The organism is Streptomyces sp. NPDC007945, assembly GCF_042958885.1.
Lineage (GTDB): Bacteria > Actinomycetota > Actinomycetes > Streptomycetales > Streptomycetaceae > Streptomyces.
Map to the genome: position 1 here is coordinate 1 of NZ_JBIBJV010000001.1, position 54,176 is coordinate 54,176.

Sequence of the window (54,176 nt, forward strand, 5' to 3'; positions counted from 1 at the left end):
CCACCCCGAAGGGCTTCATCGTTCGACTTGCATGTGTTAAGCACGCCGCCAGCGTTCGTCCTGAGCCAGGATCAAACTCTCCGTGAATGTGTACCCGTAATCGGGTTCAACACTCGCGTTGAGCGGGACGGTCAAGTCGGAATAGGACCGACCGTCCACAGCGTCCTCGCTGTGTTTTGTTTCAAAGGAACCTCGACCAACCGAAACCGGCTGGACGGGGTATCAACTAATCTGGCGTTGATTTTTGGCACGCTGTTGAGTTCTCAAGGTGCGGACGCTTCCTTCGTTCCTGTCTCCAGGCCCTCCGGGCGCTTCCTTCGTTTCCGACTCTATCAGATCTTTCCGATCCGATTTCCTCGGTGCTTTCCGGTCCCGATTTGTTTTTCTCGGGGCCTTCCGGCGCTTCCACCACTTTAGCCGATTTCCCTGGCGGCTCATAATCGAGCCTTTCGAAACTAATTCCGGCATGCCGAAATAAGCCCCGAGGGGGTGTGTCGCATAGAAGTGGAGTGCCGCTCTCGGGGTGCTGAAAAAGCACCACCGTCTCAAGCGGCTCGGGCCACATTACGCGTCCGTTGCGGCCGGGTCAAGTCGCCTCTTGCGGGGCTGGTGGGCGCGGTACGGGCTGACCGTCGGGTCCTCCGCGATCCAGAAGCGCCAGGGGTGCGGAGCGCCGTCGCCGCCGACGCCCGTGCGGGGGCCGGTGCGGACCAGGGACGGGGTTGGGGGCGTACCGGTGAGGACGGACAGGGGGGCGTCGGTGCCGGCGCAGACGTCGGTGCCGTTGAGGGAACCGGGGACGTCCAGGGCGGTGGCGAGACGGGCCGGTCCCTTCGCCAGTTCGGCGTCCTTGCGGGCCGTGCGGCGGCGGGGACGGACCAGCTCCGCGCCGCGCAGGATCTCGCCGGCCCGGAGCAGCACACCGCTCGCCTCGCCCTCCGGGCCGCACACCAGGTTCAGGCAGTGCCACATGCCGTAGGTGAAGTAGACGTACGCGTGACCGGGCGGGCCGAACATCACGGCGTTCCGTGCCGTGCGGCCGCGGAAGGCGTGCGAGCCGGGGTCGACGGCGCCGGCGTACGCCTCCACCTCCGTGAGGCGCAGTTCCATGGTTCCCTCGTCGGTCGTACGGACGAGGGTGCGGCCGAGCAGGTCCGGGGCCACCTCCAGGACGGGGCGGTCGAAGAAACTCCGCGGCAGCGGCGTACGGTCGGGGCTCTCGCTCATGGCGTCCGAGGGTAACGGGGAGTCCGATGGAACCCGCTACGGTCGTGGCGCGTATGTAGGGGACAGGAACGAGAAGGAGAGAGTGCCATGGGATTCAAGAAGCTGCTGGCGAGCCTTGGTGCCGGTGGGGCGACCGTGGAGACGGTGCTCACCGAGGAGAACGTGGTCCCGGGCGGTGTCGTCCAGGGCGAGGTCCGGATCCAGGGCGGCAGCGTCGACCAGCAGATCGAGGGGCTGTCCGTCGGTCTCCAGGCGCGCGTCGAGGTCGAGGGCGGCGACCAGGAGCACAAGCAGGACGTCGAGTTCGTGAAGGTGCGGCTCGGGGGTGCCTTCGAGGTGAAGGCCGGGGCGGTGCACGTGGTGCCGTTCGGCCTGGAGATCCCGTGGGAGACGCCGGTCAACACGATCGGCGGGCAGCGGCTGCACGGCATGGAGATCGGCGTCTCCACCGAGCTGGAGATCGCGCGCGCGGTGGACTCGGGCGACCTCGACCCGATCAACGTGCACCCGCTGCCGGCGCAGCAGGCGATCCTCGACGCCTTCGTCCAGCTGGGCTTCCGCTTCAAGAGCGCGGACATGGAGCGCGGTCACATCCGCGGCACCCGCCAGCGGCTGCCCTTCTACCAGGAGATCGAGTTCTTCGCGCCGCAGCAGTACCACGGTCTGAACCAGGTCGAGGTCAGCTTCGTCGCGGACGACCGTGAGATGGACGTCGTCCTGGAGATGGACAAGAAGCCGGGGCTGTTCACCGAGGGCAGCGACTCCTTCCGGGCGTTCAAGGTGGGTCTGGACGACTACCAGGGCACCGACTGGAAGGCGTACCTCAACCAGTGGCTCGCCGAGGTCGGCGGCCGTCGCAACTGGCTCTAGCACGGAAGGGACGGAGGGTTCAGACATGGACCAGGGACAGCGGGCCCCGCTCCCCCACGCCTTCCATCCGCCGGTGGCCGAGTTCACCGTGGAGAGCGAGGACGTGGCGCCGGGCGGGGTGCTGAAGGACGCTCAGGTGTACGCGGCGGGGAACGTCTCCCCGCAGCTCCGCTGGGAGGGCTTCCCCGCGGAGACCAAGAGCTTCGCCGTGACCTGCTTCGACCCCGACGCGCCGACCGGCAGCGGTTTCTGGCACTGGGTGCTGTTCGACATCCCGGCGTCGGTCACCGAGCTGCCCGCGGGGGCCGGATCCGGTTCCTTCGAGGGGCTGCCGGCCGGGGCCGTGCACGCGCGCAACGACTACGGGTCGAAGGACTTCGGCGGGGCCGCCCCGCCGGCCGGGGACCCGGCGCACCGCTATGTGTTCACGGTGTACGCGGTGGACACGGAGAAGCTGGGGCCGGACGCGGACGCCTCGCCGGCCGTCGTCGGCTTCAACCTGCGCTTCCACACGCTGGGCCGGGCCCAGTTGGTCGGTGAGTACGCGGCTCCGCCGGCAGGCTGATCGTTCGTCTGTTGTTTGCCCGCTTCTGGTCTTGGAGAGATCAGAGGCGGGCATCTTTTGTTGCACACGAAATTGCGTTGTCCGACCCCGGCCGGCCCGGCCATCGTTGATCCAAGCCCGCCAGGGGGGTGGGCCGGCACACGGGAGGTGGGCACCATGCGGGACACGCTGGTTCTGAACGCGAGCTTCGAGCCGCTTTCGACGGTCACGCTCAACCGTGCGGTGGTGCTTGTCCTGCAGGACAAGGCCGTCGTGGAGCAGTCCCATCCGGATCTGCGGGTGCGGGCCGCCGCCGTCGACCTTCCGGTGCCGCGGGTGATCAGGCTCTGCCGGTTCGTGCGGGTGCCGTTCCGAAGACAGGCCCCGTGGTCGAGGAGGGGCGTGCTGGTCAGGGACCAACACCGGTGCGCGTACTGCGGGAGGCGCGCGACGACCGTGGACCACGTGGTGCCGCGGGCGCAGGGTGGTGGGGACAGTTGGCTGAATACGGTCGCTTCCTGCGCGGAGGACAACCACCGCAAGGCGGACCGGACGCCGGAGCAGGCGGGGATGCCGCTCCTCTTCGAGCCGTTCGTGCCGACGCCGGCGGACGCGATGCTGCTGGCGATGCGGGCCGGTGAGCGGTCGGAGCTGCCGGAATGGCTGGCGCGTACCGCCGCGTGAGCGGTGGGCCGAGCCGTGAGGGCCCGCTCCTGGGAGGGGCGGGCTCCCGGTCATTTCAGGGTGAGCTGGAGGATGGCGACGACGCCGACGGCGATGATGACGCCGCGCAGGACGGCGGGCTTGAGGCGGCGGCCGACCTTGGCGCCGATCTGGCCGCCGAGGGTGGAGCCGACGGCGATGAGGAGGACGGCGGTCCAGTCGAACTCGGCGACGAAGAGGAAGAAGACGGCGGCGACGCCGTTGACGAGGGCGCCGAGGATGTTCTTGACCGCGTTGATCCGCTGGAGGTCGTCGTGGAGGAGCAGGCCCATGAGGGAGAGGTAGAGGACTCCCTGGGCGGCGCCGAAGTAGCCGCCGTACATGCTGGCGAGGGTGAGGCCGACGAGGAGGGCGGGGCCGCCGTCGGGGTGGGCCTCGCTTCCGGTCTGCTCGCGGCGGCGCTGGACGGCGGCGGCGATGCGGGGCTGGAAGAGGACGAGGACCAGGGCCAGCCCGATGAGGATCGGGACGATGGCGTCGAAGGCCTCGGAGGGCAGGGCGAGGAGCAGGATCGCGCCGATGAGGCCGCCGACGAGGGCGGCTGCGCCGAGGCGGAGCACGCGGCGGGTCTGGCCCTTGAGCTCCCGGCGGTAGCCGATGGCTCCGCTGATGGAGCCGGGGACGAGGCCGAGGGCGTTGGAGACGTTCGCGGTGATCGGTGGCAGTCCGGTCGCGAGGAGGACCGGGAACGTGATGAGCGTTCCCGATCCGACGATGGTGTTGATGGCGCCGGCGCCGATGCCGGCGGCGAAGACCGCCAGGGCTTCCCAGATGGACAAAGCCGTTTCCTCACATGATCAGTGGTTCGCCTCCCCGCTCCGCGTGCGGCGGGAGTCGAGGGGCTCGCACTGATCATGCCCGGAGTTACGTGTACGTGTCATCCATTGGTTCAGTCGACGGTGGGCTCTTCGCGCCTGGCGGCCGGGACGTCCTTGGTGAAGGACGGGGACGGGGCGCCGCCCATGTTGCCGAGGGCGCCGGAAAGGCCCTTGAGAGCGTCGCCGATCTCGCTGGGCACGATCCAGAGCTTGTTGGCGTCGCCCTCGGCGATCTTGGGGAGCATCTGGAGGTACTGGTACGAGAGGAGCTTCTGGTCCGGGTCGCCGGCGTGGATGGCCTCGAAGACGGTGCGGACGGCCTGGGCCTCGCCCTCCGCCTTGAGCGCGGCGGCCTTGGCCTCGCCCTCGGCGCGGAGGATGGCGGACTGCTTCTCGCCCTCGGCGCGGAGGATCTCGGACTGGCGGACGCCCTCGGCCTGGAGGATGGCGGCGCGCTTGTCGCGGTCGGCGCGCATCTGCTTCTCCATCGAGTCCTGGATGGAGGTCGGCGGCTCGATGGCCTTGAGCTCGACGCGGTTGACGCGGATGCCCCACTTGCCGGTGGCCTCGTCGAGGACACCGCGGAGGGCGGCGTTGATGTCCTCGCGGGACGTGAGGGTCCGCTCCAGGTCCATGCCGCCGATGATGTTGCGCAGGGTGGTGACGGTGAGCTGCTCGATGGCCTGGATGTAGCTGGCCACCTCGTAGGTGGCGGCGCGGGCGTCGGTCACCTGGTAGTAGATGACGGTGTCGATGTTGACGACCAGGTTGTCCTGGGTGATCACCGGCTGGGGCGGGAACGGGACGACCTGTTCGCGGAGGTCGATGCGGTTGCGGATCGTGTCGATGAACGGGACGACGATGTTGAGGCCGGCGTTGAGGGTGCGGGTGTAGCGGCCGAAGCGCTCCACGATCGCGGCGCTGGCCTGCGGGATGACCTGGATCGTCTTGATCAGGGCGATGAAGACGAGCACCACCAGAATGATCAGGACGATGATGACTGCTGACATCGTGTTCCCCGTGCCCTTCGCTGCCGGTTTGTCTGCCGGGTTGCTCTTCCGATGATCGAGTTTCCCATGAGGTGGTGACGTCGGGGGCGGGCTTCGGTCAGATGACGACGGCGGTGGCGCCCTCGATCTCGACCACGTCGACCTCCTCGCCCGGTTCGAAGACGCGGCCGGCGTCGAGGGAGCGGGCGGACCAGATCTCGCCGGCGAGCTTGATGCGGCCGCCTTCGGCGTCGACCCGTTCCAGGACACGGGCCTGACGGCCCTTCAGGGCGTCGATGCCGGTGGCGTGGGCGGGGGCGCCCGCGCGGTGCCGGGCCGCGATGGGGCGTACGACGGCGAGGAGCGCGACGGAGACGGCCACGAAGACGATCACCTGGGCGACGATGCCGAAGCCGAGGGCGGCGGTGACCGCGCCGGCGACGGCGCCGACGGCGAACATGCCGAACTCCGGCATGGCGGTGAGGACCAGGGGAATGCCGAGCCCCACCGCGCCGATCAGCCACCAGATCCATGCGTCGATGTCCACACGGTCATGGTAGGGCGGGTGGGGCCTCGTGGGACAGGGCGCGGTGCCGTGGCTGTGCGGGTCACGGCGGTCCAGGACCCTGTGGGGCGGCACTACTTGAGGGGCAGGCCCTGGGCGGTCCAGCGGTCGCCGACGCGCTCGACGACGAGCGGGAGGCCGAAGCAGTGGGAGAGGTTGCGGGAGTTGAGCTCGGTCTCCATGGGTCCGGCGGCGAGCACCTTGCCCTGACGGATCATCAGGACGTGGGTGAAGCCGGGCGCGATCTCCTCGACGTGGTGGGTGACCATGATCATGGAGGGGGCGTACGGGTCCCGGGCCAGGCGGCCGAGGCGGCGGACGAGGTCCTCGCGGCCGCCGAGGTCGAGGCCCGCGGCGGGCTCGTCGAGGAGCAGGAGCTCGGGGTCGGTCATCATGGCGCGGGCGATCAGGGTGCGCTTGCGCTCGCCCTCGGAGAGGGTGCCGAACTTCCGGTCCAGGTACTCGGTCATGCCGAGGCGGTCGAGGAACGCCTTGGCGCGGGCCTCGTCGACCGGGTCGTAGTCCTCGTGCCAGGTGGCCGTCATGCCGTAGGCGGCGGTGAGGACGGTCTCGAGGACGGTCTGGCGCTTGGGGAGCTTCTCCGCCATGGCGATGCCGGCCATGCCGATGCGGGGGCGCAGCTCGAAGACGTCGACGGCGCCGAGGCGCTCGCCGAGGATGGTGGCGCTTCCGGCGGTGGGGTAGAGGTAGCTGGAGGCGAGGTTGAGGAGGGTGGTCTTGCCGGCGCCGTTCGGGCCGAGGATGACCCAGCGCTCCCCTTCCTTGACCGACCAGGAGACCTCGTCCACCAGAGCCCGTCCGTCGCGGACCACGGATACGTCCACCAGCTCCAGTACATCGCTCATGAGCGCGTTGTCTCCCCTTGCCGTCGAGTCGTGTCGGCTCGTGTCGTCGCCTTGGGCCGCGGGCGCGGCGTCCACGGGAAAACCTACGTCATCGGCGGGGCGGGCCGGTCCCTAGGGCGTCGTTCGGGTCCTTACTCTGGGGGGATGCTTTCGGAACCACGTGCAGGACGCCTGGCCGCCTGGGGCAACGCCCTCCTCGCCGGGGCGGTGTCGCCGGACGACGCGGCGCTGGCGATCGTCGGGGAGGACGCGGTGCACCGCGTGGCGGGGGTGCCGGGTGAGGCGGCTCCCGTGGGGCTGACGCTGGCGCTCGGCCGGCTGCGGCGGCTCGGGGTGACGGGGTGGCGGGTCGCGCTGCCCGCGCCGGGGCATCCGCTGGGGCTGAGCGGGCCGCCGGACTTCAACGCGCGCGCCTTGGAGGCGGAGGAGGCGGTGGTCGGGTACGGGGCTCCGTACGGGCTGGTGCCGGAGGTCACGGAGGCGGGGCCGCGCGGGGACGTGCACGTGGAGGTGGTGTGGCACTGCATGCCGGTGCGGGAGGCGCCGCCGGCCGACGTGCCCTCGCTGGGCGAGGCGGAGCGGGAACTGGCGGAGGCGCTGCGGGACGCGACGGCGACGCTGAGCCGGCTCGACGTGGCGGCGTCTGGGCCCGCGGCGGAGGCGGCGCGGGAGGCGTACCGGGCGCGGGCGGAGGCGAGCGGCGAGGTCCTCGCGCCCGGATACCCGGCCCGGGCGGTACGGGTCCTGGAGCTGGCCCGGCGGATCGGGCTGCTGGTCGACCTGGCGTACGGGAACGGGCACGGCGGTGCGATCAGCGCGTCCGAGATGGCGGCGCGGGGTGCCGCGCTGGCGCCGGTGGAGCGGGTGGCCCGGCGGGCGCGGGTCGCCGCGTACAACTCGTGGGTCGAGGAGCGAGAGCGGGGGGTCTGACCTTCGCGCCGGTACGGGCGGTGCCTCCGTGCGGCGCGCCCGGGGGTTTCGTCCCGTTCCTCCCCATTGGAGCGCGTTCCCGCGACGGCGCGGCCCCCGGGGGGAGGGTTCCCGGGGGCCGGTGGTGCGGGGGCGGTCAGCCGTTGAGGGCGTGGTTGCCGAAGGCGGGGTTGAGGAGGCCGATCACGTTGACCGTGTTGCCGGAGACGTTCACGGGGACGTGGACGGGGACCTGCACCAGGTTGCCGGAGGCGACGCCCGGGGAGTGGAGGGCCTGGCCGTGGGCGTCGGCTCCGTGGGCGGAGGCCACACCGGCACCGGCGGCGACGATGCCTCCGGCGACCATGGTGAGGGCGGCGGCCTTCTTGAGGTTCTTCACTGGGTACTTCCTCCTGGTCATCGCTGCGGCCGGTCCGCCGCAGCACGTCCTGGAGAACGTCGGCCGCCTCTCCGGGTTGCGCCGAATGGGGGATGTACACCCGACCGTATGACTAACTGAACGGGCGTGCGCCCCGGCGCGTGAACGGAGCGTTTCAGGTGGTGAGCCCGTGGCGGACCGCCCAGAGCGCCGCCTGCGTGCGGTCCGCCAGATCGAGCTTCATCAGGATGTTCGAGACATGGGTCTTCACCGTCTTCTCGGAGAGGACCAGGGCTCTGGCGATCTCCCGGTTGGAGCGGCCGTCGGCGATCAGGCCCAGCACCTCGCGCTCGCGCTCCGTGAGGGTGGTCCCCCTTCCCGTACCGCCCTGGGGCTCGTCCTGGGCCAGGAGCGCGCCGGCCACCTCGGGCTGGAGCAGGACGTGGCCGGCGTGGACGGAGCGGATCGCGCCGGCGAGGGCGTCGGGGTCGATGTCCTTGTAGACGTATCCCGAGGCGCCCGCGCGCAGGGCGGGGACGACCGTGCGCTGCTCGGTGAAGCTGGTGACGATCAGGACCCTGGCCGGGTTGGCCAGGGCGCGCAGCCGCCGGAGGGCCTCGATGCCGTCGGTGCCCGGCATCTTGATGTCCATGAGGACGACGTCCGGCCGGAGCTCCTCCGCGCGGGCGACGCCCTCCGCGCCGTCGGCGGCCTCGCCGACGACCTCTATGTCGTCCTGGACCTCCAGGAAGGTGCGCAGGCCGCGGCGGACGACCTGGTGGTCGTCGACCAGGAGCACGCGGATGGGCTTCTCAGCCACCGGGGACCTCCATCTCGATCGTGGTGCCCTCGCCGGGGGCGGAGGTCACGGTGAGGGCGCCGCCGACTCCGGCGGCGCGGTCGCGCATGGACACCAGGCCGAGGTGACGTCCGGCACTGCGGACGGTCGCGGGGTCGAAGCCGCGGCCGTCGTCGGCGACGGTGAGCCGGGCGCCCTGGCCGTGCCGGGCCAGGGTGACGGCGACCCGGGCGGCCTCCGCGTGCCGTAGGGCGTTGTGCAGGGCCTCCTGGGCGACCCTGAGGACGGCCTCCTCCTGGGCGGCGGGCAGGGCGCGGACGCCGGGGCTGTCGAAGACGACCGCGGCGGAGTGGGCACGGTCCAGGACCTGGATCTGGGTGCGCAGGGTGTGCACGAGTCCGTCCTCGTCGAGGGCGGCGGGGCGGAGCTCGACGACGGCGGCACGCAGTTCGTCGGCGGCCTCGGCGGCGAGCGCGGCGACCTGCTGGAGCTCGCCCTTGGCGCGGGCGGGGTCGCGGTCGACGAGGGCGGCGGCCGCCTGGGCGGTGAGCCGGAGGGAGAAGAGCTTCTGGCTGACGGCGTCGTGCAGCTCGTGGGCGAGGCGGGAGCGCTCCTCGGCGATGGTGAGCTCGCGGCTGCGCTCGTACAGCCGGGCGTTGGTGAGGGCGATGGCGGCGTGCTGGGCGAGGATGCCGAGCAGTTCCTCGTCCTCGGCGGTGAAGCCGCAGCCGCCGCCCTCGGGCCGGGCGCAGCGCTTGTTGGCGAGGAAGAGGGCGCCCAGGGTCTCGTCGCCGTCGCGGACCGGGAGGCCGAGGAAGTCGGAGAGCTCGGGGTGGGCGTCGGGCCAGCCGCCGAAGCGGGGGTCCTCGCGGACGTCGGCGAGCCGCTCGGGCTCGGCCTTGTGGAGCATCGCCGCCAGGACGCCGTGCTGGCGGGGCAGCGGGCCGATGGCCTTCCACTGGGCGTCGCTGACGCCGTCGACGACGAACTGGGCGAAGCCCCCGTGGTCGTCGGGGACGCCCAGGGCCGCGTACTCGGCGTCGAGCAGCTCGCGGGCGGAGGCCACGATCGTCTTGAGGACGTCGCGGACCTCCATCTGCCGGCTCATCGCCAGCAGCGCGGTGCTCACGGCGGCGAGGCCGGAGCCGGTTCGGTGACTCATGGCCTCACGGTACCGGCGCGGTGCGGCGGCCCGTATGGGGCCGCGGACGGCGGTGGCGCGGGTCTCGGGACCTAGGCCTTCGGGCTCGGGCGTACGGAGGCGGGGACGGACGGGGCCGGGAGGTCGGGGTTGGACGGAGGGCGGGGGCCGGGGCGGACGGGGGGCGGGGCGGACGGGGGGCGGGGGCCGGGGCTGACGGAGGCGGGACGCACGGGGAGCGGGAAGGACCCGGCCCCGGCGGCCTAGGGGCCGGGCGAACACCGGCGGCCGGGGGGACCCGCGAATAAGGGAGTGCACGCGCGCGTACGCCCGCGCGTACGCGAGGCGGGGCGGGCCCGGGGCGGAGCCCGTACGCCTTGGGCGGGAGCCGGCGGGGCGGGTTCTCCTCCGCAGCGTGGAGGGCGGTCACCGTGCGCATTGCTCACGCAACGTGCGGTGAGTTCGCCGGGGGCGCCGTGTGAGCCCGCGCATAGGACCCAGGTCACTTACGAAGCTGCCTAGTGGAGCGTCCGGTACCCCTCCAGGGCGGGGCGAACCGGGCGCGAAGCCGTTTCTCGGGCGACCGCGCGGTTCCCTGATCCACTACCCGGGATCGTACGTCACACCTTTGCCACGCGATTTTGCTGCCGCTAAGAATTGCCCCCGTCGCCGCCGAGCAGGCGCAGCGCCGCCCCGGCCCAGCGACCCCCAGCGATTCGAAGAGGTAGTCCTGCATGTCTCAGAACACCCCTGGCCACAGTCGTGGTCTGAAGAAGACCCACAAGGCCACGATCGCCGGCGTCGCCGCTCTGGGCGCTGCCGCGCTCACCCTGTCCCTCGTGCCGGGCAACGGCTCCACGGAGACCGAGCCGCAGGCACTGAACACCAGCCAGAAGGTCGCCTGGTCGTACGACGCCGGCAGCCCGCAGGCGAAGGCGCTCGCCGCGAGCGTCTCCGACCAGCAGACCACCATCGGCCTGAAGGCCAAGCAGGAGGCCGCCGCCGAGGCGAAGGCCGCTGCCGCCGCGAAGGCGAAGGCCGCGAAGGCCAAGGCCGCGGCGAAGGCGAAGGCCGACGCCGCCGCGAAGAAGCGGGCCGCCGAGGCGAAGGCCGCCGCGAAGGCCAAGGCCGCCGCCAAGAAGCGCGCCGCGACGAAGACGGCCGCGAGCCGTTCCGTCACCCGGACGCCGGTCTTCGCGAACAACCTCGACGGCTGGATCCGCGAGGCGCTGTTCATCATGGACAAGCACGACATCCCGGGCTCGTACCACGGCCTGCACAAGAACATCATGCGCGAGTCCAGCGGCAACCCGTTCGCGATCAACAACTGGGACATCAACGCCCGCAACGGCGTCCCGTCCAAGGGCCTGCTCCAGGTGATCTACCCGACCTTCAAGGCGTACCACGTGAAGGGCACCAAGTTCGACCAGTACGACCCGGTCGCCAACATCGTCGCCGCCGCCAACTACGCGGCCGACCGTTACGGCTCGATCGACAACGTCAACAGCGCGTACTGAGTCGTCCCGACCACGCCGGGAGGGCGGCACCCCGTGCGGGGTGCCGCCCTCCCGGCGTCGTGCTCCGGGGCCGTTACTTGCGCATGACCTCGGGCTCGTGGCGGCGCAGCAGCCGGGCGACGGCCACGCCGAGGACGACGGTCATGACGAGCAGCACGCCGACGTTGAAGCCCCACTGGCCGGCGCTGTGCTCCCACAGCGGGTCCAGGTCGGTGGGGTTCTTCGGGTCCCACGGCGCCATGAGGTGCGCGAGGTCGAGGGTGGTGCCGGCGCCGGCGATCGCCCAGCGGGAGGGCATCAGCCAGGCGAACTGCTCCAGGCCGGGCGAGCCGAAGACCTTGAAGAGGATGCCGGTGAAGACGACCTGGACGATCGCGAACATGACGAGCAGCGGCATGGTCTTCTCGGCGGTCTTCACCAGTGCGGAGATGACCAGGCCGACCATCATCGAGGTGAGGCCGAGCGCGATGACGGTGAGGCAGAGCTCGACGGCCGGCGGCATGAGCAGACCCTCGGCGGGCAGGTCGCGGATGGCGAAGCCGATGGCGCAGAGGATGACGCCCTGGAAGGCCGTGATGACGCCGAGGACGATCACCTTGGACATCAGGTAGGCCGAGCGGGACAGGCCGGTGGCGCGCTCGCGCTCGTAGATCACCCGTTCCTTGATCAGTTCTCGGACGGAGTTCGCCGCGCCGGAGAAGCACATGCCGACCGTGAGGATCAGCATGATGATGCCGGCGTCGCCGTTGAACCGGGACGGCGGGGTGGGCGGGGCGAGGCCGAAGTCGGCGGGGATGACCACGGAGACCGAGCCGATGACCGCGGGGAGGATCACCATGAGGGCGAGGAAGCCCTTGTCGGAGACGATCACCGAGGTGTAGCGGCGGATCAGGGTCCACAGCTGGGAGCCCCAGCCCTGCGGCTTCGGCGGGCGGGAGAGCGCCTGCTGCGGCATGTGGACGGGCTGGGCGGCGACGGCGTCGATGTCGGCGGCGTACAGCTGGTAGTGCTGCGAGCCCTTCCAGCGGCCGGCCCAGTCGTAGTCGCGGTAGTTCTCGAAGGCGGAGAAGACGTCGGCCCAGGAGGTGTAGCCGAAGAAGTTCAGCGCCTCGTCCGGCGGGCCGAAGTACGCCACGGAGCCGCCGGGGGCCATCACCAGGAGCTTGTCGCAGAGGGCGAGCTCGGCGACGGAGTGGGTCACGACGAGGACCGTGCGGCCGTCGTCGGCGAGGCCGCGGAGCAGCTGCATGACGTCGCGGTCCATGCCCGGGTCGAGACCGGAGGTCGGCTCGTCCAGGAAGATCAGCGACGGCTTGGTCAGCAGCTCCAGGGCGACGGAGACGCGCTTGCGCTGGCCACCGGAGAGGGAGGTGACCTTCTTCTCCTTGTGGATGTCCAGCTTGAGCTCGCGCAGCACCTCGTCGATGCGGGCCTCGCGCTCGGCGGTCGCCGTGTCACCGGGGAAGCGGAGCTTGGCCGCGTACCGGAGCGCCTTCTGGACGGTCAGCTCCTTGTGCAGGATGTCGTCCTGCGGGACCAGGCCAATGCGCTGGCGCAGCTCGGCGAACTGCTTGTAGAGGCTGCGGTTGTCGTAGAGGACGTCGCCCTGGTCGGCGGGCCGGTAGCCGGTGAGCGCCTTGAGGAGGGTGGACTTGCCGGAGCCGGAGGGGCCGATGACGCCGATGAGCGACTTCTCGGGGACGCCGAAGGAGACGTCCTTGAGGATCTGCTTGCCGCCGTCGACGGTGACGGTGAGGTGGCGGGCCGAGAAGGACACCGAGCCGGTGTCGACGAACTCTTCCAGCTGGCCGCCGACGATCCGGAAGGTGGAGTGGCCGACGCCGACGATGTCCTGGGGGCCGAGGAGGGCGGTGCCGCCCTTGGGGATCGGCTGGCCGTTGACGTAGGTGCCGTTGTGCGAGCCGAGGTCGCGGATCTCCATGCGGCCGTCGGGCGTGGCGTGGAACTCGGCGTGGTGGCGCGAGACCTGGAGGTCGGAGACGACCAGTTCGTTCTCGAGCGCGCGGCCGATGCGCATCACGTGGCCGAGGGCCAGCTGGTGGAAGGTGGTGGGGCTGCGGTCGGAGTAGGCCGACGACGCCCCCGCGGCGCCGCTGGTCTTCTGGGCGAGCTGCTCCACCGGACCGGGCCCCTGGTGGGGCACCTGCGGCGGGACCGGGTTGCCGTGCTGGTGCACGGGCTGCTGCGGTACGGGCTGCTGCCAGCCGGCCTGCTGCGGCGGCGCGTCGTGGCCGGCCCAGTCGGCCTGCGGCGGCGCGGTGTGGGCCGGGCCGACGCCCTGGTGGACCTGGCCCGGATGGGCCTGGCCCTGCTGCACCTGGCCCGGGTGACCGGCGTGCGCGGCCTGGCCGGCGTGCGCGGCGGACAGGTTCAGGCGCGGGCCGTCCGTCGGGTTGCCGAGGTGGACGGTGGTCCCGGGGCCGATCTCCAGCTGCTGGAGGCGCTGCCCGGCGACGAAGGTGCCGTTGGTGGAGCCGTGGTCCTCGATGGACCAGCTCCGGCCGTTCCAGCTGATGGTGGCGTGCCGCCACGAGACCCTGGCGTCGTCGATGACCAGGTCGCCCTGGGGGTCGCGCCCCAGGGTGTACGACCGGGACGGTTCGAGCGTCCAGGTCCTGCCGTTGAGTTTGAGTACGAGTTCTGGCACTCCATGCCCCACTGTGTGTCCCCCGATGCACCCCCGACCGGGGGCCCTAGGGATGGCGAATCATCCTGGGGAACTATTTCAGGCCGGGTCCCCGATCCGAAAGTCGGGCGGCGTGAAGACCCCGGGGAGGGCCGCCGGGGCGCTCCGGGGCGGCCCTCGGACGGGCGGGGGTCCGGCCGGGCGGGTGTCCGGAACGCGGGACGGGACGTCGGGTGGCACCGGGTGCCCGATACGGTGGGAGCACCATGAGCGCATCGCAGACACCGGACGTCCCCGCCGTTCACCCCGCGGACGTGCCCACGCTTCTCGTCAAGATCTTCGGGAAGGACCGGCCCGGGATCACGGCCGGCCTCTTCGACACCCTGGCCGCCTTCTCCGTGGACGTCGTCGACATCGAGCAGGTCGTGTCGCGCGGACGGCTCGTGCTGTGCGCGCTGGTCACCGAGCCGACCGTCGCCTCCCAGGGCGAGCTGCGCGCCACCGTGCACAGCTGGGCCGAGTCGCTGAAGCTCCAGGCCGAGATCATCTCGGGCCTCGGCGACAACCGGCCGCGCGGTGAGGGCCGCTCGCACGTCACGGTGCTGGGGCACCCGCTGACGGCCGAGCAGACGGCGGCCATAGCGGCCAGGATCGCCGGGACGGGCGGCAACATCGACCGCATCTTCCGGCTGGCGAAGTATCCGGTGACGGCGGTCGAGTTCGCGGTCTCGGGCTGTGAGACCGAGGCGCTGCGGACGGCGCTGGCCACCGAGGCGCACACCATCGGCGTGGACGTGGCCGTGGTGTCGGCGGGGCTGCACCGGCGGGCGCAGCGGCTGGTCGTGATGGACGTGGACTCGACGCTGATCCAGGACGAGGTGATCGAGCTCTTCGCGGCGCACGCCGGGTGCGAGGAGAAGGTCGCCGAGGTGACGGCGGCGGCGATGCGCGGCGAGCTGGACTTCGAGCAGTCGCTGCACGCGCGCGTGGCGCTCCTGGAGGGCCTGGACGCGTCGGTCGTGGACAAGGTGCGGGCCGAGGTGCGGCTCACGCCGGGCGCCCGGACACTGATCCGCACCCTGAAGCGGCTCGGCTACCAGGTGGGTGTGGTCTCGGGCGGCTTCACGCAGGTCACGGACGACCTGAAGGAGCGGCTCGGGCTCGACTTCGCCCAGGCCAACACCCTGGAGATCGTCGACGGGAAGCTCACCGGGCGGGTGACGGGCGAGATCGTGGACCGGGCGGGCAAGGCGCGGCTGCTGCGCCGCTTCGCGACGGAGGCCGGGGTGCCGCTGGCGCAGACGGTGGCGATCGGCGACGGCGCCAACGACCTGGACATGCTGAACGCGGCGGGGCTCGGGGTGGCCTTCAACGCCAAGCCGGTGGTGCGCGAGGCGGCGCACACGGCGGTGAACGTGCCGTTCCTCGACACGGTGCTGTACCTGCTCGGGATCACCCGCGAGGAGGTCGAGGCGGCGGACGGCGGCGAGGAGCTGCTGCACTGAGCCGGTCCCCCGGGTCCTCCCGTACGGGAAGGGGCCCGGCCGCCGTCGTGGCGGCCGGGCCCCTTCGCGCGTGAAACCGGCCTTCGGGGCGCTGCCCCGGAGGCCCTGCGGGGCGCCCGGGGCCCTGTGGGGTGCCCCGGGGGCCTTGTCGGGCGCTCGTGGCCCTGCCCGCGGGGCTCCCCCATAGGGGGTTCCCCCGTGCGCGCGTCGGTCGTGCCGGACGCGGAGCGGGCGTGGGACCGGTCGCGGGACCGGTCGTCGGATCGGTCGGGGAGGGTCCTGGATCAGTCGTGGGGTGTCCAGAAGTCGACGAGGCGGGTGCTCCCCGGCTCGACGGACTTCCAGGTGCCGGTGAAGGTGAGCACGGCGATGGCGGAGGTGGGGTAGCCGGTGCGGTTCATCCGGGTGAGGGCGTCGCCCTCGGCGTCGCCGGCCAGTACCTCGGCGAGGCCGTGCATGCCGGGGTTGTGGCCGATGACCAGGACGTCCCGCACGTCGTCCGGGACCTCGTTGAGCAGGGCGATGAGCTCGCCGGGGGACGCCTCGTAGATCCGCTCCTCGTAGACCGTGCGGGGCCGCTCGGGCAGTTCGTGGACGGCGAGCTTCCAGGTCTCACGGGTGCGCGCCGAGGTCGAACAGAGGGCGAGGTCGAAGGGGATCCCGGTCCGGGCGAGCCGGCGGCCCGCCACGGGGGCGTCCTTGCGGCCGCGCTCGGCGAGCGGGCGCTCGTGGTCGGTCTCCTGGCCCCAGTCTGCCTTCGCGTGCCGGAGCAGCACGATCCTGCGGGTTGTGTCGACGCTCATGGTCCTCAGCTTGGCACGAATCGGCCCGTCCTGACTCAGAGAGCGAGGGTTTGCCCGATGCGCTGGAGGAGGTGTCCCATCCCGCCGTCCCCTCCGGTCGCGGCGGCCTCGCCCGGACCGGTGACCAGCAGCAGGAGGACGGTGAAGGCGGCCACGGGGAGGGCGAGGGCCCACCAGGGCAGCCGGGTGTCGACGCCGGCGGGCGGGGTGCGGTCGCCGGTGCGGGTGAGGGCCGTCATGGCCGCCTCCGTGGTGGGGACGCCCCCGGGGCGGTGCCCCGGGGAAGGGTGGGAGCCGCGGGTGTCGCGGCGTGGTTCCACCGTAGGGAGCACGGGGGCCGTGGCCCATCCGGTGATCCACCCAGTCGCCCCTGAGTCTTCCCCCTAGGGGATGCGGGGGTTGTCCCTACCCCTGGGGAGGGTGCCCCGCCCCGGAGGGGGCGGGGGTCAGGTCACGGGGAGGCGATCGAGGCGATGACGGCGATGACGACCGTGATGCCGAGCATCGCGCCGAGCACGAGGAGCAGCTTCTTCTGGCCGCCCTGGGGATGGGGTTCGAGAACGGGCATGGGACCAGTCTCGCATCTCAGGATTCGTCTTCGATCGTCCGGTCCCGTCCGGCGAGGGTGCCCACGATCATCTGCGGGATCATCAGGCCGGCCATGAGGGCGATCGGCACGCCCCAGCCGCCGCTGTGCTGGTAGAGGACGCCGACGAGGAGCGGGCCGGGGATGGAGATGAGGTAGCCGACGCTCTGGGCGAAGGCGGAGAGGCGGACGACGCCGGCGCCGCTGCGCGAGCGCATGCCGATCATGGTGAGGGCGAGCGGGAAGGCGCAGTTGGAGACGCCGAGGAGGACCGCCCAGAGCCAGGCGCCGCCGGCCGGGGCGAGGAGCAGGCCGGTGTAGCCGGCGAGGCCGCAGGTGCCGAGGGCGACGACGATCGGGCCCTGGTGGCGCATCCGGGACGCGAGGCGAGGGATGACGAAGGCGAGCGGGACGCCCATGACCATGGTGACCGCGAGCAGGACGCCCGCGGTGGAGGCGGGGACGCCGGCGTCGCGGAAGATCTGCGGCATCCAGCCCATGGTGATGTACGCGCCGGTGGCCTGGAGGCCGAAGAAGCAGGCCAGCGCCCAGGCGGTGCGGCTGCGGTACATCGGGCGGGGTGCGGCGCCGGCCGGGGCGGCCGCCGGGGCCGTCGCGGCCCGGGCCTGGGCCGGGATGCCGCGCTCCGTGGGGGCCGGGGCGTTGCGGTCCTTGACCAGCGGGAGCCAGGGCAGGACGGCGAGGGCGGCGAGGACCGCCCAGACGCCCAGTCCGAGGCGCCAGTCGCCGCCGAGGGCGTCCGTCATGGGGACCGTGAGGGCGGCGGCGAGCGAGGTGCCGAGGGCCAGGGCCATGGAGTAGAGGCCGGTCATGCTGCCGATGCGGTCGGGGAAGTACCGCTTGACGATCACCGGCATGAGGATGTTGCTGACGGCGATGCCCATGAGGGCGAGGGCGCTGGCCGCCAGGAAGCCCGCGGTGCCGGTCGCCAGGGGGCGCAGCAGCAGGCCCGCGAGGATGGCGGCCATGCCGGCGCAGACGACGGCGGTGGGGCCGAAGCGGCGGGCCAGGCGCGGGGCCGTGATGCCGAAGACCGCGAAGCAGAGCGGCGGCACCGAGGTCAGGACGCCGGCGACGGTGCCGCTCATGTGGAGGTCGGCGGTGACCTCTTCGAGGAGGGCGCCGAGGCTGGTGATCGCGGGGCGCAGGTTGAGCGCGGCGAGGACGAGGCCGACGGAGACGAGGCCGAGCGTCCAGCGGGCGGGACGGCCGGTCGCCGGGGCGGGTGCGGACTGCTCCGGGGCGGATGACCGCCGTGCGGCGGCGGGGTCGAGGGTCTTCGGCTCGTCTGGCATGGAACCATCATAGAATCATGGGATGATTGATTGTCCAATCTCGGACGATCCAGGAACGGTCTCTCTCGACAACGCGCGTGAAGGCGAGTCCCCCATGGCCCTCGGGCACCCCCGGCGCACCGGTCTCACCGACCAGGTGATCGCCGAGCTGCGGAACCAGATCACCTCCGGCGAGTGGCCGGTCGGCTCCCGCATCCCGACCGAGCCCGAGCTGGTCGAGCAGCTGGGCGTGGCCCGCAACACCGTCCGCGAGGCGGTCCGGGCCCTCGCCCACAACGGCCTGCTCGACATCCGGCAGGGCTCCGGCACCTACGTGGCGGCGACGAGCGAGCTCGCCGGGGTGATGCACCGGCGGTTCGCGGACTCCGATCCGACGCACGTCGCCGAGCTGCGCTCCACGCTGGAGTCGGCGGCCGCCCGGTTCGCGGCGCGCCGGCGCTCCGAGCGGGACCTGGGGCAGCTGGACGCGCTGCTCGTGCGGCGCGAGGAGGCCTGGGATTCGGGGGACGCGGAGCGGTTCGTGACGGCGGACGCGGCCTTCCACCACGCGGTGGTCGCCGCCTCGGGCAACGAGGTGCTGACGGAGCTCTACGCGGACCTGGGCGATCTCCTGCGGGAGTGGCTGCGCGACGACGTGGGGCCGGACCTGCGGCCGGAGAACCACATGGACCACGCGCGGCTCGTGGAGGCGATCCGGGCCGGGGACGCGGAGCGGGCGGCCGAGGAGGCCGCGGGCTATCCGTTCATGTGCCTGGGCGGGAAGCGGCAGGCGGGGACGGAGGAGCAGGCTCCGCCGCCGGTTCGTGGGTGACCCAGGCGGAGCGGACCGCCTTCCAGCAGCGGGCGGTGAGCGTCGCGTGGTCGGCGGGCGCGACGTCCACGGGGGCGCTGTCGGTGTCGAGGTCCCACCAGGGGTCGCACTCGACGTGGAGCCGTATCCGGTCGGTCCGCGGGTACGGGTTGCGGCAGTGGGCCGTGACCCGGGTGCCGTCGACGACCGTGTGGCAGGAGGCGCCGAAGTCCTCGGGGAGATCGGCGGCCGGAGCGGTGACGGCGGGTTCCTCGGCGGGGGCGGGGGCCGCGTGGACCTCCGCGGCGACGGCGGTGCCGAGAAGCAGGGCGGCGACCGTGGCGTGGGCGGCGAAGCCGCGGTGGAGCGCGCGCATGCCCGTACCTCCTCCCCGTGAGTAGCCGGAACGACACGCTCCGACCAGTCTGCGGCGATCCGCCGGACTTTTCGAGTCGGGAACGGAACGGGGCCGGGTGCCCGGTCCCCGAGGGGACCCGGCACCCGGCCCCGGCCGGTGCGGTACGGGCGCGGTCAGGCGCCGATCGCGTGCAGACCGCCGTCGACGTGGACGATCTCGCCGGTCGTCTTCGGGAACCAGTCGGAGAGCAGCGCGACGATCGCGCGGCCGGTCGGCTCCGGGTCGGCCAGGTCCCACTCCAGCGGGGAGCGGCTGTCCCAGACCTTCGCCAGCTCGCCGAAGCCGGGGATGGACTTCGCGGCCATGGAGCCGAGCGGGCCGGCGGAGACCAGGTTGCAGCGGATGTTCTGCTTGCCCAGGTCACGCGCCATGTAGCGGCTGGTGGCCTCCAGGGCGGCCTTGGCCGGGCCCATCCAGTCGTACTGCGGCCAGGCGAACTTGGCGTCGAAGGTGAGGCCGACGACCGAGCCGCCCTCGCTCATCAGCGGCAGCAGCGCCATCGTCAGGGACTTCAGGGAGAAGGCCGAGACGTGCATGGCGGTGGCGACGGACTCGAACGGCGTGTTGAGGAAGTTGCCGCCGAGGGCGTCCTGCGGGGCGAAGCCGATGGAGTGCACGACGCCGTCGAGGCGGTCGCCGAGGTGCTCGCGGACCTGGCCCTCCAGGCGCGCGAGGTGCTCGTCGTTGGAGACGTCGAGCTCCAGCACCTTGACCTTGTCGGGCCGGGGCAGCTTCTTGGCGATGCGCTCGGTCAGCGTGGGCCGGGGCCAGGCGGTGAGGATGATCTCCGCGCCCTGCTCCTGGGCCAGCTTGGCGGCGTGGAAGGCGATGGAGGACTCCATCAGCACACCGGTGATGAGGATGCGCTTGCCCTCGAGAATTCCGCTCATGGTGATCAGTGACCCATGCCCAATCCGCCGTCAACCGGAATGACGGCTCCAGTGATGTACGAGGCGTCGTCGGAGGCGAGGAAACGCACCGTGGCGGCGATCTCCTCCGGCTTCGCGTAGCGGCCCAGCGGCACCTGGGACACGATGCCCGCGCGCTGCTCGTCGGTGAGCACGGCGGTCATGTCGGTGTCGACGAAGCCGGGCGCGACGACGTTGAACGTGATGTTCCGCGAGCCGAGCTCACGGGCGAGGGAGCGGGCGAAGCCGACCAGGCCGGCCTTGGAGGCGGCGTAGTTGGCCTGGCCCGCGGAACCCAGCAGACCGACGACCGAGGAGATCAGGACGACGCGGCCCTTCTTGGCGCGGAGCATGCCGCGGTTGGCGCGCTTGACGACCCGGAAGGTGCCGGTGAGGTTGGTGTCGACGACGGTGGTGAAGTCCTCGTCGGACATGCGCATCAGAAGGGTGTCGCGGGTGACGCCGGCGTTGGCCACGAGGACCTCGACCGGGCCGTGCTTCTCCTCGATCTCCTTGTACGCCTGCTCCACCTGCTCGCCGTCGGTGATGTCGCACTTGACGGCCAGGCAGCCCAGCTCGGTCAGCGCGGCCGGGGGCTCGCCCGAGCGGTACGTGTACGCGACCTTGTCGCCGGCCTCGGCGAACGCGCGGGCGATGGCGAGGCCGATGCCCCGGTTTCCTCCGGTGACGAGAACCGAGCGGCTCAACGGATCACCCTTTCGATCAGCGGTCTGGTACCTCGAAAACCTATCGGTACCTCCCACCTCACGGAGAATCGGCCTCCGACAGTGGCGCGCGGGCGGCACTGTCGGATCCCTACAGACGCGGAACCCGGAGAGCCACCGGGGCCGCCACCCCCCGGACCGGGAAAATGGGCCGATGGGCACGGCGCGGCGTGATTCACTTCCGGTTGCCCGTCAACCGCAGCAGGTTCCCGTCACGCAGAGAGCGAGGCCGCTCGTGGTCCATCAGATCGACCCACACTTCCATGCCCTGCCGTTGAGGGCGCTCGCCGACGCGGCGCTCGCGCGGGCGCGGGCGCTCGGCGCCGAGCACGCCGACTTCCGCCTCGAAAGGGTCCGCTCCGCCTCCTGGCGGCTGCGGGACGCCAGGTCGGCGGGTTCGTCGGACACCACCGACCTCGGCTACGCGGTGCGGGTCGTGCACGGCGGCGCCTGGGGCTTCGCCTCCGGCGTCGACCTGACGATGGACGGCGCGGCGAAGGTCGCCTCCCAAGCCGTCGCCATGGCCAAGCTGTCCGCGCAGGTCATCGCCGCCGCCGGCTCCGACGAGCGCGTGGAGCTGGCGGCGGAGCCCGTCCACGCGGACAAGGTGTGGATCTCCTCGTACGAGATCGACCCGTTCTCCGTGCCGGCCGAGGAGAAGAGCGCGCTGCTCGCCGACTGGTCGGCACGGCTGCTGCGGGCCGACGGGGTGGCGCACGTCGACGCCTCGCTGCTCACGGTCTTCGAGAACAAGTTCTACGCGGACACGGCGGGGACCGTCACCACCCAGCAGCGGGTGCGGCTCCACCCGGAGCTCACGGCCATCGCCGTGGACGGCACGACCGGCGAGTTCGACTCGATGCGGACGATCGCGCCGCCGGCCGGCCGGGGCTGGGAATACCTCACAGGGACAGGCTGGGACTGGGACAAGGAGCTGGAGGAGATCCCGGAGCTGCTCGCCGAGAAGATGCGGGCGCCGAGCGTCGAGGCCGGCCGCTACGACCTGGTCGTCGACCCGTCGAACCTGTGGCTGACCATCCACGAGTCCATCGGCCACGCCACCGAGCTCGACCGGGCCCTCGGCTACGAGGCGGCGTACGCGGGCACCTCCTTCGCCACCTTCGACCAGCTGGGGAAGCTGGCGTACGGCTCCTCGGTGATGAACGTGACCGGTGACCGCACGGCCGAGCACGGCCTCGCGACGATCGGGTACGACGACGAGGGCGTCGAGGCGCAGTCCTGGGACCTGGTGAAGGACGGCACGCTCGTCGGCTACCAGCTCGACCGGCGGATCGCGAAGCTCACCGGCCTCGGCCGGTCCAACGGCTGCGCGTTCGCCGACTCCCCCGGGCACGTGCCGGTGCAGCGGATGGCGAACGTCTCCCTCCAGCCTGATCCGGGCGGCCTGTCGACGGAGGACCTGATCGGCGGCGTCGAGCGGGGCGTCTACGTGGTCGGCGACCGGTCCTGGTCGATCGACATGCAGCGGTACAACTTCCAGTTCACCGGCCAGCGCTTCTTCCGCATCGAGAACGGCCGGCTGGCCGGGCAGCTGCGGGACGTGGCGTACCAGGCCACCACCACCGACTTCTGGGGCTCGATGGAGCAGGTCGGCGGCCCGCAGACGTACGTCCTCGGCGGCGCCTTCAACTGCGGCAAGGCCCAGCCGGGCCAGGTGGCGGCCGTCTCCCACGGCTGCCCCTCCGCCCTCTTCCGGGGCGTCAACATCTTGAACACCACGCAGGAGGCCGGTCGATGAGCCGCGTCAGCAAGCCGTACGAGATCGTCGAGCGGGCGCTCGAACTGTCCCGCGCGGACGGGTGTGTCGTCATCGCGGACGAGGAGTCCTCCGCCAACCTGCGCTGGGCGGGCAACGCGCTCACCACCAACGGCGTGACCCGGGGCCGTACCCTCACCGTGATCGCCACCGTCGACGGCTCCGAGGGCACCGCCTCCGGCGTCGTGTCCCGCTCGGCGGTGACCGCCGAGGACCTGGAGCCGCTGGTGCGGGCCGCCGAGGAGGCGGCGCGGGCGGGCGGCCCCGCCGAGGACGCGCAGCCGCTGGTCGAGGGCGTGCCCTCCTCCCCCGACTTCACCGACGCGCCCGCCGAGACCACCTCCGCGGTCTTCGCCGACTTCGCCCCGGCGCTCGGCGAGGCCTTCGCACGCGCGCGTGCCGGCGGCCGGGAGCTGTACGGCTTCGCGCACCACGAGCTGACCTCCACCTACCTGGGGACCTCGACCGGGCTGCGGCTGCGGCACGACCAGCCCAACGGCACCCTGGAGCTCAACGCCAAGTCCCCCGATCGCGCCCGCTCCGCATGGGCAGGGCGCTCCACCCGGGACTTCAAGGACGTCGACCCGGCCGCGCTCGACGCCGAGCTCGCGGTGCGGCTCGGCTGGGCCGAGCGGCGGATCGAGCTGCCGGCCGGACGGTACGAGACGCTGCTGCCCCCGACCGCCGTCGCCGACCTGCTGATCTACCAGCTGTGGTCGTCGATGGCCCGGGACGCGGTGGAGGGCCGTACGGTCTTCTCCCGGCCCGGCGGGGGCACCCGGCTCGGCGAGACCCTCTCGCCGCTGCCGCTGACCCTGCGCAGCGACCCGAACGAGCCGGGCCTGGAGTCCGCGCCGTTCGTGATCGCGCACGCCTCCGGCGACGACGAGTCGGTCTTCGACAACGGGCTGCCCGTCGGCCCGGTGGAGTGGATGCGGGCCGGCGCGCTCGACCGGCTGATCACCACCCGGCACACGGCCGCCCTCACCGGGATGCCGGTGGCGCCGGGGGCGGGGAACCTCGTCCTGGACGGCGGCGGCGAGCGCTCCCTGGAGGAGATGGTGGCCACCACCGAGCGCGGGCTGCTGCTGACCTGCCTCTGGTACATCCGCGAGGTCGATCCGGCGACGCTGCTGCTCACCGGTCTGACCCGGGACGGCGTCTACCTCGTGGAGAACGGCGAGGTGGTCGGCGAGGTCAACAACTTCCGGTTCAACGAGTCCCCGGTGGACCTGCTGTCGCGGGCCACCGAGGCGGGCCGGACGGAGCGGACCCTGCCGCGCGAGTGGAGCGACTGGTTCACCCGGGCCGCGATGCCCGCGCTGCGGGTGCCCGACTTCAACATGAGCTCGGTCAGCAAGGGCGTCTGACCCGCCTAGACTGGGCTGTCTGCAAGCAACGATCCGAGGAGACTGACGACCGTGACGGACATCGTCGACGAGCTGAAGTGGCGTGGGCTCTTCGCCCAGTCCACCGACGAGGACGCCCTGCGCAAGGCGCTCGCGGACGGTCCCGTGACGTTCTATTGCGGTTTCGACCCGACCGCGGCCAGTCTCCACGTCGGCCACCTGGTCCAGGTGCTCACCGTCCGCCGGCTCCAGCAGGCCGGGCACCGGCCGCTGGCGCTGGTCGGCGGGGCCACCGGTCAGATCGGCGACCCCCGCCCGACCGCCGAGCGCACCCTGAACGACCCGGAGACGGTCGCGAACTGGGTGAACCGGCTGCGTTCCCAGATCGAGCCCTTCCTCTCCTTCGAGGGGGAGAACGCGGCGGTCATGGTGAACAACCTGGACTGGACCGCCGGGCTCTCGGCGATCGAGTTCCTGCGGGACATCGGCAAGCACTTCCGGGTCAACAAGATGCTGACCAAGGACTCCGTGGCCCGCCGCCTGGAGTCCGAGCAGGGCATCAGCTACACCGAGTTCAGCTACCAGCTGCTCCAGGGCATGGACTTCCTGGAGCTGTACCGGCGCTACGGCTGCACGCTCCAGCAGGGCGGCTCCGACCAGTGGGGCAACCTGGTGGCCGGACTCGACCTCATCCACCGCCTGGAGCCGGGCGCCGAGGTCCACGCGCTCGCGACGCCGCTGATGGTCAAGGCGGACGGCACCAAGTTCGGCAAGACCGAGGGCGGGGCCGTCTGGCTGGACCCGGAGATGACCACGCCGTACGCGTTCTACCAGTTCTGGCTGAACGTGGACGACCGCGACATCTCGACGTACATGCGGATCCTCTCCTTCAAGTCCCGCGAGGAACTGGAGGAGCTGGAGGCGCAGACCGCCGAGCGGCCGCAGGCGCGGGCCGCGCAGCGGGCGCTGGCCGAGGAGCTCACCACGCTGGTGCACGGCGCCGAGCAGTGCGCGGCCGTCATCGACGCCTCGAAGGCGCTGTTCGGGCAGGGCGACCTGGCCGGGCTCGACGAGCCGACGCTGGCCGCCGCGCTCTCCGAGCTGCCGCACGCGCGGGTGTCCGAGCTGGGCCAGGTCGTGGACCTGTTCGCCGAGGTCGGTCTGGTGGCGAGCAAGTCGGCCGCGCGACGCACGGTGAAGGAGGGCGGCGCCTACGTGAACAACGCGAAGGTGACCGCCGAGGACGCCGTCGTCGAGGCCGGCGACCTGCTGCACGGGCGGTGGCTGGTGCTGCGGCGCGGCAAGAAGAACCTGGCGGCGATCGAGTACACCGGCTGACCGCCGGGCACGACGCACCGGAGGCCCGGTACGGCGACCGACCGCCGTACCGGGCCTCCGGTGTGTCCCGCGTCGCTCAGGCCCGTCGCCGGTTGCCCTTGAGCGAGGCCCAGAGCATGTCGCCGACGCCGACCACGGCCACGGCGCCGATGAGCTGGAGCAGGTGCCGGATCCAGTCGATGCCCTTGGTGTCGTTGACGCCGATCCAGGTCGCGACCGCATTGCCCAGGACGCTGCCCAGAATGCCGAAGATCACCGTCAGCCAGAGTGGGATCTGCTGCTTCCCCGGGAGGATCGCCTTCGCGAGCAGACCCAGGACCAGACCGACGATGATCGCCCACAACCAACTCATATCCGCCTCCTCGTGACATGTGGCCCCAGTCTCGTCCCGCTGCCCGTACGGCGCATGTCGGACTCCGCCGTCCGTGCCCCGCTCTCGTCGGCCCGGGAACGTGGGCGTACGGTGGACACAGGTCCGGACCGGGGAGGCTCCGGCACGAGCGGCGGGTGGTGGAACGCGATGCGGAAGCGAGGGGGACCCGAGGTCTTCCGGATCACCGGGGCCCGGCAGGGGCTCGCGGACGACGTCCGGGGCAGGCAGCGGCGGTACGTCATCTCGATGTCGGTCCGGACGCTCTCCGTGATCGCGGCCGCGGTGCTGTGGAACGTGGAACGGCACGTCGCGGTCGTGGCGCTCGCGCTCGGGGTGCTGCTGCCGTACATCGCGGTGGTGATCGCGAACGCGGGCCGCGAGTCCGCGCCCACGCTCCCGTCGACCTTCCTGCCCTCGCCGGTGCGCCCGGCCCTCGGCGCGGGCGACGGCGGAGCGGAATCCGGAGCGGAACGCCCGTACGGGCAGGGCTGATCGGGGCGCGCCGACCACGGTGGCGGAACGTCACGCCGACGCCGTCGGTAACCTCAAGAAAACCTCAGATCAATCACGAGGTTCCGGTGCACCGCACCCAGGGTGCCGTGACATACTGCGTACGCGCTCCGCATCCCCCGTCGGAGCGACGGACCGATGCCGGGCAGCTCCCCCCGTGGCTGCTCGGCATCGCCCTTGCTGGACAATGATCAGGTGAGCGAAGAGAAGCCGATCTGTTCCGCCAAGGGCTGCCGCGCCGACGCCGCCTGGGTCCTCGCGTGGAACAACCCCAAGCTGCACACGCCCGAGCGGCGCAAGACCTGGCTCGCCTGCGAGGAACACCGCGAGCACCTGTCGCAGTTCCTGGGCGTGCGGGGTTTCCTGAAGGACGTGGTGCCCTTCGCCGAGTGGGAGCCCGCGGAGGACGGGCCCGGCTCAGCCGCCGATCGCTGACATCGGGCGGTCGGGCTGCAGGAAGCTCGGGTCGTCGAGGCCCGAGCCCGCCTTCTTCCCCCACATCGCCTTCTTCCACAGCTCGGCGACGTCCGCGTCCGGGGCGTCGGAGCGGAGCGCGGCCCGCAGGTCGGTCTCCTCGGTGGCGAAGAGGCAGGTGCGGATCTGACCGTCGGCGGTGAGCCGGGTGCGGTCGCAGGCCCGGCAGAAGGGGCGGGTCACGGAGGCGATGACGCCGACCGTGTGCGGTCCGCCGTCGACGACCCAGCGCTCGGCGGGGGCGGAGCCGCGCTCCTCGGAGCCCTCGGGGGTGAGGGTGAAGCGGGTGCGGAGGGACTCCAGGATGTCCCCGGCGGTGATCATGCCCTCGCGCTTCCAGCCGTGCTGGGCGTCGAGGGGCATCTGCTCGATGAAGCGGAGCTCGTACCCCTCGGCGATCGCCCAGGCGAGCAGGTCGGGGGCCTCGTCCTCGTTGAGCCCCGGCATCAGGACGGCGTTGACCTTCACGGGGGTGAGGCCGGCCTCGCGGGCGGCGGCCATGCCGTCGATGACGTCCCGGTGGCGGTCGCGGCGGGTGAGGGTCTTGAAGACCTCGGGGCGGAGGGTGTCGAGGGAGACGTTGACCCGGTCGAGGCCCGCGGCCTCCAGGGCGGCGGCGGTGCGCTTCAGCCCGATGCCGTTGGTCGTCAGGGACATCTTCGGGCGGGGTTCCAGGGCGGCGCAGCGCTCGACGATCCCGACGAGGCCGGGGCGGAGCAGCGGCTCGCCGCCGGTGAAGCGGACCTCGGTGACCCCGAGGTCGGTGACGGCGATCCGGATCAGCCGGACGATCTCGTCGTCGGTGAGCAGATCGGGCTTGGCCAGCCACTGCAGTCCCTCTTCGGGCATGCAGTAGGTGCAGCGCAGATTGCACCGATCGGTGAGGGAAACGCGCAGGTCAGTGGCGACTCGGCCGTACGTGTCGAGGAGCACGGGTCCCCCTCCCCTTCTCCAGGTTCGCTTCTGTTGTCGAGCCTACGCGACCGCTCGGACATCGGGCACGGGCCGATTGACACGAGCACGGAGCCGGCCGCGTCGTAGAACTCTACGACGCGGCCGGTGGCTTGTTGCGGACCGTATACGACCGGACGCGGTGCGGTCGTATACGGAGGGGTCAGTGCTTGACGGCGGCGGCGGTGCCGATGCCGGTGAGGGACTTGACCTCCAGCTCGGCGTACTTGCCCTGGTCGGGCTCCTCCTTGGAGAGGATCGAGCCGAGCCAGCCGAGGAGGAAGCCGAGCGGGATGGAGACCAGGCCCGGGTTCTCCAGCGGGAACCAGTGGAAGTCGACGCCCTTGAACATGGAGGCCGGGCCGCCGGAGACGACCGGGGAGAAGAGGACGAGGACGACGGAGGAGATCAGGCCGCCGTAGATCGACCAGAGCGCGCCCTGAGTGGTGAACCTCTTCCAGAAGAGCGAATAGAGGATCGTCGGGAGGTTGGCCGAGGCGGCGACCGCGAAGGCGAGGGCGACCAGGCCGGCGACGTTGAGGTCGCGGGCGAGGGCGCCGAGGGCGATCGAGACGATACCGATGAAGACCGTGGACCAGCGGGCGGCCCTCATCTCCTGCTTCTCGGTGGCCTTCCCGCGCTTGATCACGTTGGCGTAGATGTCGTGCGCGAAGGACGAGGAGGAGGCGAGGGTCAGTCCGGCGACCACGGCCAGGATGGTGGCGAAGGCGACGGCGGAGATGACGGCGAGGAGGATGGCGCCGGCGGTGGAGTCCGCGCCGCCGCCGACCTCCAGGGCGGTGAGCGGGGCCGCCGTGTTGCCCGCCTTGTTGGAGGAGGTGATGGCCCCGGGGCTCAGCAGGGCGGCGGCGCCGAAGCCGAGGACGATCGTCATCAGGTAGAAGGCGCCGATGATGCCGATGGCCCAGTTGACCGACTTACGGGCGGCCTGCGCGGTCGGCACCGTGTAGAAGCGGATCAGGATGTGCGGCAGGCCGGCGGTGCCGAGGACGAGGGCGATGCCGAGGGAGAGGAAGTCGAGCTTCGAGGTCTCGGTGAGGCCGTACTTGAGGCCGGGCTCCAGGAAGGCCTCGCCCTTGCCGCTGTTGGTGGCGGCGGCGCCGAGCAGGTCGGAGAGGTTGAAGTCGAACTTCAGCAGGATGAGGAAGGTGATGAGGAGGGTGCCGGCGATGAGCAGCACCGCCTTCACCATCTGCACCCAGGTGGTGCCCTTCATGCCGCCGATGGTGACGTAGACGATCATCAGGACGCCGACCAGGGCGACGATCGCGACCTTGCCGCCGTCGCTGGTGATGCCGAGGAGCAGCGAGACGAGGACGCCGGCGCCGGCCATCTGGGCGAGCAGGTAGAAGATCGAGACGACGATGGTGGAGGTGCCGGCCGCGGTGCGGACCGGGCGCTGGCGCATCCGGTAGGCGAGGACGTCGCCCATGGTGAAGCGGCCCGAGTTGCGCAGCGGTTCGGCGACCAGGAGCAGGGCGACGAGCCAGGCGACGAGGAAGCCGATGGAGTACAGGAAGCCGTCGTAGCCGTAGAGGGCGATGGCGCCGGAGATGCCGAGGAAGGACGCGGCGGACATGTAGTCGCCGGAGATCGCGAGGCCGTTCTGGAAGCCGGTGAACTGGCCGCCGCCGGCGTAGAAGTCGGCGGCGCTGCGGGTCTGCCGGCCGGCCCAGACGGTGATGGCGAGGGTGGCGATCACGAAGGCGGCGAAGAGGCCGATGATCAGCGGCCGGTGCTCGGCGGTGGCGTTGCCGGCGGCGAGCAGCGCGGGGGCGGGGGCGAGGGAGCTCATGCGTCGCCCTCCATACGGGCCTTGATGGCCTCGCCCTTGGGGTCGAGACGGAGGGCGGCGTGGCGGGAGTACAGCCAGGCGATGAGGAAGGTGGTGGCGAACTGGCCGAGGCCGAGGACGAGGGCGACGTTGATGTTGCCGAAGAGGCGGGTGCCCATGAAGCCGCCCGCGTAGTTGGAGAGCAGGACGTAGAGCAGGTACCAGGTGATGAAGGCGACCGTCAGGGGGAAGGCGAAGGAGCGGTAGGTGCGGCGGAGCTCGCCGAACTCCTCGCTGCGCTGGACCTCGACGAACTGCTCCGTGGTGGGCCGGGCGGGACCGGAATCGGTCCCGGCGCCCTCTCTCGGCGGCGGCGGTGCTTCGGTAGCCACGGACTCTCCTCGTGACGCGGGGACGGACGGCATGGTCAAGGGGGCCTCACCTGGGGGGTGCGGGACGGGGGCGCCTGCTGGAGCCCCTCCCCTGCTCAACGGCACGGAGCCGGAAGCGAAGTGGTTCAGGCGAGGGGATTTCTTCCGCGAAATCTTCATCCCGTCTTCTCAACTCATTGATGAGCAGGGAAGTTCAGCGATAGCTTCACTCGTCATGCACCTGCCCACGCGCAACCCCGCGCGGGAGCAGTACATACGGATGATGTGGAGAACCCATGGCTCATCTGGGATCGAGGCGCGGCAGAGTACTCGCTCTGCCTGCTGGTCTCGCGCTCACCGCTTCGCTCGGTTTCCTTCCTTCCGGCGCCGCCTCCGCCGCGGAAACGAGTGACGCTCCGGCGGCCGCCACCGTCGCGACGACGGGCGAGAAGCTCTCGTACGTCGTCAACGTCGAGGGGGGCCGCTGGACGGCCGCCTCGGTGAAGAAGGCGATAGCCGCCGCCGGCGGCGAGGTCGTGATCGCGTACGACCGAATAGGCGTGATAGTCGTCCACTCGCAGAACCCCGAGTTCGCGAAGACGATCCGCCAGGCCCGCGGCGTGGTGTCGGCGGGCGCGACCCGTACGGCTCCGCTCTCCGTCCAGTCCGACGACGCCCTCGACGAGGCCTCGCAGACGCTGACCCCGGCCGAGATCGCGGCCGCCGCGGCCTCCGCCACGGCCGGCCAGGACCCGATGGAGCCCCTGCAGTGGGACCTCCGGGCGATCAAGGCCGACAAGGCGCATGAGAAGACCCTCGGCAGCGGCCGGGTCACCGTCGGCGTCATCGACACGGGTGTCGACGACACGCACCCGGACCTGGCGCCGAACTTCGACGCCGCCGCGTCCGCGAACTGCGTGTCCGGCAAGGCCGACACCACCCCCGGCTCGTGGCGCCCCAACCCGGGCGAGAGCGACCACGGCACCCACGTCGCCGGCACGATCGGCGCCGCCAAGAACGGCGTCGGCATCACCGGTGTGGCGCCGGGCGTGAAGCTGGCCGGCATCAAGGTGTCGACCCCGGACGGCTTCTTCTACACCGAGGCCGTGGTCTGCGGCTTCATGTGGGCGGCCGAGCAGGGCATCGACGTCACGAACAACAGCTACTACACCGACCCGTGGATGTTCGCCTGCAAGACGGACGAGGACCAGAAGGCCCTCGTCGAGGCGGTCACCCGGGCGAGCCGCTACGCGGAGAAGAAGGGCACGGTCAACGTCGCCGCGGCCGGCAACTCCAAGTTCGACCTGGCCGCCGACTCGATCGTCGACAACAGCAGCCCGAACGACACCACGCCGGGCGACCGGGTCATCGACCCGAGCGTGTGCCTCGACTACCCGGCGCAGCTGCCGGGCGTCGTGACGGTCTCGGCGACCGGCGCGAAGAACCTCAAGTCGTCGTACTCCAACTACGGTCTCGGCGTGATCGACATCGCCGCCCCCGGAGGTGACCGCACCGAGTACCAGGCCCCGGACGCCCCGGCGGAGAACGGCCGCATCTGGTCGACCTCGGTCAACGGCAAGTACAACTACAAGGCCGGTACGTCGATGGCGGCGCCGCACGCCGCCGGTGTGCTCGCGCTGCTGAAGTCGACGCACCCGAAGGCGAGCCCGGCCGCGCTGAAGGCCCTGCTGTACGCGCAGGCCGACGAGCTCGCCTGCACCAACCCGTACGACATCGAGGGCGACGGCACGATCGACGCCGTCTGCGAGGGCGGCAAGGAGAAGAACGGCTTCTACGGGGCCGGTCTGGTGGACGCCCTGGACGCCGTCCGCAAGTGGTGACGCCCTAGCGTGAGCGGGGCCCCGGTGTGGTCGGCCACACCGGGGCCCCTTCGCATGTCCGGGAAGTGGCACGGAGTGCCATAGTGCGGGTATGAACAGCACGGTTCGGAGCGGTACGGAAGCCCTGTGGTCGGTCCTGGGCGGCGATCCCGCCCTGGTCGGACGGGTGGAGTTCGGCGGGGTGTCGGGGCTGCTCCCGGCGCGGCTGCCGGTGATGGACCTGGCGCGGGCGACGGTCGCGGTCTGCGGGCTCGCGGCCGTGGAGCACGCGCGCGTGGCGGGGCCGGTGCGGGTGGACGACGGGGCGGTGGCCACCGCCTTCGTGAGCGAGCGTCACCTGCGGGTCGACGGGCGGGCGCCGGTGGCCTTCGCGCCGCTGTCCCGGTTCTGGCGGGCGGCCGACGGCTGGGTCCGCACCCACGCCAACTACCCGCACCACAAGGCCGCGCTGCTCGCGGCGCTGGGCACGGCCGACTCGGTGGAGGCGGTGGCGGAGGCGATCGGCGGGCGGCGGGCCGTCGACGTGGAGACGGCGGTGTACGGCTCCGGGGGCCTCGCGGTGGCCCTGCGGACGCCCGGGGAGTGGGCCGGGCACGCGCAGGGCCGCCAGGTGGCGGCGCGGCCGGTGCTGAGCCGGGAGCGGACCGACGAGGCCCCGCCGCGGCGCCGTCCGGGACCGCCGCGGGTCCTGGACCTGACCCGGGTGATCGCGGGCCCGGTGGCGACGCGGACGCTGGCGCTGCTCGGCGCGGACGTGCTGCGGATCGACCCGCCGGGCCGTCCGGAACTGCCGGACCAGCACGCGGACGCGGACGTGGGGAAGCGGACGGCGGCCCTCGATCTGGACCGGCGCGCGGACCGGCGGACCTTCGACGAACTGCTGGACGCGGCGGACGTCCTGGTGACCGGCTACCGGCCGGGGGCCCTGGAGCGGTACGGCCTGGAGCGGCCCGGTCTGGTGACGGCCCGGCTGTCGGCGTGGGGCGACCACGGGCCGTGGGGCGGGCGGCGCGGCTTCGACAGCCTGGTGCAGGTGGCGACGGGCATCGCGGTGACGGAGGGGTCCGCGGCCGAGCCGGGGGCGCTGCCGGCGCAGGCCCTGGACCACGGGACGGGGTATCTGCTCGCGGCGGCGGTGCTGCGGTCGCTGACCGAGCGGGAGCGGGACGGCGGCGGCCGTCTGGTCCGGCTGTCGCTGGCGCAGACCGGTCACTGGCTGACGCACGGCCTGCCGCGGTACGACCCCGAGCGGTACCTCGCGGAGTCGGAGGGCCCGCTCGGGCGGCTGCGGCACGCGGTGTCACCGGTGGCGTACGAGGGCGGCCCGGCGGGCTGGTCCCGCCCGCCGGGCGTCGCCGGGGCGGACGCCCCGGTGTGGGCTACGGAGTGACGAGGACCTTGAGGGCGGTGCGCTCGTCCATGGCCCGGTAGCCGCCGGGGACGCCGTCGAGGTCCACGGTGAGGTCGAAGACCGGGGACGGGTCGATGCGGCCGTCGAGGACGTCGGCGAGCAGCTCGGGGATGTAGGCCCGGACGGGGGCGACGCCGCCGCGCAGGGCGATGTTCCGGTCGAACATGACGGAGAGGTCGAGGCCGGTGCCGGAGCCGTGCGGGACGCCGACGTAGCCGATGGAGCCGCCGTCGCGGGTGATGTTCACGGCGGTGCGCATGGACTGCTCGGTGCCGACCGCCTCGATGACGCCGTGGGCGCCCTGGCCGCCGGTGAGTTCGCGGACCGCGGCCTCGGCGGCCTCGCCGCGCTCGGCGACGACGTCGGTGGCGCCGAAGGCGCGGGCGATGTCGGTGCGGGCGGTGTGCCGGCCGAGGGCGATGATCCGCTCGGCGCCGAGGCGCTTGGCGGCGAGGACGCCGCAGAGGCCGACGGCGCCGTCGCCGACGACGGCGACGGTGGAGCCGGGGCGGACGCCGGCGCCGAGGGCGGCGTGGTGGCCGGTGCCCATGACGTCGGAGAGGGCGAGCAGCGCGGTCAGCAGGTGGTCGTCGGAGGCGGCGTCGGCGGGCAGCTTGACGAGGGTGCCGTCGCCGAACGGGACGCGGACGGCCTCGCCCTGGCCGCCGTCGGAGCCGGCCGAGCCCCAGAAGCCGCCGTTGGGGCAGGAGGTCTGGAGGCCCTCGGCGCAGTAGTCGCAGGTGCCGTCGGACCAGACGAAGGGGGCGACGACGAGGTCGCCGGGCTTGAAGCCGCGGACCTCGGAGCCGATCGCCTCGACGGTGCCGAGGAACTCGTGGCCGATGCGCTGGCCGGGCTGCCGGGCGGATTCGCCGCGGTAGGCCCACAGGTCGCTGCCGCAGATGCAGGCGCGCAGGACGCGCACGACGACGTCCGCGGGGTCCTGCACGACGGGGTCGGGCACCTCCTCCACGCGCATGTCGAAGGGGGCGTGGATGGTGGTGGCGCGCATGGTTCCTCGTCCGGGTCAGCTGGTTGTACGACGTTCACCGTACCTCGCCTGGAAGGTGCCCGCGGTGAGTGGGTGCGGAGGGGCGACGCGGGTCGGCATGACCCGGAAGTCCGGAGTCGGCGGCCGGGGCGGGCCGGCGACGCCGGCGGCGGGCACGGAGGCGCCGTCCGGGGCGCGGGAGAGCGGGGTGCGGACAGCGGGTCGCGCGGAGGACGCCTGGTGCCGGGGGCGGGGAGTGCCGCGACCGTGGGGCCCACCCCCGGTCAGACTCCCGCCGCGTCCAGGAGGGAACCGGCGGCGTAGGTGACGGCCATCGCGAGGGCGCCGCCGGCGACGGTGCGGAGGGTGGCCCTCGGGGCGGGGGCGGCGGCGAGGCGCGCGGACCACCATCCGGTGAGGGTGAGCGCGGTGAGGACCGAGGCGACGGTGATCCACAGCCGGGTGGCGGCGGGCGGCAGGACGATCGCGAGGAGCGGGAGCAGGGCTCCGACGGTGAAGGCGAGGAAGCTGGCCCAGGCCGCGTGCCAGGGGTTGGTGAGGTCGTCGGGGTCGATGCCCAGCTCCACGCGCGCGTGCGCCCTGAGGGCGTCGCGCTCGGTGAGCTGTTCGGCGGCCTCGCGGGCGACGCCGGGGGTGAGTCCCCCGGGCGGTGAGGAGCGCGGTGAGCTCGTCGAGTTCGGCCTCGGGGCTCTCGTGGAGCTCCTTGCGTTCGGTGGCGAGTGCGGCGGTCTCGGAGTCGCGCTGGACGGAGACGGAGACGTACTCGCCGGCGGCCATGGAGAGGGAGCCGGCGAGGAGGCCGGAGAGGCCGGCGGTGAGCAGCGCGGCCCGGGACTCGGTGGCGCCCGCGACGCCCACGACGAGGCCGGCGGTGGAGACGATGCCGTCGTTGGCCCCGAGCACGGCGGCGCGGAGCCAGTTGAGCCGGGAGCCGAGGGCGCCGCCGTGGGGTTCGTGCACGGGTGGTGCGGTCACCTCAGGAGGGTCGCACCCCCCGCCTCACCGGACGCGGACCGACCCGCCCGGGGCGAAGGCCGGGCCGGCGGCGCCCTCGAGGACCTTCTCCATGGGTCTGCCCCTCGTGGCACCGCCGCCGGGGAAGGGCGGACGCGTGCGCGCCCGGGATTGACGGGACGTCAGGAGCGGTGGGGGACGGCAGGCGGGGCACCGGGCCGCGAGGAGACCCCGGGCGCGGCGGCGGCCCCGGTGCGGGCGCACGGCCAGGACCGGCCCCTCGCCGCCTCTCCGCCGGCTCGGTGCGTGCCCCGCCGGAGGGGCCGCCGACAGGCCGCGAGGCGCCTCCCGCGCGGGACATCACGGACATCGGGGACACCCGGGGCGGCGCTGTCGGTCGCGGGCCGTATTCTCAGTGACCATGCTCGACGACCGTACGACAGCAGCGACGTGGCCGGCCGCCTACCCGCAGGGGTACGCGGTCGTCGACGTGGAGACCACCGGTCTCGCCCGGGACGACCGGATCGTGTCCGCCGCCGTCTACCGCCTCGACGCGCAGGGGGACGTGGAGGACCACTGGTACACGCTGGTGAACCCGGAGCGGGACCCCGGCCCGGTCTGGATCCACGGCCTCACCAGCGACGTCCTCGAAGGGGCGCCGCTCTTCGCGCAGATCGCCGAGGAGTTCTCGGCCCGCCTCGACGGCCGCGTCCTGGTCGCGCACAACGCCATGTTCGACTGGCAGATGATCGCCAGGGAGTACGCACGCGCCGAGCGGACCGCGCCCGTCAGGCAGCGGCTCTGCACCATCGCCCTCGCCAAGGAGCTGGCGCTGCCGCTGCCCAACCACAAGCTGTCCTCGCTCGCCGCCCACTTCGGCGTGGTGCAGCAGCGCGCGCACGACGCCCTCGACGACGCGCGCGTGCTCGCCGAGGCCTTCCGGCCCAGCCTCCACGCGGCGGCGGAGCGGGGCGTGCGGCTGCCGCTCCTGGAATGCCGGCCGATCACCGAGTGGGCGGCCTCGCCGGCCCGCCCGCTGATCGGCCGCCAGTCCTCGTACGGGGCGGGGAGCTGGCGCCCCTCCCGGAAGCGGCCCGCCTGCCCGTACCCCAACCCCGGCCGGTACGAGAGCGACAAGCCGCTCAAGCAGGGCATGCGGGTGGCCTTCTCCGGCGACACCTCCGTGGACCGCGAGCTCCTGGAGGACCGCACGGTGGAGGCCGGGCTGCACGTCGCCACCTCCGTCTCCCGGCTCACCAGCCTCCTGGTCACCAACGACCCGGACTCCGCCACCTCCAAGACGGTCAAGGCGAAGGCCTTCGGGACACCGATCGTCGACGAGGCCGCCTACGCCCATCTGCTGCGGGACGTGGCCCCGGCAGACGGGTGACACCCCGCCCCCGGCGGGCGTGCCGTGCGGCGCGGACGGCCTCCGGGGCACCACCCTGTGGCGCATGGCACGTTGTGAGGTCTGCGGAAACGATTACGGCATGTCCTTCGAGGTGCACGCGCAGGGCGCGGTGCACGTCTTCGACTGCTTCTCCTGCGCCATCCACCGCATGGCGCCCATCTGCGAGCACTGCCGGGTCCAGATCATCGGACAGGGCGTCGAGGCCGACGGGAAGTGGTACTGCGGCGCCCACTGCGCCCGCGCCGAGGGGAAGGCGGGCATCGTCGACCGGGTGTGAGTCCCCCGGTCCCCCACTGAAGAAACGATCCTGGACGGGTGGCGCCGGTCACCCGACCCGGTGTGCGGACACCTCGCGCCCGTGGCGTACGGTCGTGGGGTGTACCGCTTCTTGTTGTCCCGGCAGTGGGTGATCCTCACCCTCGTCGCCCTCGTCCTCATCCCCGTGATGATCGAGCTGGGCTTCTGGCAGTTCCACCGGCACGAACGCCGCGTCGCCCAGAACACTCTGATCGCGGACAACCTGAAGGCCGCTCCGGTCCCCGTCGAGGAGCTCACCTCCCCCGGCCACGTCGTGCCCCGCGCCGACTACTGGCGCCGGGTGACCGCGACCGGCACCTTCGACACCGCGCACGAGGTCGTCGTCCGCCGCCGCACCTCCTCCGACGACCGGGTCGGCGCGCACGTCCTCACCCCGCTGGTCCTCCAGGACGGCCGGATCGTCCTGGTCAACCGGGGTTGGGTGCCCGGCGCCGCCAACCAGCGCGACTACCCCGAGGTGCCGCCCGCGCCCCCGGGCCGGGTCACCGTCACCGGCCGCCTCAAGGCCGACGAGACCACCGGCGCGAGCGGCATCAAGGACCTCAAGGGCCTGCCGGACCGTCAGGTCATGCTCATCAGCAGCCGCCAGCAGGCCGAGCTCATCGGCCGCGAGGTCGTCGGCGGCTACATCGAGCAGACCGAGCCCGCGGCGGCCGGCGGCTCCCCCGAACAGATCCCCGAGCCCGACCACGACTCGATCGGCGCGCACATGGCGTACGCGGTCCAGTGGTGGCTCTTCGCCGCCGGCGTGCCGGTCGGCTGGCTCGTCCTCGTCCGCCGCGAGAAGCGCGACCGCGAGAACGGGAGCACCGGCGGCACCGGGAGCGGCCCCGAGGGCGGGAACGGCGGCGGGTCCGGCGGCGCCGACACCCCCGCGGCCCCGCGAGAAGACGGCGACGCGATCCAGGCCACGTCGCCCCGCTGATTGACCACCGCCGCTTGCGGGAACGCCCTCAGCGTGACCCGACGCATCGACGACTACGCCCTGATCGGCGATCTCCAGACCGCGGCACTCGTCGGACGCGACGGTTCGATCGACTGGTTGTGCCTGCCCCGCTTCGACTCCGCCGCCTGCTTCGCCGCGCTCCTCGGCGACGAGGACAACGGCCACTGGCGGATCGCCCCGCAGGGCGCCGGCACCTGCACCTCCCGCCGCTACCTCGACGACTCCCTGGTCCTGGAGACGCGGTGGGAGACGCGCACCGGCACCGTCAAGGTCACCGACTTCATGCCCCAGCGGGACCGCGCCCCGGACGTCGTGCGGATCGTCGAGGGCGTCAGCGGGCGCGTCGAGATGAACGCCGTGCTCCGCCTGCGCTTCGACTACGGCTCGATCGTGCCGTGGATACGGCGCTCCGAGGGCCACCGGGTGGCCGTCGCCGGCCCCGACGCCGTCTGGCTGCGCAGCGAGCCGCCGGTGAAGACCTGGGGCCAGCAGTACGCCACCTGCTCCTCCTTCACCGTCACCGCCGGGGAGCGGGTCGCCTTCGTCCTCACCTGGCACCCCTCCCACGAACGGCGGCCCGCCCTCGTCGACCCCTTCGAGTCCCTGGAGCACTCGCTCGCCGACTGGCGGGAATGGGTCGGCCGCTGCTCCTACCGGGGGCCGTACCGCGATGCCGTGGTCCGCTCCCTCATCACCCTCAAGGCGCTCACCTACGCTCCCACCGGCGGGATCGTCGCCGCCCCCACCACCTCCCTGCCGGAGGAGATCGGCGGGGTGCGGAACCGGGACTACCGGGCCTGCTGGCTGCGCGACTCCTCCCTCGCCCTCGGCGCCCTGCTCGCCGCCGGATACGCCGACGAGGCCGCCGCCTGGCGCGACTGGCTGCTCCGCGCGGTCGCCGGCGACCCCGCCGACCTCCAGATCATGTACGGGCCGGCCGGCGAGCGGCGGCTGCCCGAGGTCACGCTGCCCTGGCTGCGCGGCTACGCCGATTCGAGCCCGGTGCGGATCGGGAACGCGGCCGTGGAGCAGTTCCAGCTCGACGTGTACGGCGAGGTGATGGACACCCTGCACCTCGCCCGGCTGGCGGGCATCCCCGCCGAGCGGCACGCCTGGAACCTCCAGCTGAGCCTGCTCGGCTTCCTGGAGTCGCACTGGCGCGAACCCGACGAGGGGCTGTGGGAGGTCCGCGGCCCCCGCCGCCACTTCACCCACTCCAAGGTGATGGCCTGGGCCGCCGCCGACCGGGCGGTGCGCACCCTGGAGGCGGATCCCTCGCTGCCCGGCGAGCCGGACCGCTGGCGGGCGCTGCGGGACGAGATCCACGCCGAGGTGTGCGACCGGGCGTACGACCCCCGGCGGAACACCTTCACCCAGTCGTACGGCTCCGCGGAGCTCGACGCCGCCACCCTGCTCATCCCCCGGGTCGGCTTCCTTCCGCCGGACGACCCCCGGGTGGTGGGCACGGTGGACGCGGTGCGCGCCGAGCTGACCCACCGGGGCCTGCTGCGCCGCTACACCCCCGACTCGGGCGCGGTCGACGGGCTGCCCGGCGGGGAGGGCGCCTTCCTGGTCTGCTCGTTCTGGCTCGCCGACGCCCTGCTGATGACCGGGCGCCCCGACGAGGCCCGGGAGCTCTTCGAGCGCCTGGCGGGGCTCGCCAACGACGTGGGGCTGCTCGCGGAGGAGTACGACCCGGTGGCGGGCCTCCAGCTCGGCAACTTCCCGCAGGCGTTCAGCCACATCGGCCTGGTGGGGACGGCACTCGCGCTGGCCGGGGACGAGGCGGCAGGATAGGCCCATGGATCTTGGACTGAAGGACCGCGTGTACGTCGTCACCGGCGCGACCCGGGGGCTCGGCCGGGCCACCGCGGAGGCGCTGCTCGCCGAGGGCGCCCGGGTGCTGATCACCGGCCGCGGGGAGGAGGCCGTCGCGGCGGCCGCCGCCGAGCTGGGCGAGGGGGCGGCGGGGCTCGCCGCCGACAACGACGACCCGGAGACCCCGGCCCGGCTGATCGCGGAGGCCCGCGCCCGGTTCGGCGGCCTCGACGGCATCCTGATCAGCGTCGGCGGCCCGCCGCCGGGCTTCGCCGCGGACAACACCGACGAGCAGTGGACGGCGGCCTTCGGCACCGTCTTCCTCGGTGCGGTGCGGCTCGCCAGGGCGGCGGCCGAGACGCTGGGCGAGGGCGGCGTGATCGGCTTCGTCCTGTCCGGCTCGGTGCACGAGCCGATCGCGGGCCTGACCATCTCCAACGGGCTGCGCCCCGGGCTCGCCGGCTTCGCCAAGTCCCTCTCCGACGACCTGGGCCCGCGCGGGATCCGGGTGGTCGGCCTGCTGCCGAGCCGGATCGACACCGACCGGGTGCGGCAGCTCGACGCGCTCTCCGGGGACGCGGAGGCGGCCCGCGCGGCGAACGAGGCGAAGATCCCGCTGCGCCGCTACGGCACCCCGGAGGAGTTCGGCCGGACGGCCGCCTTCCTCCTCTCGCCCGCCGCGTCCTATCTGACGGGTGTGATGCTGCCGGTGGACGGCGGCGCCCGGCACGGTTTCTGAGAGGCTCTCAGGACACTCGGCGGGCGCGGTGCCTGACCGCGCGGAGCCGGGCCTCGGTCGGCAGGGCGGCCAGCCCCGCGGAGGTCCGGGCGCGGGCCAGCGCCTCGCCGCCGAGCCCGTCCAGCGCCTCGCCCGGGGAGGCGTGCGGCTCCAGGAGGAGCGCGATGCGGGTCCGGGGGGCGGTGCGGCGGCCGGTGAGCGCGACCCGGGCCTGGGCGACGCCCTCCTGCGCGGCGGCGTCCGCCTCCATGACGCTCTCCAGGGCCCGGCCGCGCACCACGGAGGCGTCGCCGTCTCCCGTGTCGACCAGGACCTCGGCGAGCCGGGCCCGGCGGAACTGGGAGACGAGCCACCACAGGGCGAGCAGGACGAGGACGCCGAGGACGGCGATGACCGTCGGCCACCACCAGCCCTCCGCGCGCCACCGCTGCCGGCGGGCCGCGGTCAGGAGCACGTCGCCGGGGCCCGACCAGGGCCACCAGGACGGTACGGGCAGGTCGAGACCGGCGGCCAGGACGGCGCCGCCGAGCACGACGAGGAGCAGCCCGGCGAGGCCGAGCAGGACGCGGTTGACGCGGCGGAGGACGGCGGTGACCGGTGCGTGCACGGGCCTCACCCCTTCTTGGACGGGCGGTCCACCCGTACGGTCAGCGCGGGTCTGCGGGCGAGCCCGAGCTCCTCGACGCCGCCGGCGAGGACGGACTCGACGTCGGCGCGGACGTCGTCGAGCGGGCGGAAGTGGGAGACGGCCCGGACGCCGACCTTGGCGCGGCCGACCCTGACCTTCACGGACTGCACGCCGGAGACCTCCATGGCCCGGTCGCGCAGGGCGAGCGCGGCGGCCTCCCGGTCGAGTCCGGCCCGCACGTCGGGGTGGGCGCGGCGCATCGGCAGCACCTTCCGCAAGCCCGGGGTGCACGCCAGGACGAGGAGCCAGACGCCGACCAGCACGACGAAGGCGGCCACCGCGAGGGTCACCGTGTCGTCGAGGGTCCGGGTCGCGAGGTCGTCGGCGAGCTCGCGCCGCCAGCTCATGGCGGTCCGGTCGGCCCGTACGGCGGCCACGTCGTAGAGGAGCAGTCCGGCGCCGCCGAGGACGGCGGCGGCGAGCAGGGCGGCGGGGATCCGCCGCACGGACCAGAAGCGCCGGACCCGGCCGCCTTCCGTCCCGCGGCCCTCGGCGCTGTCGTGGGCGCCGAGGACGGGCACGGGACCGGGCGCGGGGGCGGTGGGCTGTTCGGGTGAGGTCATGCCAGGCGGCCCTTCCGGGCGGCGGGCGCGGTGCGCGCCGAGTGGAGGCGCTCGACGTGCACGGCGACCTCGTGGACCTCCATGCCGACGAGTTCCTCGACCCGGCCGCGGACCCGGGCCCGGACGGCCCCGCAGCGTCGGCCGACGTCCGTGGGGTAGTCCAGTTCGACACTGACGGAGATGCGGGCGGCGTCCCGGTGCACGACCACCGAGGCGTGCGGCCGGTGGCCGCCCTCCGGCACTCCGCCCAGGGCCTCCTTGGCGGCCTGGGCGGAGATCTTCGCGACCACCCGGTCGGCGATCGTGGTGGCGCCGCGCTCCCGCACCGCCGGGCGTTCCGTGACGTCGGTGGGCACCGCCGTCACCGCCGCCGGTCGCCGCGGTCGCGACTGCGCAGCAGGTCGCCGGGTTCGAGGTCGCCGTCGAGGAGGCGGCCGACCACGAAGCCGACCGCGCCCAGGGCCGCGACCAGTAGAAACGCCCCGAAGCCGCCGAAGTATCCGGCGAAGCCGAGACCCATGCCGGCCAGCAGACCGACCACCGCCATGCTCATGCTGAACCCCTTTCCGAGCCCTGTGGTCCGTGTGCCCGTGACGGGCGGTTACTGCAGCCGGGATTCCGGCTCGTCTTCCTCTTCGTCGGGCAGCTTCACGTCGCTGACCGCGATGTTGACCTCGACGACCTCCAGGCCGGTCATCCGCTCCACGGCCGCGATCACGTTCTCGCGGACCGCTCCGGCGACGTCGGAGATGGAGACGCCGTAGTCGACGACGATCTCCAGGTCGAGGGCGGTCTGCACCTCGCCGACCTCCGCCTTCACGCCCCGGCTGACGCTCGCCTTGGCGCCGCCCCCGCCGGGGACGCGGTCGCGGACGGCGCCGAAGGTGCGGGAGAGCCCGCTGCCCATGGCGTGGACGCCGACGACGTCCCGTGCGGCCATTCCGGCGATCTTCTCGACCACGCCGTCGGCGATGGTGGTGCGGCCCCGGGTGGCGGCCGAGCCGCCGACCTTCTTGGTGACGACGGGGGTGGACGCCCCACTGCTGTCCGTCATGATTAAGCCCCTTTCAGGATATTTCGGGGTTCTTCGCCCACACTAAGGGCGGTTACCCGATGCCGCTCCAGGGATACGGCAGGCTGGGGCAATGAGCACGAGTGACGGTTGGACGACGGCGGTGCGCGACCGCCTTGCGCCGGGCAGGCTGCTGCCGCTCGGCACGGCGGCGGACGGTGTGTGGCTCGCGGAGCGCGCCGCCCGGCGGACATTGGGCCGGATGGTGGCGGGGGTACGGGACGCGGTGCCGGGCGCGCTGCGGATCGGCGCGGCGGGACCCGCCGTGGAGGCGGGCCCGTTCCCGGTGCCGCCGGGCGGGCTGCCGGCCGGGCCGCTGCGGATCGAGGCGGAGTTCGCCGCGGTGGCGGGCGGGCGTTCGCTGCCGGAGACGGCGGAGGAGGTAAGGGCGCTGCTGCTCGCGGGGGCGCGGGAGCTCGGTCTGGCGGTCACGGAGGCGGACCTGCGGGTGACGGACCTCCTGGAGGAGGCGCCCGCGCCGGAGTCCGCTCCCCCGGCGCCGGACCGGGCCCCGCCGGCGGCGGAGGATCCGGTGGCGCGCGCGGTGCTGCGGGTGCCGGGCGTGGTGGCGGTGACGGACGCGCTGGGACCGCCGGTGCACCGGACGCCGGAGGCGGTCCGGGTGGAGTGCGCGGTGACGGCGGACCGCCCGGTCGTGGAGACGGCCCGGGCGGCGCGCGAGGCGGCGGCCGCGGCGGCCCCGGAGGGCGCCGCGGTCACGGTGGTGGTGACGGAGGTGCGCTGAGAAGGCCCGCGGGGCGGGGCGCGTCAGTCGCCGAGGCCGGCGAGGTCGCGGAGGCGGCGGGCCTGGGCGGCGCGCTCGGCGACGCGCTGGTCCTCGTAGGAGCGGCCGGTGGCGCCCTGGAGCAGCGCCTTGGTCTCGACGACCGCGTCGCGCGGTGCGGCGAGGAGGGCGGCGCTCAGGTCCCGCACGGCCGCGTCGAGTTCGTCGGTGGGCACGGCGATGTTGGCCAGGCCGATGCGCTCGGCCTCCTCGGCGTGGACGAAGCGTCCGGTGGCGCAGATCTCCAGGGCGCGGGCGTAGCCGACGAGGGAGACGAGCGGGTGCGTGCCGGTGAGGTCCGGGACGAGGCCCAGACTGGTCTCGCGCATGGCGAACTGCACGTCCTCGGCGACGACCCGCAGGTCGCAGGCGAGGGCGAGCTGGAAGCCGGCACCGATGGCGTGGCCCTGGACGGCCGCGATGGACACGAGGTCGCTGCGGCGCCACCAGGTGAACGCCTCCTGGTACTCGGCGATGACCGCGTCGAGGTCCGCGTCGGACCCGCGCGCCATGTCGAGGAAGGACGGCTCTCCGTCGAAGCCCTCGGGCGTGAAGGCCTGTCGGTCGAGTCCGGCGGAGAAGGACTTGCCCTCACCGCGCAGGACGACGATCCGCACGCTGCCCGGAAGCGACCGGCCGGCTTCCGTCAACGCCCGCCACAGAGCGGGAGACTGGGCGTTGCGCTTCGCCGGGTTGGTCAGGGTCACCGTGGCAACGGCGTCCTCGACGGTGAGCCGTACACCGTCCTTGTCGAAGACGAGCTGGGAGTCGTCGGGCGTGGTCATGGGGCGCCTCCGGTTCCAATGCAGCACTGCATCCGATGCTAAGTGACTGCACAGTAACCACCTGGTCGGTCGCAGGACCGACCGGGTGCCCACCGGGTGGGTCCCGGTGGACCGGTCGAGCCGCCCCCGGCGTCAGGCCGAGGCCGCCTTCTTGCCCCGGGTCGCGCCGCCGCGACCACGCAGCGTCACTCCGGATTCGCTGAGCATCCGGTGGACGAATCCGTAGGAGCGGCCCGTTTCCTCGGCCAGCGCCCGGATGCTCGCTCCGGAGTCGTACTTCTTCTTCAGGTCTGCCGCGAGCTTGTCGCGCGCGGCGCCGGTCACCCGGCTGCCCTTCTTCAGAGTCTCGGCCACCCGTGCCTCCTCATGGGAAGTGCGCTCTGGACTTCTCATGATCACCCCTCCCCGGCATCCTGGCCACCCATTCGACAAGGTCCGTCCCGCCGGGTTTGCCGACGAGTACGCCGTCCGCACGATCGGAAGCTGACATTCCGCACGACTGGCTCGCTTCCCTCGAAGGAGTGGATCAAGGGACCAGCAGGTCAGCCGCGTCGAGGGAACAAACGTGCGACGCGAGCCCTACCGGAAGGATTCGGCAGCGGCCCGCGTCGTGGGTACGAGACCTTCTCACTCAGATGACGGATTCGGCGATGAGCCGAATGATCCGGTCGGAGCTCAGGCGAGCGCGACCAGGTCCGCGTAGTCCGGGCCCCAGAGGTCCTCGACACCGTCCGGGAGCAGGATGATCCGCTCCGGGTCGAGCGCCTCGACGGCGCCCTCGTCGTGGGTGACCAGGACGACCGCGCCCTTGTAGGTGCGCAGCGCGCCGAGGATCTCCTCGCGGCTGGCGGGGTCGAGGTTGTTGGTGGGCTCGTCCAGCAGCAGCACGTTGGCCGAGGAGACGACCAGGGTCGCGAGGGCGAGCCGGGTCTTCTCGCCGCCGGAGAGCACCCCGGCCGGCTTGTCGACGTCGTCGCCGGAGAAGAGGAAGGAGCCGAGCACCTTGCGGACCTCGACCAGGTCGAGGTCGGGTGCGGCGGAGCGCATGTTCTCCAGGACCGAGCGCTCCGGGTCCAGGGTCTCGTGCTCCTGCGCGTAGTAGCCGAGCTTGAGGCCGTGGCCGGGGGTGACCTCGCCGGTGTCGGGCTGCTCCACTCCGCCCAGGAGGCGGAGCAGGGTGGTCTTGCCGGCGCCGTTGAGGCCCAGGATGACGACCCGGGAGCCCTTGTCGATGGCCAGGTCGACGTCGGTGAAGATCTCCAGGGAGCCGTACGACTTGGACAGGCCCTCCGCGGTGAGCGGGGTCTTGCCGCAGGGCGCGGGCTCGGGGAAGCGCAGCTTGGCGACCTTGTCGGAGGCGCGGACCGCCTCCAGGCCGGAGAGCAGGCGCTCGGCGCGCTTGGCCATGTTCTGCGCGGCGACCGTCTTGGTGGCCTTGGCGCGCATCTTGTCGGCCTGCGAGTTGAGGGCGGCGGCCTTCTTCTCGGCGTTCTGGCGCTCGCGCTTGCGGCGCTTCTCGTCGGCCTCGCGCTGCTGCTGGTAGAGCTTCCAGCCCATGTTGTAGACGTCGATCGTCGAGCGGTTGGCGTCCAGGTAGAAGACCTTGTTGACGACGGTCTCGACCAGGTCGACGTCGTGGGAGATGACGATGAAGCCGCCGCGGTACGTCTTCAGGTAGTCCCGCAGCCAGACGATCGAGTCGGCGTCGAGGTGGTTCGTCGGCTCGTCGAGGAGGAGCGTGTCGGCGTCCGAGAAGAGGATCCGGGCGAGCTCGATGCGGCGGCGCTGACCGCCGGAGAGCGTGTGCAGCGGCTGGCCGAGGACCCGGTCGGGCAGACCGAGGGCGGCCGCGATGGTGGCGGCCTCGGCCTCGGCGGCGTACCCGCCCTTGGTGAGAAACTCGGTCTCCTGGCGCTCGTACTGCTTGAGGGCCTTCTCCCGGGTGGCGCCGGAGCCGGTCGCGATCCGCTCCTCGTTCATCCGCATCTTGCGGATGAGGACGTCGAGGCCGCGGGCGGAGAGGACGCGGTCGCGGGCGAGCACGTCGAGGTCGCCGGTGCGCGGGTCCTGCGGGAGGTAGCCGACCTCGCCGGAGCGGGTGATGGTGCCGCCGGCGGGCTGGCCCTCGCCGGCCAGGCACTTGGTGAGGGTGGTCTTGCCGGCGCCGTTGCGCCCGACCAGACCGATGCGGTCGCCCTTGGCGACACGGAAGGAAGCGTTCTCGAGGAGGACGCGCGCGCCGGCGCGCAGCTCGATGCCGGAAGCGGTGATCACGGACAGACTCCAGGGCGGTGGGAAGACGGCGGACGAGACGGCTGGTGGCGGGCGTCGGCGCCGCTAATGCACCCAGAGGAGAACGGCCATGCGGCCAGTCTAACGGGCGGATGCAACTGGTTTTCGGCCACAAGGGCGGCGACGGACGGAAGGGACTTTTCTCTCACCAGTCAGCGAGTCCCCTGATTCACCCCTAAAAAGAGCGGATCGTTCGAGATCATTCGATACTCGGCGGAGGGCGGCGGTCTGGCCGCCGCGGCGACGCGGAGGTGGACCGTGCAGTTCGACGACGACGCCCGTCTGGACACCTCCGAGGTGAAGGACGTCCGCGGCAGCCGCATCCCGGGCGGGAGGGCCACCGTCGGCGGCGGGATCATCGGCTTCATCGCGCTGATCCTCGGCGTCCTCTTCGGCGTCGGCCCCGACCAGCTCGGGCTCTCCGACGGCGGCGAGGAGGCCCCCGCGGCCAGCTCCTCCTCCGCCGCGCAGGTGGGCCGGGAGTGCCGGACCGGCGCGGACGCCAACGCCCGGGAGGACTGCCGGACCGTGGCCGTGGTCAACAGCCTCCAGGACTACTGGCGCGGCGAGTACGCGCGCCGGGGCGGCACCTACGCCCCCGCCTCCACCGTCCTCTTCAGCGAGCGGGTGGGCACCGCGTGCGGCGCGGCGAGCTCGGCGGTCGGGCCGTTCTACTGCCCCGGCGACCGGCGGGTCTATCTGGACCTGGGCTTCTTCGAGGAGCTCCGGACCACGTTCGGCTCCAGCGGCGGCCCCTTCGCCCAGGCGTACGTGGTGGCCCACGAGTACGGCCACCACGTCCAGAACCTGATGGGGACGCTCAGCCGCGCCCAGGACGGGCGGACCGGGGCGGACTCCGACGCGGTCCGCGTCGAGCTCCAGGCGGACTGCTACGCGGGCGTGTGGGCCCGGCACGCGACGACCACCCCCGACGAGTCCACCGGCCGTCCGCTGCTCACCCGGCTCGACGACACCGACATCCGGGACGGCCTGGACGCGGCGGCGGCCGTCGGCGACGACCGCATCCAGGAGCGCTTCCAGGGCCGGGTGACCCCGGAGAGCTGGACGCACGGCTCGGCGGACCAGCGCCGGGAGTGGTTCGCCACGGGCTACCGGACCGGCGACATGGCCCGGTGCGACACCTTCCGCTGAGGGCCGATGCGGACTGCGAGACTGTGCCCCAGGTCACATCCGACCGAGCGGGGTCGATCGAGAGGGAGTGAGCGGGATGTCCGAGGCACCCGACATCTGTCCGGCGCTGACGTACCGGGACGCGAAGGCGGCGATCAGGCTGCTCACGGAGGCGTTCGGGTTCACCGCCACCGCGGTGTACGAGGGCGAGGACGGCCTGGTGGCCCACGCCGAGCTGTCGTACGGGAACGGGACGGTGATGCTCGGCAGCTCGGGCACCGGCAGCGAGTTCGACAAGCTGATGGCCGGTTCCGGTCCGGTGGGGGTCTACGTCCGGGTCCGCGACGTCGACGAGCACCACGCCCGCGCCGTCGCGCACGGCGTGGAGATCCTGATGCCGCCCACGGACCAGGAGTACGGCTCCCGCGACTACATGGCCCGCGACGGCGAGGGCAACGTCTGGAGCTTCGGGACGTACGCGCCCGGCGGGGCCGGCTGAGCCGGGAGCACCGCGGGCGGGCGCCGGAGCGGCGCCCGCCGGGCCGGGCGGCGTCAGACCGTGCCGGTGTGCACCTGGAAGGCGGCGCGGCGGACCGCCTTGGCCAGGGCCGGGTCGGGGTGGGCGGCGGCGAGGGCCACGAGCACCTGGACCGTTCTCGGGTGGCCCACCGCCCTGACCTCCTCCAGGAGGGCGGGCACGGTGCCCTGCACGGCCGAGTCCAGGTGCCGCACCAGCAGCTCGCTCTCCCCGTGGTCGGCCACGGCGGCCGCGGTGTCCACCCAGAGCCAGGTCGCCTCCTCGCGGGTGAGGACCTCCTGCGCGTCGTCGGGGTCGGTGCCCTCGTACTCGGCGAGCCACAGCAGCGCGTACGGGCGCAGCGAGGGCTCGGCGACCGCGGCGCGGACCTCCGCCTCGGCGGGGGCGCCGACGACCCGCAGCGCCTCGAAGGCGAGGCCGCGCAGCAGCGCGTCCTCGCCGCGCGCGGCGGCGAGGAGCTCGGCGACCGCGCCGGCCAGCGGGCGGGCGGCGAGCCACGCGCGGTACTCGTCGCGGGCCGGTCCCGGGGTGAGCCGGGCGCAGCCGCGGAGCATGTCGGCGGCGGACTGCTCGATGTTGCCGGCGGGGCTCTGCGCGGCCACGCAGATCTGCTCCAGCTTGACCCACACCGCCCAGTTGCCGAGCGGGGTCAGGGTCGCGTGACGTCCCTCCGGGCCGTCCTCCCCGTCCAGGGTGAGCGCGCCGACCTCGGCGAGGCCCTCCAGGGCCCAGTCGAGCAGGGCGGGCAGCCGCTCGGCGGGGGGCGCCGGCTGCGCGGGCGCGCCGTCGCCGGGCACCTCGCAGCGCTCCTCGCGGAGTTCGTCGACGCGCTGGCCGAGGAGGTCGAGGAGGACGGGGACGAGGACGGGGCCCTGGGAGAGCTGGAGCAGCGACAGCACCTGCGGCACGGCCTCCACGACCTCGGCGACCGCGCCGGGCGCGACGCCCTCGGGGGCGGGGTGGACGAGCGACCAGGCGTCGAGGAGCGCGACCCAGCCTCGGAGCACGGCGGAGTCGTCCCGGTCCCAGGCCTGGAGCCGCCAGCCGGGGCGGACGGTGGCGCCGTGGAGCTCGACGAGACCGGCGAGCCGGGCCCGGTCCCAGCCGGCCCTGACCCGTTCCGGCGTCAGGTCGAGTGCGGCGGCGGCCTGTTCGGCGGTGGTCGCGCTCGGCGCGGAGGCGGCGGAGGAGCCGGTGGCGGAAGCGGAGGACGGCGGAGCCGTCGCCGCGCGCGGACCCGGCTGGGGGCCGCGCGGGGCGGCGGCCCAGCGGGCGATGCGCACGGCGTCGGCGAGGACGAGTCTGGCCTGGCGGGCCAGTTCCGCGCGGGGCGGAGTGCCCTCGGGCGGCCTCGGGGCAGGCCGGGTGCGGCGCGTCGTCGCGGCCCGCCGTGCGGTGGCCAGCGAGCGCGGACGGACGAGGCGGAGTCTGGAGTTGCGCGCCAATGGTTCATCGGGCTTTCGAGACGTCACGGGGGCAGTCTTCCCGCTGACGGCCCGAAAGCCCAATCGGAATCCGCCACGCCGTCGCGAACGGGCCGCCGCCCGCGGGCGGTGGGCGGTGGGAGCGCTACACGAGGGGGGTCAGAAAGCGGCGCAGGGCCTCTTCGTAGCGGAGGGGGTCGGCGTTCCACATCGCGGTGTGGGGGGCCTGGTGGACGGTCAGCAGGGTCACCAGGTCCGGGCGGCCCGCGGCCAGTTCGACGGACCGCTCCCAGGGGGAGATCGTGTCGTCGGGGCCGTGCGCGAGGAGGACCGGGACGCCGAGGCCCGCCGTGTGGTCGGGGTGCGGGCCGGTGCGGCCGAGGGCGGCGCGGACGGCGAGCGGGACCAGCGGGCCGGGGACGCCCCGCGCGGCGGCGAGGTTGCGGACGGTGGCCTCCCAGTCGAGGACCGGGGAGTCCAGGACCAGGCCGGCGATGCGGTCGCGCACGCCCGACTCGGCGGCGGCGCGCAGCGCCATCGTGGCGCCGGTGCCCCAGCCGTGCAGGACGATCTTGGCGGCGCCGCGGCGGACCGCGTACCGCAGGACCGCGTCGACGTCGCGCCACTCGGTGTCGCCGAGCTGGGCGAGGCCGTCCGCCGGGGCGGGGGCGCCCCGGTCGCCGCGGTAGGCGGGGACGAGGACGGCGACGCGGCGGCGGGCGTAGAAGGGGACGAGGTTCAGGGTGTGCTCGCGGCTCGCGCCGATGCCGTGCAGGGCCACGACCCAGGTGGAGCGCGGGCCCGTGACCAGCCAGGCGGGGAGGGGGCCCAGTTCGCCGGGGATCTCGACGTCCTCGTGCGGCAGGCCGAGGGCGGTCTCGGGGGTGCCGGTGTGCAGCTGGGGGGTGAGGCGGACGCGGCTGCCGGGGCCGAGGGCGCCGCGCTCGACGCGTTCGAGGCGGCGGACGACCGTGTCGGCGGTGTGCGGGACGCGGTCGAGGACCGGTCCGGCGACCGCGTGCAGGCCGGGCGCGGTCAGCCCGTACGTGCCGGGGCGCAGCGAGGCGAGGCTGCGGGTGAGGGTGACCCGCTCGGGTCCCGTGGCGTGGACGGTGAGCTTGGGGTCTCCGGGGAGGGCTCGGCCCGAGGCCGCCCTGAGGGCGACGTCGCTGGCGTGGCGGCCGGCCGCCACAGCGGCCGCGCCGAGACCGATCAGGGTGGTGACGGCCGCTGCCGTCGCTGTAGCCGGGCGCACGTGCCCAGTCTCGGGGGGAGGCGGCGGGGCCGCCACCGGGCGGGGCCGGGCGGGTGTCCGCGGGTGTCGCCCCTGAGGGTGACGAGGGTCTCCTCGGGGGTGGCCCGTGGGGATGAAGGCGTCCAGGGGGTGGGACGGACGGGCGGGGCCGGGGAGGGCGGCGGGTCCGGTGGGGGCCGGGGGGCGGGATGACCCGTGGTTCCGGGGTGACCGGATGGTGGACAGAAGGGCGCCCCGGAGCGGAAGCGGAATCTCACGGCGCCGGATCGAGACACTGTGATGCCCTGTCCAGTTCACCTTCCGTTCACTCAGGTTGCCTACGTTCGACGAGCCACTGACGTCAAACGATTGCCTGGGTAAATGGAACACATCACGCTGCTGCTCGCCATTGTGGTCGTGACAGCTCTCGTGTTCGATTTCACGAACGGTTTCCACGACACCGCCAACGCGATGGCCACGACCATCTCGACCGGTGCCCTCAAGCCCAAGACGGCGGTGGCCATGTCCGCCGTGCTGAACCTGGTCGGCGCATTCCTGTCCGTGGAGGTCGCCAAGACGATCTCCGGCGGGATCATCAACGAGGAGGGGATCCGCACCGAAGTGATCTTCGCGGCCCTCGTCGGCGCCATCCTGTGGAATCTGCTGACCTGGCTCCTGGGCCTGCCGTCCAGCTCCTCCCACGCGCTCTTCGGCGGCCTCATCGGCGCCGCGGTCATGTCGGCCGGCTGGTCGGCCGTGAACGGCTCCACCATCGTCACCAAGGTCCTCATCCCGGCCGTGGCCGCGCCGCTCGTGGCCGGTCTCGCCGCGATGGCCGCGACCAGGCTGACGTACAAGATCAAGGCGAACCCGGAGGCCAAGGCGACCGCCAAGGGCTACCGGGCCGGCCAGATCGCCTCCGCGGGCCTCGTCTCGCTCGCCCACGGCACCAACGACGCCCAGAAGACGATGGGCATCATCACCCTCGCCCTGGTCACCCAGGGCGTCGTCGCCCCCGGCTCGAACCCGCCCCTGTGGGTCATCGTCTCGGCCGGCCTGGCGATCGCGCTCGGCACCTACCTCGGCGGCTGGCGCATCATCCGCACCATGGGCAAGGGCCTCACCGACCTCCAGCCGCAGCAGGGCTTCGCCGCCCAGACCAGCGCCGCGACGGTCATCCTGGCCTCCTCGCACCTCGGCTTCTCCCTCTCCACCACCCAGTCCTGCTCGGGTGCCGTGATGGGCGCCGGCCTCGGCCGCAAGGGCGGCGTCGTCCGCTGGTCGACCGCCACCCGGATGTTCGTCGCCTGGGGCCTCACCCTCCCGGCCGCCGGTCTCGTCGGCGCCGCCGCCGAGTTCCTCACCAAGCAGGGCACCTGGGGCATCGCCGTCACCGCGGCCCTCCTGATCGGCGGCTCGGCCGTCATCTGGGCGCTCTCCCGCCGCCAGCCGGTCGACCACCACAACGTCACCGCCGACGACATCGACGGCGACTCCGGCGCCCCCGGCGTCGTGACGACCGCCATCGCCGCCGTCACCCCGCCGCCCGCCGGCTCCGTCGCCGCGGTCGCCGACGACGGCCTCAAGACCACCATCCACGCGCCGGGCCCGAACGACCCCGCCGCTCCCCCGGCCCCCGCCGCCGCGGTCTGAGAACCCCTAAGGAAACGGGAACCAAGCCATGAAGATCGACTGGGCAGCTCTCGGCTCCGTCTTCGGAGTCAGCCTCGTGGCGACCGTCGCCCTCGTGGGCCTCTTCACCCTCGGGATCGTCGGCCTCGGCAAGCAGGAGAAGGCCGCGGCCGCGGGCGGCTCCGCCGTCCTCGCCCGCACCGGCGCCTACGCCTGCTTCGCCCTGTGCGCGGCGGCCGTCGCGTACGGCATCTACCTGATCGTCGTCTGACCCACGGCACCCGGAGGGCCGGGTCCGCTCCTCTCACGAGGGCGGGCCCGGCCCTCGTGTCTGTGGTGCTCCGCACAGTGACCCGTCGCAGGTCAAGGGTGAGTTGACGGCCGTTCGCGGGGCGTGGTGGACTGCCGGGGCCAATACGGCGGCAATGGAGAGGAAGCCCGGTGCGATTCCGGCGCGGTCCCGCCACTGTGACCGGCCCCGGTGAACCCGGGCCGGGAGTCAGGAACTCTCGCCGCCCGTCACGTCGACCCAGGGCGCGGACCCTGAGTGAGGACACGCCGCCATGCCCGGCCGCACCCCCGTGGTCTCCCGGACCACCGCAGTCTTCGCGTACGGAGCGGCCGCCGGCCTCGCCGTCGACCTGGTCATCGGCGATCCCCGCCGCGGTCACCCCGTCGCCGCCTTCGGGCGGGCCGCCGCCGCCGTCGAGAGGCGCCTCTGGCGCGACCACCGGGGCCGGGGCGCCCTGCACACCGCCGTCTGCGTGGGTGGCGCCGTCGCCGCCGGGGCGCTGGCCGCCCGAGCGGTCCGGAGCAGCGGGACCGGCTCCGCCGCGCTGACCGCCGCCGCCGTGTGGGCCGTCGTCGGCGGCACGACCCTCGGCCGGGAGGCCCGGGCCATCGGCGGGGCGCTCGCCGCCGGCGACCTGGAGGTCGCCAGGGAGCGGATGCCGCACCTCGTCGGACGCGACCCGCAGGCCCTGGACGGGCCGGCGATGGCCCGCGCGGTCGTCGAGTCCGTCGCCGAGAACACCTCCGACGCCGTCGTCGGCGCCCTCGTCTGGGGCGCGGTCGCGGGCGTGCCCGGCCTGCTCGGCTTCCGGGCCGTGAACACGCTGGACGCCATGGTCGGCCACAGGTCGCCCCGCCACCGCCGCTACGGCTGGGCCTCCGCCCGCCTCGACGACCTGGCCGGATGGCCGGGCGCCCGGCTCACCGCCGCGCTCGCCGTCCTCGCGGGCGGCGACCGGCGCGGAGCCGTACGGGCCTGGCGGGCGGACGCCGGGAAGCACCCGAGCCCCAACGCCGGACCCGTCGAGGCGGCGTTCGCGGGCGCCCTCGGGGTACGGCTCGGGGGGACGCTCTCCTACGGCGGGCGGGTCGAGCACCGGCCCGTGCTCAACGGCGAGGGGCGGCCCGTGGAGGTCGCCGACGTCGACCGGGCCGTCCGGCTCTCCCGCCGGGTGACCTGGCTGACCCTGGCCGCCTGCGTGGGCGGCCGGATCCTGACCGACACGGTGAAGCGGAGGACGAAGTGAGGGGTGGGGGGCTGCTCGTCGCCGGGACGACCTCCGACGCGGGCAAGAGCGTCGTCACGGCG

At 73.0% G+C, this 54,176-nt stretch carries 57 protein-coding genes, 1 rRNA gene, 1 pseudogene and 1 riboswitch (1 of these 60 running past the window's edge); of the genes and pseudogenes, 26 read left to right on the forward strand and 33 right to left on the reverse strand.

Translation table 11 applies throughout. The annotated features are described in order from the left end of the window. Together ACFZCF_RS00005 and ACFZCF_RS00010 are read right to left on the reverse strand one after the other, a co-directional pair. Window positions 1-87 (reverse strand): 16S ribosomal RNA (locus ACFZCF_RS00005); the annotation flags it as partial. A 477-nt stretch (window positions 88-564) separates the two neighbouring features. Further along, window positions 565-1,227, reverse strand: coding sequence for a DNA-3-methyladenine glycosylase (locus ACFZCF_RS00010; RefSeq protein WP_391283581.1), 663 nt, complete (start codon window positions 1,225-1,227; stop codon window positions 565-567). A gap of 87 nt (window positions 1,228-1,314) precedes the next feature. On the opposite strand from ACFZCF_RS00010, the gene ACFZCF_RS00015 reads away from it, so the two are divergent. The 3 genes from ACFZCF_RS00015 (at window position 1,315) to ACFZCF_RS00025 (ending at window position 3,325) form a co-directional block, all read left to right on the forward strand. Further along, window positions 1,315-2,097: a sporulation protein gene (locus tag ACFZCF_RS00015; protein ID WP_391283583.1), complete on the forward strand. Its 783-nt coding sequence runs from the start codon at window positions 1,315-1,317 to the stop codon at window positions 2,095-2,097. A 25-nt stretch (window positions 2,098-2,122) separates the two neighbouring features. Then, entirely contained in the window at window positions 2,123-2,662 is a 540-nt protein-coding gene (locus tag ACFZCF_RS00020; RefSeq protein WP_388439014.1) for a YbhB/YbcL family Raf kinase inhibitor-like protein, read from the forward strand. A gap of 156 nt (window positions 2,663-2,818) precedes the next feature. Further along, window positions 2,819-3,325 (forward strand): HNH endonuclease, encoded by a 507-nt coding sequence (locus ACFZCF_RS00025; protein ID WP_031015619.1) that lies wholly within the window; start codon window positions 2,819-2,821, stop codon window positions 3,323-3,325. 50 nt (window positions 3,326-3,375) lie between these two features. Here ACFZCF_RS00025 and ACFZCF_RS00030 read toward each other — a convergent pair whose 3' ends face one another. The 4 genes from ACFZCF_RS00030 to ACFZCF_RS00045 form a co-directional block, all read right to left on the reverse strand. Next, window positions 3,376-4,143, reverse strand: a complete 768-nt coding sequence (locus tag ACFZCF_RS00030; protein WP_388439017.1) for a sulfite exporter TauE/SafE family protein — start codon at window positions 4,141-4,143, stop codon at window positions 3,376-3,378. A gap of 110 nt (window positions 4,144-4,253) precedes the next feature. Further along, the gene (locus ACFZCF_RS00035) at window positions 4,254-5,192 is read right to left on the reverse strand and encodes an SPFH domain-containing protein (protein ID WP_388439020.1); all 939 of its coding nucleotides are present in this window, start codon (window positions 5,190-5,192) and stop codon (window positions 4,254-4,256) included. Between the two features lie 97 nt (window positions 5,193-5,289). Then, complete coding sequence (locus ACFZCF_RS00040; protein ID WP_391283586.1) at window positions 5,290-5,718, reverse strand: NfeD family protein; 429 nt, start codon at window positions 5,716-5,718, stop codon at window positions 5,290-5,292. Between the two features lie 92 nt (window positions 5,719-5,810). Continuing rightward, window positions 5,811-6,602 (reverse strand): ABC transporter ATP-binding protein, encoded by a 792-nt coding sequence (locus tag ACFZCF_RS00045; protein WP_388439026.1) that lies wholly within the window; start codon window positions 6,600-6,602, stop codon window positions 5,811-5,813. A 144-nt stretch (window positions 6,603-6,746) separates the two neighbouring features. Here ACFZCF_RS00045 and ACFZCF_RS00050 point away from each other — a divergent pair, with 144 nt between their 5' ends. Next, complete coding sequence (locus ACFZCF_RS00050) at window positions 6,747-7,532, forward strand: hypothetical protein (RefSeq protein WP_388439028.1); 786 nt, start codon at window positions 6,747-6,749, stop codon at window positions 7,530-7,532. 136 nt (window positions 7,533-7,668) lie between these two features. Here ACFZCF_RS00050 and ACFZCF_RS00055 read toward each other — a convergent pair whose 3' ends face one another. From ACFZCF_RS00055 to ACFZCF_RS00065, 3 genes are all read right to left on the reverse strand, one after another. Next, window positions 7,669-7,911, reverse strand: a complete 243-nt coding sequence (locus ACFZCF_RS00055; RefSeq protein ID WP_388439031.1) for a chaplin — start codon at window positions 7,909-7,911, stop codon at window positions 7,669-7,671. 154 nt (window positions 7,912-8,065) lie between these two features. Next, window positions 8,066-8,710: a response regulator gene (locus ACFZCF_RS00060; protein WP_388439033.1), complete on the reverse strand. Its 645-nt coding sequence runs from the start codon at window positions 8,708-8,710 to the stop codon at window positions 8,066-8,068. Then, entirely contained in the window at window positions 8,703-9,851 is a 1,149-nt protein-coding gene (locus ACFZCF_RS00065; RefSeq protein ID WP_388439036.1) for a GAF domain-containing sensor histidine kinase, read from the reverse strand. The genes ACFZCF_RS00060 and ACFZCF_RS00065 overlap by 8 nt, the downstream gene beginning before the upstream one ends. A gap of 713 nt (window positions 9,852-10,564) precedes the next feature. On the opposite strand from ACFZCF_RS00065, the gene ACFZCF_RS00070 reads away from it, so the two are divergent. Next, entirely contained in the window at window positions 10,565-11,347 is a 783-nt protein-coding gene (locus tag ACFZCF_RS00070) for a transglycosylase SLT domain-containing protein (RefSeq protein WP_388439039.1), read from the forward strand. A gap of 73 nt (window positions 11,348-11,420) precedes the next feature. On the opposite strand, the gene ACFZCF_RS00075 is transcribed toward ACFZCF_RS00070, so the two are convergent. Continuing rightward, window positions 11,421-14,027: an FHA domain-containing protein gene (locus tag ACFZCF_RS00075; protein ID WP_391283591.1), complete on the reverse strand. Its 2,607-nt coding sequence runs from the start codon at window positions 14,025-14,027 to the stop codon at window positions 11,421-11,423. A gap of 233 nt (window positions 14,028-14,260) precedes the next feature. Here ACFZCF_RS00075 and serB point away from each other — a divergent pair, with 233 nt between their 5' ends. Next, complete coding sequence (gene serB, locus ACFZCF_RS00080) at window positions 14,261-15,499, forward strand: phosphoserine phosphatase SerB (protein ID WP_388439045.1); 1,239 nt, start codon at window positions 14,261-14,263, stop codon at window positions 15,497-15,499. A gap of 284 nt (window positions 15,500-15,783) precedes the next feature. On the opposite strand, the gene ACFZCF_RS00085 is transcribed toward serB, so the two are convergent. The 4 genes from ACFZCF_RS00085 to ACFZCF_RS00100 all read right to left on the reverse strand — a co-directional run bounded on the left by ACFZCF_RS00085 (window position 15,784) and on the right by ACFZCF_RS00100 (window position 18,204). Continuing rightward, complete coding sequence (locus tag ACFZCF_RS00085; protein ID WP_388439049.1) at window positions 15,784-16,302, reverse strand: SixA phosphatase family protein; 519 nt, start codon at window positions 16,300-16,302, stop codon at window positions 15,784-15,786. 35 nt (window positions 16,303-16,337) lie between these two features. Beyond that, the gene (locus ACFZCF_RS00090) at window positions 16,338-16,541 is read right to left on the reverse strand and encodes a hypothetical protein (protein ID WP_189950527.1); all 204 of its coding nucleotides are present in this window, start codon (window positions 16,539-16,541) and stop codon (window positions 16,338-16,340) included. Window positions 16,542-16,753: 212 nt separating this feature from the next. Next, entirely contained in the window at window positions 16,754-16,870 is a 117-nt protein-coding gene (locus ACFZCF_RS00095) for an SGM_5486 family transporter-associated protein (RefSeq protein ID WP_359526894.1), read from the reverse strand. 17 nt (window positions 16,871-16,887) lie between these two features. After that, window positions 16,888-18,204 (reverse strand): CynX/NimT family MFS transporter, encoded by a 1,317-nt coding sequence (locus ACFZCF_RS00100; protein ID WP_391283593.1) that lies wholly within the window; start codon window positions 18,202-18,204, stop codon window positions 16,888-16,890. 94 nt (window positions 18,205-18,298) lie between these two features. Here ACFZCF_RS00100 and ACFZCF_RS00105 point away from each other — a divergent pair, with 94 nt between their 5' ends. Then, complete coding sequence (locus ACFZCF_RS00105) at window positions 18,299-19,015, forward strand: FCD domain-containing protein (RefSeq protein WP_391283595.1); 717 nt, start codon at window positions 18,299-18,301, stop codon at window positions 19,013-19,015. Here the strand turns inward: ACFZCF_RS00105 and ACFZCF_RS00110 are convergent. From ACFZCF_RS00110 to fabG, 3 genes are all read right to left on the reverse strand, one after another. Then, entirely contained in the window at window positions 18,948-19,370 is a 423-nt protein-coding gene (locus ACFZCF_RS00110) for a hypothetical protein (protein ID WP_388439059.1), read from the reverse strand. The genes ACFZCF_RS00105 and ACFZCF_RS00110 overlap by 68 nt on opposite strands. A 155-nt stretch (window positions 19,371-19,525) precedes the next feature. Beyond that, window positions 19,526-20,302, reverse strand: coding sequence for an enoyl-ACP reductase FabI (fabI, locus tag ACFZCF_RS00115; protein WP_391283597.1), 777 nt, complete (start codon window positions 20,300-20,302; stop codon window positions 19,526-19,528). Between the two features lie 5 nt (window positions 20,303-20,307). Continuing rightward, complete coding sequence (fabG, locus tag ACFZCF_RS00120; RefSeq protein ID WP_388439065.1) at window positions 20,308-21,027, reverse strand: 3-oxoacyl-[acyl-carrier-protein] reductase; 720 nt, start codon at window positions 21,025-21,027, stop codon at window positions 20,308-20,310. Between the two features lie 253 nt (window positions 21,028-21,280). Here fabG and ACFZCF_RS00125 point away from each other — a divergent pair, with 253 nt between their 5' ends. Genes ACFZCF_RS00125 through tyrS form a run of 3 tightly spaced genes read left to right on the forward strand, consistent with a single transcriptional unit; the run spans window position 21,281 to window position 25,509 of the window. Continuing rightward, window positions 21,281-22,804, forward strand: a complete 1,524-nt coding sequence (locus ACFZCF_RS00125) for a metallopeptidase TldD-related protein (RefSeq protein ID WP_391283599.1) — start codon at window positions 21,281-21,283, stop codon at window positions 22,802-22,804. After that, window positions 22,801-24,192 (forward strand): metallopeptidase TldD-related protein, encoded by a 1,392-nt coding sequence (locus ACFZCF_RS00130; protein ID WP_391283601.1) that lies wholly within the window; start codon window positions 22,801-22,803, stop codon window positions 24,190-24,192. Before ACFZCF_RS00125 ends, ACFZCF_RS00130 begins: the two co-directional genes overlap by 4 nt. Before the next feature lie 51 nt (window positions 24,193-24,243). After that, window positions 24,244-25,509, forward strand: coding sequence for a tyrosine--tRNA ligase (gene tyrS / locus ACFZCF_RS00135; protein WP_388439075.1), 1,266 nt, complete (start codon window positions 24,244-24,246; stop codon window positions 25,507-25,509). 76 nt (window positions 25,510-25,585) lie between these two features. On the opposite strand, the gene ACFZCF_RS00140 is transcribed toward tyrS, so the two are convergent. Next, window positions 25,586-25,861 (reverse strand): GlsB/YeaQ/YmgE family stress response membrane protein, encoded by a 276-nt coding sequence (locus tag ACFZCF_RS00140; protein WP_388439078.1) that lies wholly within the window; start codon window positions 25,859-25,861, stop codon window positions 25,586-25,588. A 168-nt stretch (window positions 25,862-26,029) separates the two neighbouring features. Here ACFZCF_RS00140 and ACFZCF_RS00145 point away from each other — a divergent pair, with 168 nt between their 5' ends. Then, window positions 26,030-26,374 (forward strand): DUF3099 domain-containing protein, encoded by a 345-nt coding sequence (locus tag ACFZCF_RS00145; protein WP_388439081.1) that lies wholly within the window; start codon window positions 26,030-26,032, stop codon window positions 26,372-26,374. 213 nt (window positions 26,375-26,587) lie between these two features. Next, a complete protein-coding gene (locus ACFZCF_RS00150; protein WP_391283605.1) occupies window positions 26,588-26,827 on the forward strand; it encodes a hypothetical protein in 240 nt (79 codons plus the stop codon). On the opposite strand, the gene moaA is transcribed toward ACFZCF_RS00150, so the two are convergent. The 3 genes from moaA to ACFZCF_RS00165 form a co-directional block, all read right to left on the reverse strand. Further along, a complete protein-coding gene (gene moaA / locus ACFZCF_RS00155; RefSeq protein WP_388439087.1) occupies window positions 26,810-27,799 on the reverse strand; it encodes a GTP 3',8-cyclase MoaA in 990 nt (329 codons plus the stop codon). The genes ACFZCF_RS00150 and moaA overlap by 18 nt on opposite strands. Window positions 27,800-27,980: 181 nt before the next feature. Further along, window positions 27,981-29,633 carry a cation acetate symporter gene (locus ACFZCF_RS00160; protein WP_391283606.1) on the reverse strand — a complete coding sequence of 551 codons (1,653 nt, stop codon included), beginning with the start codon at window positions 29,631-29,633 and terminating at the stop codon, window positions 27,981-27,983. Then, window positions 29,630-30,004, reverse strand: a complete 375-nt coding sequence (locus ACFZCF_RS00165; protein ID WP_382800566.1) for a DUF485 domain-containing protein — start codon at window positions 30,002-30,004, stop codon at window positions 29,630-29,632. The genes ACFZCF_RS00160 and ACFZCF_RS00165 overlap by 4 nt, the downstream gene beginning before the upstream one ends. Before the next feature lie 275 nt (window positions 30,005-30,279). Between ACFZCF_RS00165 and ACFZCF_RS00170 the strand changes: the two genes are divergently transcribed. Together ACFZCF_RS00170 and ACFZCF_RS00175 are read left to right on the forward strand one after the other, a co-directional pair. Next, a complete protein-coding gene (locus tag ACFZCF_RS00170; protein ID WP_388439093.1) occupies window positions 30,280-31,824 on the forward strand; it encodes a S8 family serine peptidase in 1,545 nt (514 codons plus the stop codon). A 91-nt stretch (window positions 31,825-31,915) separates the two neighbouring features. Further along, window positions 31,916-33,214, forward strand: a complete 1,299-nt coding sequence (locus ACFZCF_RS00175) for a CoA transferase (protein WP_391283609.1) — start codon at window positions 31,916-31,918, stop codon at window positions 33,212-33,214. On the opposite strand, the gene ACFZCF_RS00180 is transcribed toward ACFZCF_RS00175, so the two are convergent. Next, window positions 33,204-34,247, reverse strand: coding sequence for a zinc-dependent alcohol dehydrogenase family protein (locus tag ACFZCF_RS00180; protein WP_388439098.1), 1,044 nt, complete (start codon window positions 34,245-34,247; stop codon window positions 33,204-33,206). The two genes, ACFZCF_RS00175 and ACFZCF_RS00180, sit on opposite strands and share 11 nt — an antisense overlap. Window positions 34,248-34,510: 263 nt before the next feature. Next, window positions 34,511-35,207: pseudogene (locus ACFZCF_RS00185) on the reverse strand (VIT family protein). 409 nt (window positions 35,208-35,616) lie between these two features. On the opposite strand from ACFZCF_RS00185, the gene ACFZCF_RS00190 reads away from it, so the two are divergent. The 5 genes from ACFZCF_RS00190 (at window position 35,617) to ACFZCF_RS00210 (ending at window position 40,433) form a co-directional block, all read left to right on the forward strand. After that, window positions 35,617-36,591: a DEDDh family exonuclease gene (locus ACFZCF_RS00190; RefSeq protein ID WP_391283611.1), complete on the forward strand. Its 975-nt coding sequence runs from the start codon at window positions 35,617-35,619 to the stop codon at window positions 36,589-36,591. A gap of 64 nt (window positions 36,592-36,655) precedes the next feature. Beyond that, entirely contained in the window at window positions 36,656-36,889 is a 234-nt protein-coding gene (locus ACFZCF_RS00195) for a hypothetical protein (RefSeq protein WP_169086049.1), read from the forward strand. Between the two features lie 99 nt (window positions 36,890-36,988). Next, window positions 36,989-37,855 carry an SURF1 family cytochrome oxidase biogenesis protein gene (locus tag ACFZCF_RS00200; protein ID WP_391283613.1) on the forward strand — a complete coding sequence of 289 codons (867 nt, stop codon included), beginning with the start codon at window positions 36,989-36,991 and terminating at the stop codon, window positions 37,853-37,855. 33 nt (window positions 37,856-37,888) lie between these two features. Beyond that, the gene (locus ACFZCF_RS00205) at window positions 37,889-39,673 is read left to right on the forward strand and encodes a glycoside hydrolase family 15 protein (protein ID WP_391283614.1); all 1,785 of its coding nucleotides are present in this window, start codon (window positions 37,889-37,891) and stop codon (window positions 39,671-39,673) included. 4 nt (window positions 39,674-39,677) lie between these two features. Continuing rightward, on the forward strand, window positions 39,678-40,433 hold the full coding sequence (locus ACFZCF_RS00210; RefSeq protein WP_391283616.1) for an SDR family oxidoreductase: 756 nt from the start codon (window positions 39,678-39,680) through the stop codon (window positions 40,431-40,433). Between the two features lie 7 nt (window positions 40,434-40,440). Here the strand turns inward: ACFZCF_RS00210 and amaP are convergent, their stop codons facing one another. From amaP to ACFZCF_RS00235, 5 genes are read right to left on the reverse strand one after another with little or no spacing between them, the layout of a single operon-like run. After that, the gene (amaP, locus tag ACFZCF_RS00215; RefSeq protein ID WP_391283618.1) at window positions 40,441-41,040 is read right to left on the reverse strand and encodes an alkaline shock response membrane anchor protein AmaP; all 600 of its coding nucleotides are present in this window, start codon (window positions 41,038-41,040) and stop codon (window positions 40,441-40,443) included. Window positions 41,041-41,045: 5 nt separating this feature from the next. Beyond that, window positions 41,046-41,684: a DUF6286 domain-containing protein gene (locus ACFZCF_RS00220; protein ID WP_388439119.1), complete on the reverse strand. Its 639-nt coding sequence runs from the start codon at window positions 41,682-41,684 to the stop codon at window positions 41,046-41,048. Beyond that, window positions 41,681-42,040 carry an Asp23/Gls24 family envelope stress response protein gene (locus ACFZCF_RS00225; protein WP_391283620.1) on the reverse strand — a complete coding sequence of 120 codons (360 nt, stop codon included), beginning with the start codon at window positions 42,038-42,040 and terminating at the stop codon, window positions 41,681-41,683. The genes ACFZCF_RS00220 and ACFZCF_RS00225 overlap by 4 nt, the downstream gene beginning before the upstream one ends. A 5-nt stretch (window positions 42,041-42,045) precedes the next feature. Beyond that, window positions 42,046-42,237, reverse strand: coding sequence for a hypothetical protein (locus ACFZCF_RS00230; RefSeq protein WP_169086037.1), 192 nt, complete (start codon window positions 42,235-42,237; stop codon window positions 42,046-42,048). Window positions 42,238-42,285: 48 nt separating this feature from the next. After that, window positions 42,286-42,738, reverse strand: a complete 453-nt coding sequence (locus tag ACFZCF_RS00235) for an Asp23/Gls24 family envelope stress response protein (RefSeq protein ID WP_388439125.1) — start codon at window positions 42,736-42,738, stop codon at window positions 42,286-42,288. A gap of 91 nt (window positions 42,739-42,829) precedes the next feature. Here ACFZCF_RS00235 and ACFZCF_RS00240 point away from each other — a divergent pair, with 91 nt between their 5' ends. After that, complete coding sequence (locus ACFZCF_RS00240; RefSeq protein WP_391283623.1) at window positions 42,830-43,501, forward strand: hypothetical protein; 672 nt, start codon at window positions 42,830-42,832, stop codon at window positions 43,499-43,501. Between the two features lie 23 nt (window positions 43,502-43,524). Here the strand turns inward: ACFZCF_RS00240 and ACFZCF_RS00245 are convergent, their stop codons facing one another. From ACFZCF_RS00245 to ACFZCF_RS00255, 3 genes are all read right to left on the reverse strand, one after another. Beyond that, window positions 43,525-44,325, reverse strand: coding sequence for an enoyl-CoA hydratase/isomerase family protein (locus tag ACFZCF_RS00245; RefSeq protein WP_388439130.1), 801 nt, complete (start codon window positions 44,323-44,325; stop codon window positions 43,525-43,527). A 132-nt stretch (window positions 44,326-44,457) separates the two neighbouring features. Further along, on the reverse strand, window positions 44,458-44,679 hold the full coding sequence (locus ACFZCF_RS00250) for a helix-turn-helix domain-containing protein (RefSeq protein ID WP_006123601.1): 222 nt from the start codon (window positions 44,677-44,679) through the stop codon (window positions 44,458-44,460). 321 nt (window positions 44,680-45,000) lie between these two features. Next, window positions 45,001-46,599 carry an ABC-F family ATP-binding cassette domain-containing protein gene (locus ACFZCF_RS00255; protein ID WP_388439133.1) on the reverse strand — a complete coding sequence of 533 codons (1,599 nt, stop codon included), beginning with the start codon at window positions 46,597-46,599 and terminating at the stop codon, window positions 45,001-45,003. Between the two features lie 276 nt (window positions 46,600-46,875). Here ACFZCF_RS00255 and ACFZCF_RS00260 point away from each other — a divergent pair, with 276 nt between their 5' ends. Both ACFZCF_RS00260 and ACFZCF_RS00265 read left to right on the forward strand, forming a co-directional pair. Continuing rightward, complete coding sequence (locus tag ACFZCF_RS00260; RefSeq protein WP_391283626.1) at window positions 46,876-47,769, forward strand: neutral zinc metallopeptidase; 894 nt, start codon at window positions 46,876-46,878, stop codon at window positions 47,767-47,769. A gap of 76 nt (window positions 47,770-47,845) precedes the next feature. Then, on the forward strand, window positions 47,846-48,247 hold the full coding sequence (locus tag ACFZCF_RS00265; RefSeq protein ID WP_391283628.1) for a VOC family protein: 402 nt from the start codon (window positions 47,846-47,848) through the stop codon (window positions 48,245-48,247). Between the two features lie 53 nt (window positions 48,248-48,300). On the opposite strand, the gene ACFZCF_RS00270 is transcribed toward ACFZCF_RS00265, so the two are convergent. Together ACFZCF_RS00270 and ACFZCF_RS00275 are read right to left on the reverse strand one after the other, a co-directional pair. Further along, window positions 48,301-49,758, reverse strand: a complete 1,458-nt coding sequence (locus ACFZCF_RS00270; RefSeq protein ID WP_388439142.1) for a hypothetical protein — start codon at window positions 49,756-49,758, stop codon at window positions 48,301-48,303. A gap of 97 nt (window positions 49,759-49,855) precedes the next feature. After that, window positions 49,856-50,965 (reverse strand): alpha/beta hydrolase, encoded by a 1,110-nt coding sequence (locus ACFZCF_RS00275; RefSeq protein ID WP_388439146.1) that lies wholly within the window; start codon window positions 50,963-50,965, stop codon window positions 49,856-49,858. Window positions 50,966-51,325: 360 nt separating this feature from the next. On the opposite strand from ACFZCF_RS00275, the gene ACFZCF_RS00280 reads away from it, so the two are divergent. The 4 genes from ACFZCF_RS00280 to ACFZCF_RS00295 form a co-directional block, all read left to right on the forward strand. Continuing rightward, window positions 51,326-52,597 carry an inorganic phosphate transporter gene (locus ACFZCF_RS00280; RefSeq protein ID WP_391283631.1) on the forward strand — a complete coding sequence of 424 codons (1,272 nt, stop codon included), beginning with the start codon at window positions 51,326-51,328 and terminating at the stop codon, window positions 52,595-52,597. A 28-nt stretch (window positions 52,598-52,625) separates the two neighbouring features. Beyond that, entirely contained in the window at window positions 52,626-52,847 is a 222-nt protein-coding gene (locus ACFZCF_RS00285) for a hypothetical protein (protein ID WP_384677891.1), read from the forward strand. A 158-nt stretch (window positions 52,848-53,005) separates the two neighbouring features. Continuing rightward, window positions 53,006-53,085, forward strand: a riboswitch (cobalamin riboswitch). 54 nt (window positions 53,086-53,139) lie between these two features. Continuing rightward, window positions 53,140-54,114 carry a cobalamin biosynthesis protein gene (locus ACFZCF_RS00290; RefSeq protein ID WP_391283634.1) on the forward strand — a complete coding sequence of 325 codons (975 nt, stop codon included), beginning with the start codon at window positions 53,140-53,142 and terminating at the stop codon, window positions 54,112-54,114. Then, window positions 54,111-54,176 carry the start of a cobyric acid synthase gene (locus ACFZCF_RS00295; protein WP_391283636.1) on the forward strand. It continues 1,443 nt past the right edge of the window, so the window shows 66 of its 1,509 coding nt (coding positions 1-66); it begins with the start codon at window positions 54,111-54,113; its stop codon lies beyond the right edge, outside the window. The genes ACFZCF_RS00290 and ACFZCF_RS00295 overlap by 4 nt, the downstream gene beginning before the upstream one ends.

Bases quoted from the DNA above. Each gene is read 5' to 3' on its own strand.
- ACFZCF_RS00130 (WP_391283601.1), top strand. From the start codon at position 22,801: ATGAGCCGCGTCAGCAAGCCGTACGAGATCGTCGAGCGGGCGCTCGAA.
- ACFZCF_RS00045 (WP_388439026.1), bottom strand. From the start codon at position 6,602: ATGAGCGATGTACTGGAGCTGGTGGACGTATCCGTGGTCCGCGACGGA.
- ACFZCF_RS00100 (WP_391283593.1), bottom strand. From the start codon at position 18,204: ATGCCAGACGAGCCGAAGACCCTCGACCCCGCCGCCGCACGGCGGTCA.
- ACFZCF_RS00015 (WP_391283583.1), top strand. From the start codon at position 1,315: ATGGGATTCAAGAAGCTGCTGGCGAGCCTTGGTGCCGGTGGGGCGACC.
- ACFZCF_RS00095 (WP_359526894.1), bottom strand. From the start codon at position 16,870: ATGCCCGTTCTCGAACCCCATCCCCAGGGCGGCCAGAAGAAGCTGCTC.
- ACFZCF_RS00180 (WP_388439098.1), bottom strand. From the start codon at position 34,247: ATGCGCGCCACCACCATCCACGCCCCCTTCGACATGCGCGTGGAGGAG.
- ACFZCF_RS00145 (WP_388439081.1), top strand. From the start codon at position 26,030: ATGCGGAAGCGAGGGGGACCCGAGGTCTTCCGGATCACCGGGGCCCGG.
- ACFZCF_RS00280 (WP_391283631.1), top strand. From the start codon at position 51,326: ATGGAACACATCACGCTGCTGCTCGCCATTGTGGTCGTGACAGCTCTC.
- ACFZCF_RS00020 (WP_388439014.1), top strand. From the start codon at position 2,123: ATGGACCAGGGACAGCGGGCCCCGCTCCCCCACGCCTTCCATCCGCCG.
- ACFZCF_RS00230 (WP_169086037.1), bottom strand. From the start codon at position 42,237: ATGAGCATGGCGGTGGTCGGTCTGCTGGCCGGCATGGGTCTCGGCTTC.
- ACFZCF_RS00220 (WP_388439119.1), bottom strand. From the start codon at position 41,684: ATGACCTCACCCGAACAGCCCACCGCCCCCGCGCCCGGTCCCGTGCCC.
- ACFZCF_RS00065 (WP_388439036.1), bottom strand. From the start codon at position 9,851: ATGAGTCACCGAACCGGCTCCGGCCTCGCCGCCGTGAGCACCGCGCTG.
- ACFZCF_RS00235 (WP_388439125.1), bottom strand. From the start codon at position 42,738: ATGACGGACAGCAGTGGGGCGTCCACCCCCGTCGTCACCAAGAAGGTC.
- fabI (WP_391283597.1), bottom strand. From the start codon at position 20,302: ATGAGCGGAATTCTCGAGGGCAAGCGCATCCTCATCACCGGTGTGCTG.
- ACFZCF_RS00050 (WP_388439028.1), top strand. From the start codon at position 6,747: ATGCTTTCGGAACCACGTGCAGGACGCCTGGCCGCCTGGGGCAACGCC.
- ACFZCF_RS00245 (WP_388439130.1), bottom strand. From the start codon at position 44,325: ATGACCACGCCCGACGACTCCCAGCTCGTCTTCGACAAGGACGGTGTA.
- ACFZCF_RS00290 (WP_391283634.1), top strand. From the start codon at position 53,140: ATGCCCGGCCGCACCCCCGTGGTCTCCCGGACCACCGCAGTCTTCGCG.
- serB (WP_388439045.1), top strand. From the start codon at position 14,261: ATGAGCGCATCGCAGACACCGGACGTCCCCGCCGTTCACCCCGCGGAC.
- ACFZCF_RS00110 (WP_388439059.1), bottom strand. From the start codon at position 19,370: ATGCGCGCGCTCCACCGCGGCTTCGCCGCCCACGCCACGGTCGCCGCC.
- ACFZCF_RS00070 (WP_388439039.1), top strand. From the start codon at position 10,565: ATGTCTCAGAACACCCCTGGCCACAGTCGTGGTCTGAAGAAGACCCAC.
- ACFZCF_RS00035 (WP_388439020.1), bottom strand. From the start codon at position 5,192: ATGTCAGCAGTCATCATCGTCCTGATCATTCTGGTGGTGCTCGTCTTC.
- ACFZCF_RS00175 (WP_391283609.1), top strand. From the start codon at position 31,916: ATGAACAGCACGGTTCGGAGCGGTACGGAAGCCCTGTGGTCGGTCCTG.
- ACFZCF_RS00210 (WP_391283616.1), top strand. From the start codon at position 39,678: ATGGATCTTGGACTGAAGGACCGCGTGTACGTCGTCACCGGCGCGACC.
- ACFZCF_RS00160 (WP_391283606.1), bottom strand. From the start codon at position 29,633: ATGAGCTCCCTCGCCCCCGCCCCCGCGCTGCTCGCCGCCGGCAACGCC.
- ACFZCF_RS00265 (WP_391283628.1), top strand. From the start codon at position 47,846: ATGTCCGAGGCACCCGACATCTGTCCGGCGCTGACGTACCGGGACGCG.
- ACFZCF_RS00240 (WP_391283623.1), top strand. From the start codon at position 42,830: ATGAGCACGAGTGACGGTTGGACGACGGCGGTGCGCGACCGCCTTGCG.
- ACFZCF_RS00090 (WP_189950527.1), bottom strand. From the start codon at position 16,541: ATGACGGCCCTCACCCGCACCGGCGACCGCACCCCGCCCGCCGGCGTC.
- ACFZCF_RS00025 (WP_031015619.1), top strand. From the start codon at position 2,819: ATGCGGGACACGCTGGTTCTGAACGCGAGCTTCGAGCCGCTTTCGACG.
- ACFZCF_RS00105 (WP_391283595.1), top strand. From the start codon at position 18,299: ATGGCCCTCGGGCACCCCCGGCGCACCGGTCTCACCGACCAGGTGATC.
- ACFZCF_RS00140 (WP_388439078.1), bottom strand. From the start codon at position 25,861: ATGAGTTGGTTGTGGGCGATCATCGTCGGTCTGGTCCTGGGTCTGCTC.
- ACFZCF_RS00085 (WP_388439049.1), bottom strand. From the start codon at position 16,302: ATGAGCGTCGACACAACCCGCAGGATCGTGCTGCTCCGGCACGCGAAG.
- ACFZCF_RS00170 (WP_388439093.1), top strand. From the start codon at position 30,280: ATGGCTCATCTGGGATCGAGGCGCGGCAGAGTACTCGCTCTGCCTGCT.
- ACFZCF_RS00010 (WP_391283581.1), bottom strand. From the start codon at position 1,227: ATGAGCGAGAGCCCCGACCGTACGCCGCTGCCGCGGAGTTTCTTCGAC.
- ACFZCF_RS00195 (WP_169086049.1), top strand. From the start codon at position 36,656: ATGGCACGTTGTGAGGTCTGCGGAAACGATTACGGCATGTCCTTCGAG.
- ACFZCF_RS00285 (WP_384677891.1), top strand. From the start codon at position 52,626: ATGAAGATCGACTGGGCAGCTCTCGGCTCCGTCTTCGGAGTCAGCCTC.